The organism is Bacteroides oleiciplenus YIT 12058 (assembly GCF_000315485.1).
Lineage (GTDB): Bacteria > Bacteroidota > Bacteroidia > Bacteroidales > Bacteroidaceae > Bacteroides > Bacteroides oleiciplenus.
Genome location: NZ_JH992940.1, coordinates 833,036 through 890,706, shown reverse-complemented (window position 1 = coordinate 890,706; position 57,671 = coordinate 833,036). Strand labels below are relative to the sequence as shown.

Genomic DNA, 57,671 nt, shown 5'->3' with positions numbered 1-57,671 from the left:
TTGAGTGTGATTGCTCGCGGCATCTCTGTAGGTGATGAACTGGAATATGCCGATGAAGTGACGCTGGGGCGCAGCATTGTGAACCGGACGCCCTTTTCGGGAAATTGAAAATTAAAAATTGAGAAATGGAAGAACAAATAAAACACGTAGTAGCTTGTTTGAAGTCGCTATTTATTGGTTTCTGGCTACTGCCGGTGATATTAATTGTAGTGGGTGAAATAGGTGAGGAGTGGGTAGGCATGTATGCCGCCGATGTGCGCGCCACTTATTTTGCAGAAACACTAACCATTCTGCTGGTTGCTATTTGTGTGCCAGTGTCTCTGAAACTGTTTGCATGGGTGTTGACGAGGAAGATTGATAAGGTCAGTCTGCCCGAAGCTTTGCGTCTCTACTCGTTTTGGAGCAAAATCCGCATGTTGCTTTTGACATTGCCGATGTTGGCAGGCTTTGCTGTATATTATCTTATGTTGAGTAATAAGGGCGTGCTTTGTGCTTTTATAGCTCTCACAGCTTCATTGTTCTGCCTGCCCGGCGAGGGACGCTTGCGCAAAGAACTGCATATCAACAAAGAGGAAGAAGCATGAAACTCTCCATTGTCATAGTCAATTACAATGTAAAGCATTATCTGGAACAGTGCCTCTGTTCTGTATATAGGGCTATCGACAATCTTTCAGCTGAAGTACTGGTAGTTGACAATGCCTCTGCCGATGGCTCGGAAACGTATATTACCGAGCGCTTTCCGCATATCACCTATATATATAATAAGGAAAATGTCGGCTTTGCCCGTGCCAATAACCAGGCCATCAGACAGGCGAAGGGGGAGTATGTGTTATTGCTGAATCCTGATACCCTGTTGCCGGAAGATACTTTGGAGAATGCACTGCTTTTTATGGACACTCATCCCCGTGCCGGAGCTGCCGGCGTGAAAATGCTGACAGATGACGGACGTTTTCTGCGGGAGTCAAAGCGTGGTTATCCTACTTTGGCAGCCACTTTCGGCAAATTGTCCGGTTTGGGGAAACTGTTCCCCCGTTCCAAAAGTCTGGGTGGTTATTATTGTAACACTTTGGATATGGATGCCATCCATCGGGTGGAAGTGCTGGCAGGTGCATTCATGCTGTTGCGTGCTTCTGCATTGGATAAATCCGGATTACTGGATGAGGATTTCTTTATGTATGGTGAGGATATTGACTTGTCTTGCCGGATAGAGGCAGCGGGATACGAAAACTATTATCTACCTTATCCGATACTACATTATAAAGGAGAGAGTACGTCGAAGAATACCTACCGCCATGTGCGCGTATTTTGTGAAGCAATGGATGTTTTTTTCCGTAAACATGGCGAGCGTTATGGTGTTGTGGGGAGTGGGCTGGTCCGTGCAGGCATTCATTTACAGATGTATATTCGCTTGTCGGTACTTTGCCTGCGGCGTACATTCTGTTTGCAGGAAAAAGAAGCGAAACTATCTCTCCGGAAAGGACAGCGTTTTCCCCGTTTTCTTGTTTTGGGTGAAGAAGCTACCATTCATAGTCTGCGCGGTTTGTTCAAACGTAACGGATTGACCGGAAGACATCATTTTGTTGTGTCTAACGAAACATCCGCGGTAGATGGGCATGGCAGCCCGTTCATTTCGCTGAAAGGCTTCACGCACGTGGTGTATGATTGCCGTGCTTTTTCTTTTTCAACAATCGTCCGTTTGCTCTCCCGTCACCGGAAGATGGGACTGCATCTCGGAATTTATAATCCGAAGAGTCGCGTGCTGGTGACTCCCGAAAAATGTTATCTCTGACAATGAAACATAGTTATTTTATCAACGATCGTATTCGCCTCCGCGCCATGGAGCCTGAAGATTTGGAACTGATTTACGAAATGGAAAATGATCCGCAGCAGTGGGACATCAGTAACTTCACCGTGCCCTATTCGCGCTATGTAATGAAGCAATACATGGAGAATTCGCAGTGCGATATGTTTGCCGACAAACAATTGCGTATGATGATTGTGCGCCTTGAGGACGGAGTGGCAATAGGTACGATTGACATAACGGACTTTGCCCCTATACATGCACGTGGAGAAGTGGGTATCGTTATCCGGAAAGAATTTCGCGGGACAGGTTATGCCAAAGATGCGTTGACGTTGCTTTGCGAATATGCTTTCGATTTCTTGTACCTGAAGCAGCTCATTGTCCATGTTGCTACGGACAATGAGGCAAGCATGCGCCTGTTCACTTCTTGCGGTTTTGTGCAATGCGGGCTTTTGAAGGACTGGCTGTTTGTAGAGGGGTGTTTCAAAGATGTTGCATTATTGCAGCGCATTCGGATGAATTGATTAATTCAGCGTTGGTATCTGAGGGAAACGTGACCAGGTCTTGTATTTACCTCCCAATTGGCCCAATACATTTTTCCAGAGTTTAGAACTTCCCTTTTCGTCCATAAGGGAAGTGATGTCTGCTGATCCTATCAGCCAAGTATTTTCCTCTATTTCGCGGCATAGCTGGTCGTGCTCCCAGCCGGAGTAACCGAGGAAGAATCGTATTTTGCCTGTTATTTCATTGCCTTGCAGGATATAACGGCGGATAGCATCGAAATCCCCATTCAGATAGAAACCTTTTCCAATTTGTAATGAGTCTTCTATATCTTTCAGGGTGTGGAGGTAAAACAATGTATCGGTACTCAACGGACCGCCTTTATAGATAGGTATCTTGTCTACGTCCTTGAATTCTTTCAGTACATCATTGAGACACAGGGGGAGAGGCTTGTTTAACACCATTCCCATGGTTCCATCCATCGTGTGGTCTATTAGCAATATAACGGAGCGCCCGAACATCTCATCGTAGAGGAACGGTTCAGATATCAACACTTTTCCACGCGAAGGTATCACGTGATTGGTTTCTATTTTAAATATATCCGTATTAGTATCCATGCCACTAATATACAGACAAATCCTCGAAAAACAAATATTATTCCTCTTTTTTCACCTATTGATATTGGTTTTGTGTTATATAACAGTTTTTATTAAAGAGAATTTGGCTACATTTGCGGAATGTAATTTCTTTATTGTATATTATGAAACTAACTAGTCGTACTTATATATATTTATTGATTCTAAGTTCTTTTTTTTCATATAGTGGCTCCATCTATGCTTTTTCTGCAGACGATATAAATGAAAAGTTTAGGATGGCATCTACGCAGAAAAAGATTACCGGACGTGTTTTGGATGAAAAAGGTGTCCCCTTGCCAGGAGCTACTGTCTTAGAGAAAGGCACTTCTAACGGGGTGGCTACGAATATTGATGGCGAATTTGAACTGACTGTTGCGGATGACGCCATATTGCAATTCTCTTTTATAGGCTATAAGACGGAAGAGATTAGTGTGAAAGGGCATGCGTACCTGGACATCGTACTGCTGGAAGATGCAATGGAGCTGGATAAGGTGATTATAACAGCTTTAGGTCTTGAGAAGAAGGAACATTCTCTCTCTTATGCAACGAGTCAGATAAAGAATGAGGATTTGAACCGGGTAAAAATGCCTAACCTGATAACTTCACTTACTGGAAAAGCTGCCGGTGTGCAGATTAACCAAGTTTCGTCGGGGGTAGGGGCATCTGCTAAGGTAAGTATTCGCGGAATCCGTTCCGTTGCCAGCGATAATCAGCCTCTTTATGTGATTGACGGTGTGCCTATGCTGAATTCTACTTCGGAACAGGCTTTCAGTGCTATTGGGGGAACGGCTAATGCCGGTAATCGTGATGGCGGGGACGGAATCTCCGGTCTGAATTCGGAAGATATAGAAAGCATCAGTATACTGAAAGGTGCTCCTGCGGCGGCACTTTATGGAAGTCAGGCAGCTAATGGTGTGATACTGATTACTACAAAGAAAGGTAAGTCACAGGGACAGCGGAGTATCTCATTCTCTACCAGCCTGATGTTTGATAATGCCTCATCTTTGCCTGAGATGCAGAACCGTTACGGGGTGAGTGACGGTGTGGATAGCTGGGGCGAACGAAAGAACCTGCCGAAGTCTGATAATCTGAAAGACTTTTATTCTACCGGGATGACTTCCATCACTTCTGTGTCTGTGAGTCATGGTAATGAGAAATTGCAGAATTATTTCTCGTATGCCAATACCACAGGGCATGGTATTATTGAAAAGAATCGTTTGTCGAAACATAATATAACATTCAGGGAAACTTCCGTGATGTTTAATGATCGTTTAAAACTGGACGGTAATGTAAACCTGATGCGCCAGGTAACCAAAAATAAACCAACTGTGGGCGGATTTTATATGAATCCGTTGGTTGGACTTTACCGCTTTCCCCGTGGAGAAAATTTATCGTACTATAAAGATAATTTTGAAGTGTACGATGAAAGTAGAAATATGAATATACAAAATTGGCATACATCTTATGAAGACTTTGAGCAAAATCCTTATTGGATTATCAACCGCATACAAAGTAAAGATGTGCGTATGCATGCTATTGTTTCTCTGTCGGCGAATTTGAAAGTGAACAACTGGCTTACGGTGCAAGCGCGTGGTAATGTGGACTGTATTGATGATAAGGTGCGTCAGAAGTTTTATGCTTCTACAGCTCCGGCTTTGGCTGGTGCTAATGGGAGATATGTAGAAATGGATTATCAGGAAATACAATTCTATGGTGACCTGCTGCTTATGATGAAGAAACAGTGGGGAGACTATTCTGTAAATGGTGCGCTGGGTGGTAGCATTAATGATAAAACGGTGAATTCTACCCGCTACGATTCGAAAACGGCTTCCTTGAAATATGCCAATGTGTTTAATCTGGCAAATATACTTATGAATGGTTCGGCAAGTCTGGATCAGAGAATAGATGCCCAACGGCAATTACAGTCGGTGTTTGGTACTGTACAGGTGGGATATAAGGAAAGTGCTTACATTGACCTGTCGGCACGTAATGACTGGGCGTCTACTCTGGCATATACCTCGCATGAGAAAACAGGCTTCTTTTATCCTTCGGTGGGTACTTCGCTGATATTGAGCCGCCTGTTTAAATTGCCGGAATGGGTGTCGTATGCCAAAGTGCGTGCTGCGTATAGTTTGGTGGGTAATGATATTCCGATGTTCATTACGAATTCCTCTTCACACATCACTGCCGGTGGTGAATTCCTGGCGAATGATGCGGCCCCTTTCAAGGATATGGAGCCTGAAATGACTTATTCGTGGGAAGCAGGTGCCGAAGCACGCTTCCTGAATAGCCGTATCGGGTTTAATCTTACTTTTTATAAAACAAATACTCGCAATCAGTTCTTCAAGCTGCCTACGTTGGCAGGTGATAAGTATGCTTACCGTTATGTGAATGCGGGTAATATCCAGAATGTGGGATGGGAGGTTGCTTTGGATGCAACCCCCGTGATGAAGAATGATTTCATGTGGAGCACCACTCTTAATTTTGCTTCCAACAAGAATAAGATTATTTCCTTGCACGAGGAACTGAAAGAGTTTGTCTACGGTCCTACCAGCTTTTCTTCCAGTTATGCCATGAAACTGGTGAAAGGTGGCTCGATAGGTGACATTTATGGAAAAGCCTTTGAAAGGGACGCTTCCGGAAACATTGTTTATGAGACGGAAGGAAGTAATGCGGGATTACCGAAAATAGTAGGTGATGGAAATACGGTAAAGGTGGGAAATTCTAATCCGAAGTTCCAAATGGGATGGAATCATACACTTTCTTACAAAGACCTCTCACTCTATTTTCTGGTGGATTGCCGTTATGGTGGTAAGGTGCTTTCGCAGACGCAGGCGGATATGGACTTGTACGGCGTATCGGAAGCCACTGCCAAGGCCCGTGATAAAGAATATGTGATGCTTGAAGGACAGCGGATAGATAACGTGAAAGGCTTCTACAAAATAGTGGGCGGGCGTGCAGGAACGACGGAATATTATATGTATGACGCAACGAACATCCGACTGAGGGAACTTTCTTTGTCCTATCAGTTGCCTGCCTCTTGGATGGAAAAAACGAAGGTGCTGAAGAAAGCGCAGGTGTCATTTATTGCCCGCAATTTGTTCTTTTTTTATAAGAAGGCTCCTTTTGATCCTGATTTGGTGTTGTCTACCGGTAATGATAATCAGGGTATTGATGTGTACGGAATGCCTACAACGCGTAGTTGGGGCTTCTCATTGAAGTGTGAATTTTAATAAGGAGGAAGCAGGAATGAAAAGATATAGTTGGATATTGAGTGCGCTGTTAGCTTTTACTTCATGTACAGGTGATTTCAGGGATATCAATACGGATAAAGCCGGAGTGACGGATGATGATTTGCAGATAGATTACAATGAACATGGCATCCGTTTGGGAATCATTCAGCAGGGTATTTATTTTAATTATGATTATGGGAAAGGTAAGAACTGGCCTTTCCAGCTGACGCAAAATCTAAATGCAGATATGTTCAGTGGATATATGCACGATGGCAAGCCACTGAATGGAGGAACTCATAATTCGGACTATAATTTGCAGGATGGCTGGAACAGTGCAATGTGGGGACATATGTATTCGTATGTCTTTCCGCAGATATACCAGTCGGAAAATGCGACCCGTAACCAGCATCCGGGTTTCTTCGGAGTTACTAAGGTATTGAAAGTGGAGGTGATGCACCGGGTTACGGATTATTACGGCCCTATTGTGTATACCCGGTTTGCTGATGCTGATGCAAAGTATATGCCCGATACACAGGAGGAAGTTTATAAAGAATTCTTTTGCGAACTGGATACGGCTGTGACCACTCTTACCAATTATGTAAAGTCGAATCCGGAAGCTGCCGAGTTTTCGCGTTTTGATATTCTGATGGATGGTGCATATACTTCATGGATAAAGTTTGCCAATTCTCTGCGAATGAGACTTGCCATGAGGATTGCGGTTGTTGACGAGGAAAAAGCCCGTACAGAGTTCCTGAAAGCTTTTAATAATGAATACGGAGTGCTGGAAGTGGAAAATGAACCGGTAGCTGCTTCTACTCAGGGGGGATATACCAATCCGTTGGGTGAACTGAATCTGGTGTGGAATGAGACTTTTATGAGTGCTCCGATGGAATCAATAATGAATGGATACGACGATCCGAGGCGCAGTATCTATTTTGCGACGTGTCAGGATGCAGCGTTTAAGGGAGAATATCATGGAATCCGTCAGGGAACTTGTTTCTCTCACAATAATTATCTGGGGATGTCGAAACTGAATGTTACTCAGGCAACAGATGCGGTTCTTATGACTGCTGCGGAAGTCTGGTTTCTGCGGGCAGAAGCTGCTTTGAGAAACTGGACGGGAGAATTGGCCGGTACTTGCTATGAGAAAGGAGTTACTTCTTCTTTGCATCAACATGGCATCATGCAGAGCGAGAGTTATCTGAACAGTGATAAACTACCGGCTGATTTTATAGATACATACGATTCGGAGAATGATATAGCGACCCGTTGCAAGGTGTCTCCGAAATGGATAGAAACGGCTGACCGTGAAATTAAGCTGGAGAAGATTATCACACAAAAATGGCTGGCTATGTTTCCTGAAGGTTGTGAGGCTTGGGCGGAACAGCGCAGAACTGGTTATCCGCGTCTTTTCCCAGTGCGCTTCAATCATAGTAAGGATGGATGTATAGATACGGAGACTATGATACGGCGTTTGAATTTTCCCGGTGGCTTGCAGACAGAGAATCCGGATCAATATCAGGCATTGGTGAAAGCTTTGGGGGGAGAAGATAATGCCGGTACCCGTTTGTGGTGGGATACCGGCCGTAACTGGTGATTTTATACCGGATGGTTTTCTGCAAAGATTGCCATACGCTCATCCAACTGTGCGTATTGGTGATCCTGAATGAAAGAGGTGCAAGCACGCAGACCTTCCTGATGGCTGCCTGTGGTAATCAGTGAAATGGCACTGACACCATAGTACATCAATTCTTTGGCAAGTTCACCGCTGGTCATGCCCGGGTAACCAATTGTAAAGTAGAAACCGTCGGCAACAGGATTTCCCAGATCATTATCATATACCAGGTGGAAGCCGTGGCGCAGGAAAATCTCTTTTAGCTTATGGGCACGCTCACCGTATATTTTCACTTCATTTAGGAAGTTATATTGTCCGTCGCTGGCTGCTTTCAGCATAGCGGCAAGGGCATATTGTGCAGAATGGCTTGTGCCGGATGAAAGGGCATAGAGCACACGATGAATGAATACGGTGCCAAAAGTGCCTCCACCATAACGTTTCGTCAGACCAGAATAGGAGCGATGGTACAGTTTATCAGAAATACAGCTTACCCCAATACGTTGTCCGGCATAACTGAAGGCTTTGGAACCAGAAATCAGCAATACATAATTATCAGTATAATGTGCTACTGAGGGTTGAAAAGGTGCCTGGAATGGTTTGCTTAAATCCTGGCGGAAGTCCATAGCGAAATAGGCGAGGTCTTCCAAGACGATAACATCATATTGCGTAGCAAGTTCCCCGATAATACGCAGTTCTTCTTCTTTCAGGCATATCCAACTGGGATTGTTAGGATTTGAATAAACGATGGCGGATATGTTACCTTTGGTCAGATAACTTTCCAATTTCTCTTTCAGTTTGTCGCCGCGATAGTCATACACGTCAAAGGTTTCAAATTTCTGTCCCATTACTACTAACTGCTGTTTCTGTACGGGAAAGCCAGGATCGATGAATAGTATCGTATCTTTCTTTTCGTCGCATTGGCTGCAAGTGAGGAAGGAGGCGAAAGTTCCCTGCATGGAACCGGTGACAGGTACACAACCTTCTGGTTTTAAATCTACATTAATAAAGGCCTTGATGAAGCGTGAAGCTTCTTCTTTCAGTGCGGGCAGGCCGTTGATATCCGGGTAAAGGCTGGCAATGCCATTCTGCAAGGCTTCTATCTCAGCTTTTACGCCTACAGCCGAAGCTGGTAGTCCCGGCACGCCCATTTCCATTTTAATGAATTCCACACCCGCCTCTGCTTCTGCTTTGGCAGCAATGGCTTTTACTTCACGGATGGTTGCTTTTCCAAAGTCTGCAATCTGAAATGCTTCGATGGTTTCGTCAATCAGTTTACGTTCAATAGGAGTATTTCTCATGGTTTTTCTCGCTTTTAAGTTCATTTTGATTTGTTACTCGATTTTTTTTTGTCACACAAAGGTAATATAAATATCTTATAATCAAGCTTACTTTAAAAAAGATGAAAAATATTTCTTTCTAGCTATTGCAGGTTTCAAAGAAATGTCTACCTTTGCATCCGCAATCGAGAGAGATAGCAAATGAAAATAAAATAATGGTGCGTTAGTTCAGTTGGTTAGAATACATGCCTGTCACGCATGGGGTCACGGGTTCGAGTCCCGTACGCACCGCTCGGTTATATTGCAAAATGAAGCAAAGCTCTGATTTTCAACTAAATCAGAGTTTTTTTTATTGTTCTTACCGAGCAAAAAAGAGAGTAGAAATTAAGCTCAATGGTGGCTAATTCGGTGGCTTTTTTTGGAGGCATAAAAAAACCACCGGAAAGCTTAAAAAAAAACCACCGAATTGTTTCTAACTAACTGTTTATCATTGTTTTGCTGATAGTATTTTAGTTTATGGCAAGCTATTTTTGTTGAACTAAAATTTTAGAAGTATGAAACAAGGTACAATGAACATTTTGTTCTTTCCTTTGAAGACAAAAGTCTTAAAAAATGGTGAAGCTCCAATCTTGCTTCGAGTTACAATTGATGGTCAATATGACGAAGTTCGGATACAACGTAGTGTTGCCCTGAATTCTTGGAATCCTTCTAAAGGATGTTGCCGTGGGAAGGATAGGATATCCCTGGAACTTAATAGCTATATTGATAATATGCGTGCACGTCTGCTGCAGATCCATAAAGAACTCCTATTGGAGGAAGCATTTATCAGTCCGAAAGCTTTATTGATAAAACTGTTTTCAAAGGAGGACAAACACACTCTTTTAGCCGCAATGGAGCAGCATATAGAAAATTGCAAGAGAAGGCTTGATATTGATTTTCGGCTAGGTTCATTGAAGCGATATGTAAACTGCTTTGATGCATTGAAAGTAGCAGTTGATCGCTTTTATGCTAAAGAAGACATTACGTTTTATGAACTGACGGGTGAGTTCATTGATGAGTTTGAACTTTATCTGAGAATAGATAAGAAGCTTAGTCAAAATACATTGACTAAATACATGACTTGTCTTAAGAAGATGACCAATACAGCATTGAGAAATGACTGGATGAAAAAAGATCCGTTTGTCGATAAGAAGAATCTTTTTCGTAAAGTGGAAACCTCTCCCACCTTCTTAACATTAGAAGAACTGAAAAAGATAGAAGAGAAGGAGTTTACTGTACAACGATTAGTGCATGTGAAAGATTTCTTTTTGTTCTGCTGCTATACTGGATTGGCATTTATTGATGCAAGTACTCTTTCTGCTGAGCATTTGATTCGTGATAACAATAATGCTTTATGGATTCGTAAATCTCGTATTAAGATTGCAGATGCGAAGGAGTCTTGTACATGCAATGTGCCTTTGCTTCCTCCGGCGCAAGCTATTTTGGAGAAGTATAATTGGAGTCCAGAAAAGGAAAATACCCCCTGTCTTCCCATACCTAGCAATCAAAAAATGAATGCTTACCTTAAGGAAATAGCTACCTTGTGCGGTATAAAGAAGAATTTAACAGTGCATGTAGCCCGTCATACATTTGCTACTACAATAACACTTGCGAATCATGTTTCATTGCAGAATGTGTCTAAAATGTTAGGACATTCTTCTACTAAAATAACTCAACATTATGCCAGAGTCCTTGATCAAAATATAATGGAGGATATGCAGAAGGTTTCTAGAAACTTATTTAGATAGGTTATGTATTTTAAAGATAAAAGGCGGTTGGGGGATATCCAATCGCCTTTTTATTTGTGCAAATCTGTATTGTTGTTAGCGTAGTCTGATAGTTTTTGTCTCTTTTTGGCTTGGCTTCGATATTATAATATTCATAATTCAGATTTTAAAATCTTGGTATATAGTTTTCTTCCAAAATAGCCAACAAGTCACTTTCCTTATATAACATTTTACCAAAAAGAGTGATGTAGGGTACTTCGCCTTTTTCACGGTATTCCAGCAGTGTTCTTTTCGTAATATTTAGAAGTTTGCAAACCTGTTCACTAGTCAGATAGCGTTCTCCGTTTAAAGGAGGTTTATAAATTGCCAGTACATATTCAAACTTTTCCGCAAGTTCGTCAAATCCTTGCAGTTCCTCCATAAAATCTTCTACAGTGATTAGTTCCATTTTTTAGTTCTTATTTTTATTACTAATACGATTCTTTTTGAGAAGCTTTTCCACGTCCGATATTTTATAGTAAATTTTTCTTCCGATTGTAGAAAAACCTATCACACCTCTTTCTCGGTAAGTCTGTAAGGTTCTTAAAGAAATATTAAGCCGATGCGATAGTTCGGCATTCTCAATCCACTCTTCATGAAGGATGCCTTCTTGGTTCGGATATAGATTATTCACTCTGTTTTTCAGCTTGGAGATGCGTTCTAGCATCATCGTATAAGCCTTCTTTTCTATTGCAATACTTTCCATAATTCTTGGTGTTTACACACGAGTAGCATAATTGTGCCTTGTAATGTTGATTTTAGGGATGTAAAAATGCTGAAAAGATTAAATGTTTGGAATATGTGAGTGCGTCGTTTCTGAACTTCAATTCAGAAATAGTCAGATTCTTTCCAAGGTATAGTATTGCTTAAATATGCGGGACTATCTTTGCGGGAGTCCAATTTATGTGGAGCAGCTGAAATACATAGTCCGGTATTTCTTAAATATAAAATATGATATGGAAAATACCTTGATTAGTAAATATCTTAAAATAAATTGTTGGCATCTGTTTTTGCTGAATATTATGATCTATGCAATAATGATATTTGTGGAATATCGTTTTATTCAGACTGACAACTACTACAGTATGTACTTGAAACCTCTTTTTAGTTCAGCAGACGATTACCAGAAGGCCATATTGGAAGCTAAATTCTATGAACTATATAATTACTTATGGATTCCGGTTCATATTGCTATTCAAGTCATTTTAATATCAATATGTTTATTCATAGGATATAATGCTTTGAACTATTTTATCAGCTTTAAAAATAGTGTCAAGGCTACATGCCAATCTATCATCATATTTTCATTAAATAGTCTATTGGTAACATCCTTAAAAGCGGGTGGTGTGATTGAGTATAATGCAAAAACGGTAGATGATGAATTCTTTTTCCAATCTTTAGGAAGACTTTTTGTTAATCAAGATTTGCCAAACCTCATTTATCGATTATTGGAAAAGGTAAATTTTGTAGAAGTCATTTTTATCTTGGTATTATCATCGATTTTATCAAAAATACTTGTTGTCAACTTGATGAGGACGATATTGCTAACACTTGGAATATATCTATTTGGTACCATAATATATATATGTTTTATGTATTTTATTGAACTATTATTCAACTAATTTTTAAAATTTAAAATCATGAATGAAATTACAGAACAACAGATGGCTAACATCAGTGGAGGCGGTAAATTTTGGGCCACACGCTGGCAATGTGAAAAAATGGGTGCAGGTCCTGCTTGCAGATGCCGCAAGGTTTACCATCGTTTATGGGGTAAAAGCTACGGTGGATGGAATAACGGCATGAGTTGCGGGTATGACGGAACGAAAGCCTAACTAATTCTAATAGTCAGGTAAATAATACCTGACTATTATTTATATAAATTATAATGAATAAAAAAAAGGCTCTTTTTGCATTATTTGCTGTAATGCTTATAACTATAATTCTTGGAATCCTTTCTTTGAGACACGATAATCCATTCAAAATACAACATAATTCTCTTTGGATTCAGGCTGAAAGTATTAATGGAAAGATGATCACTTCTGAACAAATGAAGGGGAGTCAAACTATTCTGATATTTTTTAATACACAGTGTGAACTCTGTTTAGCGGAAATCTTGTTGTTGGAAAAGCAACTTAAACAAATCTCGATGTTTTATCATGTGCTTTTTATTTCTTTTGAGCCTAAAGCTAGTCTGTCAGCTTTCTTTTTACATAAGAAAGTCTGTCTTGATTTTGATAATGTTTATGTTATTTCTGATGATAAAATGTCTTTATTGGATTATTATGATGTAAAAGGCTATCCGTCATTTCTAATATTCAATAAAAATGGTACACTTTTCCGTCGAGGAGAGTCTATTGATGAGAATATCCTTCAGGAGCTATTAAAAAATAACAGTTCAGAATGATTGTTGATATAAAAAAGATAAAGCATTCTTTTTGTCTACAGCATACTCAGAGTTCATGTGGGTTGGCTTGTCTTGTGTCAGCTTCAAAGTTGTATGGGAAAGATATAAATGAAGAACAGCTGAAGATTAGCACTGGAACCACGATAGAAGGAACAACCTTTTTAGGACTACGTGACGCCGCCAGAGAGTTGGGCTTTGATTCTAATGGGTATGAAGGTGATATCCAATCTTTGAAAGCACTCAATACATTAGCGATTTTGTATATTACAAACGCTAACAAACTCCCTCATTTTATTCTGTATTACGGGTATGACCAAAAGAAGGAAGAATTCATTATTGGAGATCCGGCAATAGGCATCCAGTATTATACAGAAGAATTACTAACTTCTGTTTGGGAAACAAGAACATTGCTGACATTGGCTCACAACTCCGAATTGAAAAAAGACGATACCAATTATTCATATCAGAGAAGAACTTTCTTAAAAGGATTAATCTCTCCGGATGGACATCTCTTATTGATGACATTTTTCTTGAGCCTTTTTACTTCCTTATTAGGGTTTACTACAGCTCTGTTTACCCAAAAATTGATTGATGACGTTCTCCCTGAAAAGAATGTGTACACCTTATTTTCTTTTATCTCTTTATATTTGATTATTATCATAATAGGTATTTTTCTTTCTTTTTTTAGAGACATCCTGATAATACGTCATACTAAATTGTTTAATAATCGTCTTATCGCCACTTTTCTTGGCAAGATATTCTCTTTACCTATGTCTTTTTTTAATTCAATGCGTATAGGTGAGGTTATTTCCAGAATGAAGGAAACCGAGCGAATTCAAGGAGCTATCGTTGTCCTTATAAACTCCACTATTGTTGAGTGTATGACTTTGTTTTTCTCTATTCTCCTGTTAATGTACTACAATATAGAAATTGCTTTTATCGCTGCCTTATCTATCCCTGTCATGATTGTTGTTTCGAGGTACTTTTCTATTGTTATAAAGAACAAACAGAGAGAACTTATGACAAATTATGCCGATTTCGAAGCTTATGCCGTTGAAAGTATTTCTGGAATACAATGTATCAAAAATTATGTTTGTGAGTCCTTTTTTACAGAGAAACTTGAATCTCAGTATTATGTAACTCAAGAAACGGCAAAGCATTTGGGAAAGTTCAGTTCTGGTTATGATTTAATAATTAACATATTAGGTTCTGTTTTTTCTATAATAGCCATGTCTTTAGGAGCATATTATGTGATGACAGAAAAACTGGAATTAGGCCAGCTGTTTGCTATTATCACTATCTTATCTTTAACAATAGCGACTACAATAAATATAATATCAGTAATTATTCATATTCAAGAATCCATAGTTGCTTTTGAGCGTTTGCATGATATAATGAGTTCCCAAGAGGAGAAACGAATAGTTCCTAATGGAGAACACTCCATGAAAGAAGCTATCAAAGAATTCCATTTTTTAGAACTGTGTGATGTTTCGTTTAGTTATCCGGGGAAGATAGAATTATTACATAATCTGAATATGAAAATTTGCACTGGAGAATTTGTAACTCTCTTCGGTGATGTTGGCACAGGAAAGAGTACATTATTATATCTCATTCAGAGATTTTACCCCATTAAAAATGGAGAAATTATTTTTGATGGTGATAATATTAATAAATATACCATAGCCAGCTGGCGTTCTTATTTAAGTGTCGTTTCACAGAATACCAAAATATTTATGGGTACAGTTGCGGACAATATAACTATGTTTCATCCAGAAGAAACAAGCCGATTAAAGAAATTGTGTGCTGAGTATGAATTGAACAGCTTCTTGGATTCAAGTTCAGCATTAAACCTGTTCAACAATTTAAGTGAAAACGGAATTAATTTATCTGGTGGGCAGAAACAACTAATTGGTTTTGTAAGGGCCTTATTTACTAACTCGCATATACTGGTTTTAGACGAACCTACCGCATCAATGGATAAGTCAAACGAACTAATTATGATGAATATCCTCCAAAAAATAAAAAGAGAGAAGATTATCCTGATGATAACGCATAAGCCTGAAATAGCTAAAAAAACAGATAAAATTTTTGTTTTGAATGAGAATCATGTGATCGATGCCGGCACACATGAAGAACTGATAGTTAGAGAAAATACCTATAGTAAATATCATTCCCTATTGTTTGAAAACTAAATAAATAATATGATATGGTGAATAAAAGAATAAATAGCTACCGGAGAAAGATATGTCTTGTCTTATTGATTTTTCCTGTTATCCTTTATGCGCAAACTGCAGTGAAAGACGATAGGTATACAATAAGCGGTTATGTGACGGATGAATCTTCAGGTGAAAGTCTGCTGGGCGCAAATATTTACGATAAAATATCTCAGGTGGGTACTACGACAAATGAATTTGGATTTTATAGTATTACTTTACCTGAAGGCAAAGCCGATTTACAGTTTTCCTATATTGGATACCAGACAAGTATGAAAATACTTGATGTGTCTTTGAATTTAAAACTCAATATACCCTTAAAGGTGAATCAAGAACTGGACGAGATTGTAGTTTATGGTAATCGTTCTGAAACAGGGATCAATGCGACCCGTATGGGAGCAATTAATATCCCCATGGAACAGTTGAAGGGGATTCCGGCTGTATTAGGGGAAGTTGATATCATGAAGACTATCCAGATGATGCCCGGAGTGCAATCCGGTGCAGAAGGGAGTTCCGGGATATATGTAAGGGGTGGCGGTCCTGATGAAAATTTAATCTTATTGGACGGCGTCCCTCTTTACAACGTAGACCACTTATTCGGTTTCTTTTCCATATTTACTCCTGAATCCGTTAAAAAGGTGGATCTGTATAAAGGGAGTTTTCCTGCACGCTTCGGCGGACGCTTGTCTTCGGTCGTTGACGTTCGTACGAATGATGGTGATATGCGTAAATTTCATGGCACTTTAGGAGTCGGTTTGTTGTCAGCCAAACTTCAGTTTGAAGGTCCGATAGTAAAAGACCGGACCTCCTTTAATATTTCTGCCCGCCGATCCTATATTGATGTGATAGCCCGTCCCTTTATGAAGGAGGAAGACCAGTTCAACTATTATTTCTATGATTTCAATGCAAAGGTAAATCATAAGTTTAATGATAAGCACCGGTTATTTCTAAGTGTATATAGCGGAACTGACAAATTCTCAATCATGAATCAGGAAGATTTTAAGAAATACCAGTCTAAGGATGAAAATAGTCTGAGATGGGGGAATACCGTTGCGGCATTGCGTTGGAATTATGTAATTTCTCCGGTCTTATTCAGTAATACCACAGTCGCATATACTGAATACAGATACCAGTCAGTCAATAAGACTTCGCAGAAAGATGGCAGTTATCGTTCGGATTACAATTCGGGAATTAAAGATTGGACGTATAGCCTTGATTTTGACTATCTCCCTTTGCCTAAACATCATATAAAGTTTGGGATGATCTATTTGTATCACTCATTTAAACCGGAAAGTCTCACCGGGAAAATTCAGAATAGCTCTGATGATATAAATAAGGATTTTAAGAGCTTGCTTGATTCAGAGATTTATGCTCATGAATCGACTTTATATGTGGAAGATGATTTTGATATCAGTGACCGGGTTAGTATTAATGCCGGATTAAACCTATCCCTATTTCACGTGCAAAAGAAATCTTATCTTTCGTTGCAGCCCCGATTGTCGGCCCGTTTCCAACTAAATCGTGATATTGCTCTGAAAGCATCATATACTCAGATGAACCAAAATATTCATCTCTTATCCAGTTACACCATGACCATGCCTACTGATTTGTGGGTACCTGCCACCAAAAACATACGACCGATGAAAGCACACCAATATTCTCTTGGGATGTATTACACCGGAATTCATGGTTGGGAACTTTCTGTAGAAGGTTATTATAAAAACGTAAATAATGTATTGGAGTATAAAGATGGAGCAGCACTTATGGGATCGTCCTACAATTGGGAGAGCAAGGTTGAAATGGGAAAAGGACGCTCTATGGGAGTTGAATTTATGGTACAGAAAAAAATAGGTAAGACCACAGGGTGGTTGGCTTATACTCTTGCCAAAAGTGATCGTAAATTCCCATCAGGGAGTATTAATGACGGAAGATGGTTCCCATATAAATATGACAGGAGGCATAACATTAGCTTGACTGTCAATCATAAATTTTCGGAAAAGATTGATATGGGCGCTTCATGGGAATTTCGTACCGGAGGTACGACAACGATTGGCGAACAAAGTACAATTGTAGTACGCCCTGGGGATGACTTGACACCATCTTTAGTTGATTATGTAGGTCAACGGAATAATTACCGCATGCCAAGCAGCCATCAACTTAGTATAGGAGTTAATTTTCATAAGAAGACCAGCCATGGAGTTAGAACATGGAATATCAGCTTGTTTAATGTTTATAATGCAATGAATCCCACATTCCTGTTCAGGGATGCTAAAGATGAAAACGGAAATCGCCGGGATGTACTGAAAAAGGTCACAATATTACCCCTTATTCCATCGGTTACCTATACCTATAAATTTTAGATTTATGAAGAAAAGCTTATTATCAATAGTTGCATTTTTTTCATTAGTGTCATGTACTAATGAGATTCCACTTGACTATGGCAATGAACCGTCCAAGCTCATTGTAAATGCGTTACTGGATGCACAAAAGCAGGAGAATAAAATTGTTGTGGCTCTAACCGGGCACAATCAAGTAACATATATTACAGATGCCCGGATCAAAGTCTTTGTCAATGAAGAACTGAAAGAGGAAATAACGGCTGCAACATATAATGAAACAGCACAAGGGGCATCCCCGGGTGATTATTTTAGCTCAACACACTTCGTTCCCGGAGACAAGGTTAAAATAGAAGTATCTACCGCTGACAGTCAATTTAAAGCCTGGGGGGAGGCTCTGGTTCCTTCTTCTATGGTCATTGAACGTATTGACACGACATCGGTTTTTATTACTACCCCCTTTGATACCCAAAGGTTTATCAAATTGAATGTAACCTTTACGGATAATGCGAATGTGGATAATTACTATAGAATAGCGATAGAGCGGATACAGACAGTTGACGCGGTTTCATCAAATACCGACAACGATACAACTGTTATTGTTAATACGGTAGAGCGCCTGATCAGCCGTGAAGATGTGGTATTGACAGACGGCAGGCCAACCCCTATGGATGGCAAAAACATTTTTGATTCTCCGGAAAATAAATACGGGGTATTTGATAATTCACGTATTAACGGCAGATACACAATGTCAGTAAGTACTGAATATTATCCATACGGTCAAAACCTCTATTATGGAGTCTATGAGAATTTGAAGGATATAAAAAATGTGAAGACTAATATTCTCGTACATCTTCTTGGTATTTCCGAAGGAGAATATTATTATTTGAGAGCACTCAATATTTTGGATTCAGACAATAGTGGCGGTCCCTTCAATGAGGCAATCAAACTTCCTTCAAACATTACAGGAGGAATCGGAATTGTAGGGATAAGTACAGGGACTAGCCTGAAGCTGGACTTGCAAGATTATAAACCTGTGCTTCCGGCAACAAAAAGTATTGTGAACAGATAGCTGTAAGTTAATGAAAGCAATTTTCATTTATATTGTATTTTCTATGATATCTTGTGTGACGGCTTTTGCCCAAAATGAAGGTCATCCGATTATAGATATCCCCCCTGTAAAACAGGTGCAGGATCTTGTGCCAATACCCCAGAAAATACCTGCCAAGGATTCGCTCTCAGTTATCCGGGATTATCCGGATAGCTTTGATGGCAATGTGTTGTTTACGCCTCATTTTATTAACAATGCTGCCTCGCTTAACCATGATTTGAGCCAATCCTATAACTTCAGGCATTTTACCGTGATGCCATTTAATCAACGGATGTTTCAATTAGGACTGGGTGACATCCATAATCTGGGAGGCACATTGATTTGGAAAACGAACAGGAGGATATCTTTTGCGGGAAGCGTCTTTTTGTCCAAGCAATACGGATATACGTTTTCATCAAAACATACCTCATTGGGACTGGGAATGGCGATGAATTATCAACTAAATAGTCAGCTTGCATTGACCTTGTGGGGACAATACCTTTTAAACCGGAACAAAGACCCCTTCATCAAAAGTTTAGATACCCAGCCTAAAACAGGGGTAGGAATTAGATTGGAGTATAATCCCAATCATAATACAAAGTTTAGCATTGATGCCGGTTTCCGGGAGAATTCTTTTGACAGCAGTAAGTTAAATTATTCGGTGGAAGGTAAAGCCGCTATTAAATTCTGAGGAAGGCAGATTCTTTTTCCTTATTCAGTGGGAGGTATGCGTTTTCTAATCCGACACAATGTTTGATGGGCGATGCCTAAATAAGAGGCTATATCTTTGGATGCTATCAAAAGGTGTACCTTTTTCTCGTGACGAAGCAGTTCACTATAACGTTCTTTGGGAGTAGAACTCAGCAGTTCGACTTCTCTTTTTATTTTCCTTTTTAGAATGTCTTCCAATATGCTTCTTGTCAGCAGATTGAAATTGGCAGAATTGTTATGACTGATATTGATGTTTTTCTTTTCAATTCTCCATACTATACTGTCTGTTACAGCTTGAATATTGAACTTTGAAGCCTCGTAAGAATTGAGAGAGAAATAGGAATAAGTAAACTCCAGGTCAAATGCAAGCCAGAAGGTGATTTCCTTTCCCGAAGGGCTTATCGTCCAATACCTGAATCCCCCGCTTTCAATGAAATAAATATATTCCTCGCATTCTCCCGCTTTTAAGATAAACTCTTTCTTATGTACCACCTTGCGTTCGAGGACTTCATTTAAGTAGGCTCTCTCTTTTTTTGTGAACTCAAAATCACATATTTCCTCATTTAGCCTGAGAACAGTCTCTTCCAATAGCCTGGATATATTCTTTCTTATAGGTTTCATCTGATTTTTAGTGTTTTAGTCTGTCATAGATAAAGACCGGAAAAGAAATCAAAATCCCTATGCCATCATAGTTAAAGTTTACTTCTTTTTTCTCCTTCTCAGCTTCCAGCCGCTCCACAAACACCATACAGCGGTAAGTCCGGCAAAAAAGATAAACACATAAGTGGCGGCTATTCCCATGTAGATACGGCCGCTATGTACTTCTAAAGCAACATTCCATAGCGACATCGGCAGAGTCGCAAGTGGCTCCGGTTGTGGAATGATGTTTGTTCCTTCGTAATATTCCACCGTGAATCCTTCATCGCCCATATCTGTACTATAGCCGGAAATAGCTTTCTTGCCGAACGGCGCTCCGGAAGTTTCCGGTGCAGGCTCATGGGTAAAGTAATCGGTAGCCGTACCGTGAAGCCTGTCCCATGTGAACATCCCGCTGAATGAGCCACAGAGCCATTTGCCACCATCGTCTTTCCGGAGCACATTCAGTCCCATCACGCTTACAGGTGGAGTACCGGCAATCTTCAAGGGGACATCTTCCAAACTCTTCAACGAGTAGAATCCTTCGGAAGTGGAAAGTAGCCAGTCGTGGCAAGTATTATCATAACGGAGCATGCGAAGTTTGTCGTTCCATCCGTTCGGGCTGTCGAGAATCGTGCCGGGAACGGTGCCTACCTTGTTCAATGCCAGAAGAATCATTACCGGAGGACGCAAACACCATCCCGTAATGACTATAAACAAGGTCAGCAGGATGGTCATACGCCCTATTTTGTCGTGCCACAGGAGCGATGCGCGTAGCCATTGCGAACCGGCTTTCACCTGTTTGCCCCGTTGGCGTCTTCGCCTGATGTATTTAGGCAGCAGCCAATACAAGATTCCGGTCAGGCACAGTATTATCAACACTACGGCTATCGCATCGACTATGATTTTACCCGCAAAGCCGAATAACTCGCCGCTGTGCAGCAGCCATACAGTGCGGAGCAATGTCACCTTTCCGTCATAATCATCCGGTGTTTTCAGCTGTATCTTCCTGAAATCCTTGTATGGAGCGGCCGATACATAGAGAAAAGAGCGTCCTGCCACCACCAACGTGTCATCCCGGCAAGCCATATCCGTCAGTAGCTCGTCTTCGGCTACAGGAATATTCAATGGCCGCCACCCCGAATCTATACCGCCATGGCGGTATAGGCCGAATGGAGAGACGGCATACAAATCCCCATCAGGAGCCTGTATGACGGTCTTCATCTGGCGGTAGTCCGCTCCGCAGGGTAGCCCCTTGTTGAAATCGTCAAAAGAAGTAGCTGCGGAGTCAGTTTTCCAGATGCCCCCTGTACCATAAACCAACACGTGATGCACAGAATCCTTATCCATGTAGGGCAGTGTGCCACGCAGCAATCCGCCATTCCAGTTCTTATAATGATACCGATGCGGCAACCATGCTCTGCTTATATTTACGTCTGCCACAGATGTACGGTGGTTCAGTATGATACCGGATACACAGAACATCAGCATAAAAAGGCTGAGGATAATCCCCAGCCATTTATGGTGTCTTTTCCAGGTTATCTTTTTCATCCTTTTATCCTGTTGCTTTATTTTTTCCGTTTCTTATAAGATGTATACACGAGATACAGGCTTGCGGCAATACCTGACAACAGTATGACGACAATCTGGTCTGTATGCTCTTGAGGAGCCGTCCATAAACCTTCCAAAACATGTATCCTGTCAAACACCTCTACCGCAATCCAGAAGATGATGACCGTGGCGAAGCCGAAGCGCAGGCTCATTCCCCAGGAGGCGTAATGCAGCAGTTTAGTGAACATGAAGATTGAACCGGTAAAACCCAGCATTCCCACCAACAGCGTGATTGGATGATGGTCGCCCAGGAAACGCTCGTCGTAGCAGAACATCAGTATCAGGTAGCATGTCCAGAGCATCGTAATAACTTCCATGAACGCCACGATACTGGTGTGGCGTGTCATAGGCCGGGCGGCAATCTCCTTCTTGCGGCTACCGAAGAAAAGCCGTTGCCACCAGTTTAGAAAGTTGCATCCGTTGCTGGTGCAGAACAAATAGAGTATCATTACCATTGCCCATAAACCGAACGTGGCAGGCAATATCAGGTATTCCGGACGGCTGGCCACTTCACCCGTTACCGGGTCGAGCTGTGCCTGCGTGCCAAAACGATTGGCATAATACATGAACAGAAAGTCGACGGCTCCCATCCAGTAGAACATTCCTCCGAACAACCCCAGCAATGTTTGCCGGACATCCCCTTTCATGAATACACCTGCAATTACCATTAACAGTCCCACGCCACCCATAGCCATACCGGCATAGAACTGTTCCACGCCCGAGCAACCGTCTTTCAAGGCACGGGCAATGATATGAGTAACCGGCATGGCTATCAATGTTACGGCAATTGAAACAATGGCCTTCAACCAATGGGATTTCCTTCCCGGCTTTTTCCCTTCACTCATTTACCTTATTGCTTTTCTTTTTTGCTCCTATATAACAAAGGTAGATTACCAGTGCGACAAATACGATAAGAATGGAGACCATTTCTGTCTTGTGTTCCATGGGCGCTACCCATATCTCATCAAAAAAGTTCATGCGTCCCAATATCTCCACCGGAGTCCAGAATACGATTACGGTTGCAATAGCCATGCGGATATTGGCTCCCCATGCAGAGATTTTTAACTGCTTGGCGAAAATAAAGAACGATCCCACCAAACATCCCAGACCTGCAAGAAATGTCACCGGATGATGGTCGCCAAGAAACACGTCGTCGTAGCAGAACATCAGCAACAGGTAAGAGGCCCACAGAATCATCATCAGCTCCATGAAGGTAACGATACTGGTGTGGCGTGTCATCGGACGTGCCGCAATATCAGCCTTTCGGCCTCGAAAAAGCATCCGTTGCCACCAGTTGATGAAGTTGCAACCGTTCCGGGTGCTGAACAAATACATGACCATAATCATCATCCAGAAACCGAAAGAAGCGGGCAGGATAAGGTACTCCGGACGGGTCACGATTTCCCCGGTCACCGGATCGAGCTGTGCCTGCGTACCGAAACGGTTGGCAAAATACATGAATAGAAACTCCACCCAGCCTGTCCAAAAGAGCAGGCCGCCGAAGAGCCCCCATAAGGTCTGCCTTGTATCACCTTTGGCAAATACGCCCCGTATCACCATAAACATACCCACTGCCCCCATGGCAAAGGCTGAATAGTGCAGGGCGGTTTTCCCCATTGTATGTTCCATCATAATCATTAGCGCATGTCCCAGCGGCATGGTGAATAGCACCATCAGGAAAGAGGCAATGGCTTTCCACCAATATCTTTTACTTTTCATCATTCATAAGTTTATGGGTTAATTCAATTTGTCAATGTAATAACTTAGCTGTCCGCCGGTATCATCAATTTCCGTGTGAGTGTTATACCAGCTCACAATCTGCAACTTGAAATACGTTTCCCCGTCCGCGCAGCGGATGATATACGTATGGTAAGACGGTGTATAGGTCATGGGGGGACCTGATACGGCAATGGCATTATCCAGCAGTTTGTTGGCACTCGTCAGTGTCCGTTGCGGACCGCTGTTGGGATCGAACCAGGGATGTTCGTTTTCATCCAGTCCGTTCTTGTTCAGGTAGCTGTACCAATCCTTCTGGGAATAGGTGACATACACATCCTTGTCCGTGTCCGTTACCCAGGCTGCATCGGCAGGCAGTTGCGAGGACGAAGTCCAGTTTTCGTACTCTCCGGAGCCTGCATCCAAAGCTCCCCCTCTACCGTGCCCGCTGGTTCCCGAATTGGTACGCATGTGGTATCCGCAAAAGGCAAAATCCCAGTCCGTCCGTTCAATCTGTTCTCCTTCCTTAATGTCTTCTCCGGAGAAATTCTCGTTAAACACTTCTCCCGTGCGGAGATTAAAGTACATCCAGTCGTTGGTATCTTGTGAAATGCCGCCGTAACCGGTGATGCGCGAGAGTATCTTTCCGTCGAACTCGTCGGCGTCATATTCAATATCATGGATGCAGGAAGTCGTCAGGATTACGGCTAACATCCATAGGGAAAAAACAAATGTATTCTTTCGTTTCATCTTTATTTCTTCTTCAGCAGGTTAATAAATTCGTCTATCTTAAACTCTACCTGTACGTAGCCCCGTGCCCCGGCAGTAGCGGGCACGTTAAAGGCGGTCAGACCGGAACCGAGCGTTTTGGGCTGGTAGTTGAAGATATTATCAACGCCGAGCGTGAGCTTTATCTTATTAAAAAAGTTCTGCGTCACGTTCAGGTTGCACAAGGCATATGTCGGCAGGATGCAGCGGAAATAGGCGTCATGGCTTACTCCGTCCACAGTCAGGCGGTCTTGCACGTCATATTGCTTCTTTCCCATGATCGAGGTCGTGAATCCGGCAAGCAGCGTGTAGTTCTTCTTCCTGAAACTGTATTCAAGTCCGCCGGTTGCCGCGTGGGGTGATGTGGTGTTGATTCTGATTCCGTCCTGCTTGCTTACGTTGACATACGAATACGAGGCGTTCAGGGTTAGGAAGTCGAAGATTTTCCAGCGTGCCAACAGGTCGCCGCCAATTAAATCCTGTGAATGCAGGTTCTCGTATTCAAAGTTGTACTGCATGTCATAGATGCGCCATACTCCCTCAATCTTATTCTTGTACATATTGGCGTAGGCGGTGGCGTTGATGAAGAAACGGTCGTCTGCATATTCCGCGCCTACGGAGAAGTAGTTGTTCTTTTCCGGTTTCAGGTATTCATTTCCTTTCACCATGAACATCCCCAGGTGGTCCCAGTTAAAGAATAATTCCTTGATGGAAGGGGAGCGGTATCCCTTTGAGTAGGTCGCCCGGAAACTCCAGTGTTCCGCCGGCGAATACTTTCCGGCGACGGTCGGCATCCACATAAAGCCGAACTGTTTGGAAAAGTTGGTGCGCACACCTACAGTTGCCATCCATTGTTGGCTGATTTTCCACTCGTCCTGCAGGTAGTACTCTGTTTCCTTGAGTGAACGGCTTAGCATCTTATGGCTACCTTTTCCCGCGAAGCGGTCGCTGGTCAGCTCGTCGGTATAGTGCTCCATGCCGAAGGTCAGGTTGTGTGCCTTGAAATAGTTGCTGGTGATCATCAGGCGGGGTTGAAGTATACGGCTCTTGTACACTTTCCGCTGTTCGTCCCGGCGTTCGTGCCGTTTGTAACGGTCGTAGAAATCCGAATGTATGCTGGCAGTTATGCTGAACCAGTTTTTCAGACTGTAAGTTGCCTTCGCTCCCAGAGTGAAGTCTTTCGACTGGTTGAACACCAGATCCTGCACCATATCAAACTGGTTCATCCAGAAGGCGGTTCCATAGACTTGTGCCTTGAAATTCTTCGACGGTTCGAAAAACAGTTTCTCCGATACCGTCAGATGTTCGGTGCCTTCGATACCCATCGGCGGTCGTGGCATGCCGCTCACGATGGTCACGTCTTCATTGAGCCAGGGATTCGCCTCTTTGGTATAGACCTTCTTGTCGTTCTCTGCCTGATAGAGATAGAAGGCATCACTCTCGCTGTAGGTGAAGTCGGTCTGTGAACTGAACCATCCGGCTTTCACGCCTGCCGTTACCCAGCCTTGCAGGTTGGGGCGGTCGGAATTCTTTTCAAACATATACAAGAAATCCTTTTTCGACGGGTTCTTGTAGTTCCTCTCGTTCATTTGTGCGTAGCGTACACCGGCATCGATGGACAACGATTGCGTGGGCTTCTTGGTAATCAGGTTGATGACTGCTCCGGAGGCACGGCTGCCGTACAAGGTGCTTGTTGCCCCTTTTACAATCTCTATGCGGTCGAGGGCGTGCAGATTGAAACGCTCGTAATCGAGGTTTCCGGCCATGTCGCCGGTCATGCGTTCGCCGTCCATGAGAAACATGACGTGCCGGGCATCCAGACCCTGCATCGACATTTCGCTGCCGAAACCTACTTTCTGTATGTTCAGTCCCGGTGTCTGCTGTTGCAGCACCTTTTGGATGTCTCCGTAGCCGGCATCCACCATAGCCCTGCCGCTGATAACCTGCGTCTGTATGGGCGACAGTTTTACCGGACGTGCCGTATGCGAACCGGTCACGACTACTTCACCGATTTCTTCGGTATTTGTTTCCATATAGAGTGTCGGCGAAAGCTTGCCCTTTTCGATTATTCCGGTCAGGGGCAAGAAGCCTAAATAGGAGATTCTGTAATGGCATATGCCTTTGGCGGGCATATGCAGCGAAGATTTTCCTTCTGCGTTCGTAATGCCATACTGCGGTTTGTTCAGTGCTTGGTTGTCTGCATATACGATTTCCGCCCCAATCAGGGGTTGCTTCGTTCCTTTTTCCAAGACAGTCAATCTTATTTTCTGCTGGGCTACCGCATTGATAAATACCAGTAACAGGCACGTGATTAATAGTGTCGTTTTCCTTTTCATTGTCTTTTTTGTTCTGCTTTCGTCTTTACATAAGAAAAGAGGGAAGAGAGCTGTGAGGCTTCTTTCCTCTTCTTGATTATTGATACCGGATACAGGGGCATTTATTTAATGCCATGCTCTTTTTTATACTCGGCCAGATCCTTTTCGTATTGGGCAAAATCAGTTTCAAATCTGTCTATACGGGTGGGGTCTACTTTTTGCAGATATACGTCACTGCTCATATTCATCACGTTGAAGTTGGTCACGAATTCTATTTCGTTGGTTTTGGCGTTGAAGTAGCCGGTTACGCTGCCTGCGCCGCCGTCGCCGCTTTCATAGCTTCCTTCCTCATCGTTCTGATTGCCGGTATATCGGGTTGACCCCCCAGTTCCCTGGAACTTTATCCAACCATCTCCGGTATATTCTTCCTTCTCCCATGTGTTGAGCTGCATGAACTTGCAGTTGATGGAGAACCAGATGGTTACAGGCATTTTACCTACAGAAAAGCCCTTCAACTGGATATTAAGCATATCCGAAGTCTCGCTTTTCCACTTTAGATAATATTTCAATGGACATCCTTCGTCCAACAGGGTCTTATTCACAGTTCCTTGCATTGCTGTTGCGTTCACAACAATACTGTCTTGCAGAATTTCTCTCGCTATGCTGATGTATTCATCCGAAACAGGTTTCTGGGTGAGTTCTTCATCAGCGGTACACGAAAAGAAAGTCGTGCAACACAGTACTGTTAGAGCAACAGCAAAAAGAAACTTATTCTTTTTGCTGTCTGGATGCATGCTTATTTAGTTGAAAATGAGAATACGGATTCAGTAGCCGGGGCACCCCCAATATAAGCAGTACAAACAAATTCCAGATTGATTCCATCAACAGAGGTAACTACGATATTTCCGTTAAGAGGTAGAGATACTTTATCACTAACCTTGAAACTACCTTGAATGGCATATGTGCCAGGACCTGTTATCGCAGCGACTGTATTAATCTTAAATGAGTGATTAGCGGTTGCAACAGCAACAGACCCTTCCAAGATTCCATTTGTAACTGTAAATGTGGCGGAAACAGGTGTCGGATCTTTTACTGTCTGTCCATTCATTTTGGTTGGGGTGGCGATGCCATTATAGTCTCCATCTACAGCATTAACACTTGCGATTCCATAAGAAGAAGCCGCATTATCTAAAACATTGGTACTGGCATTTGCCATGCCCAAACTTGCAACTACTACCAATGCAAGTGAAAGAAAGAATTTTTTCATATCCTTTTTTTTAAAATTAAACAATCGTGAAATAAAAAATCGATTTATTATTTATAGAAATCTTTCCATTTAAAGTTTTCTAATCCTAATTCCGAATCTATATACTCATAATACAGATTTGAGTGATATTTTTCTAAAAAAGCCTTTGTTCCGGCTTGTTGAAATACCTCTTCCGTAATACTGAAAGCAGCCTTACCAAAACCGTCCCACCTTGTATAATCGAAATATTTGATTTCGGATTTAGGTAATCTTCCCAAAATCGTGCTGCCAATAAAGTTAAGGCCGGATAAGTCAATATCTTCAAGTAATGGTAAATTAACCAACTGAAGCATCATCACCATTTTTGCCTCCTTGGGTAAAGTAAATGTTTTCAGCTTATCACAATGATGAAGTACAATAATACTTGGATTATTAAACGGACTTGTTTCCAAATCATAGTCTCTCTGTCCCAATAAACGACAATTGCTTAAGTCTAATTTGTCAAGTTCTGCATCATTGGTTATTTGAATCAAACATAAATTGACTGCATTTGATATATCCAGATTTGGGGTAGAGACGTTATCCGTTATGTACGCTGTAAATGTACTCCCTAATTTTAAGTAAGGTATTAGGCAGGATTTACTCGCCGAGATGCTTATTTGGGCACCTTCATAACCTTTGTTCATTGCAATATATTCAAAACCTTCTACTGATGTTATTTCAACAGCTTCACTCCCAACTGTTTTTTTAGGGCTGATTGATATGTTTTTACTTTTTTCGCTTGCTACAACGAGCCGCTTGCTTATATCAATATTATCCTCTTTAAACATGGATGGGAAAAGTTCTTTTAATATTGCACGGACATTGTCGTCAGGGACTTCGCGTAAAGTTGTATAAGCAGCCGGTATTCCCTTGGCATTCTCCATCTGCATATCCGTTTCTTTGCTGTTGGCAAAATAGGTTGGAATTTCCACGCAGTTGTATTTCGCAGCTTCGGGAAGCAAAAGTTTCGTTAGCTTTCTTTGCACGGTTACCGTTTCATCTCCGTTCTCTTCAGTTTTTATGTTGACTAAACCGGGATATTCATAGATTTCGTTTCCGGTCAGGTCAACGCTGGTGACGCTGCCCGGTAGTATGGAAAAGTCGAATGAATAAGTGAATTTGTTATCGGAGAGATTGATGTCGGTGAGTTTTGGAAAAACTTCGAGACCGGAAATGTCGCTTAGATTACAATTGGAGAGGTCGAGAGTTGTAGTACTTTTTACTTTGTCGTCTTGAACTAATCTTCCTGCTTCGTTGAAGGTGAATCCCTTTTGTTGTAGTACATTTTTTAATTCGGTGTTTTTTAATTCGATTCCGTTCCAATCTATGGTCTCTTCGTTTTCACTGCATGAACTGAAACTGAGTCCCAACGCGACGGTTGCAAAAGCGATGTAAGTTTTAATTTTCTTCATTCTTATTTGATTGTTATAAATATGATTTCTTTTTATTTGTCTGCGGTGCAAAGGTAGGTGTTGCGGGGAAGGTGCACAATACCCATATGTGGGTATATTTATCCTTGATATGCCCATGCTATTAGAATACTTTGATTTTCTTGAGTTTTTGTAAAAAAAGAACGACATTCTCTTTTGAGTCAAATGCTTGTCCTTTTCTCTTTTTAAAGATTTATTAATGAGCTATTTATGCAGGCTTTGATTGAAGTTGTATTTCAGGGACACGATAAAATAGCTTCCGATTTGCCGGGTGTGCGTTTCTGAAAAGCCGTTAGCGGTAGTACTTCTATTAAAATCTTTTTTATCGCTTAAAATATCGGCCCAGTAAGCGGAAATTTCAGCTTGTTTCTTTTTTAGAAAGCGCCAGGAGATACCGGCATTCCAAAGAATCTGATCGTCGGCTCGCTTTTCAATATTGGTGCCGTTCCGGAAAGAGTAGGCGGCGTCAGTCTTCAACCGGAGATTACCGGGCAGTTCGGTATATGCGTCCAGACCGAAGGTATAATTACGGGTGTAGATCTCGGTTTCATGCAGTGAGTTGGCGGCGTGCTGGTAACGCCAGTCGGCATTCAGTTCGACATTTCCCCATTTGGGCAGGTATGCCAGACGCAAACTCCCGTTGTACCGGTCGGTACGAGTAACGCTTCGGCCGGGATTTGCGTTCTGGCCTTCGTTGATCAGCGTTACATTCTGACCGTAGCCGGCTCCGGTGCTTGCCGAGAGGTTAAACAGTTTGATGCGTTTCTGGTAACGTAGCCGGAAGTCGGCATTCCAGTTGCCGTTGATGTTCACAGGGTAGGTTTCACGTCCCCCGGTGGTGGGGTTGTAGGCCACACCCCGGATTTGGCTGTTGAACTCGTTACGCCAGTTGAGGTTTGCAAATATCCCTTTGTCCGTGTTTTGGGCATCGAGGCGAATAATTTGGTTGTATGCTGGTTTTAAGTCCGGGTTTCCACGACTGATGTTCAACGGATTGCTGTTGTCGGTGAGTGACAAGAGGCTGGATAGGAGAGGTTGCCGGGTGCTGCCGTTGTACATGAATTGTATGCGGGTTTTCTTATTCTTCCAGACAATCTTGACAGATGGCTGTACATTGAAGTTGCGCATTGCGGTGTCAGCTCGCAGTAACCCGTTTTTTTGATCGATACTCCGTTTCTCCTGCTGTATGGAGATGCCGGTGTTAATGTCCCAGGTCTTATCGTTGTAGTTCATACGCACAGCAACCTCATGGCCGAGAGTTCGGCTGTGGCTCCGGTTGCTTAGGCTGTCGGTATAGCCGGTTTCGTAACCGTCAGGCAGAAAGCCGATGCTTTTGCTGCCCTCTTCTGTCAGACGGGAGAGGTCGTAGCTGTTGCGGTCACTATTCTGTTTCGTATAATTTAGATTGTATGAGAGCTGTAAACGTAGCTTTTTTGCCAGGGGGTGCGTCAGCAGCAATCCGGAACTTTGGTTACGGTCACGGGAAGGGCTGGTGTTATACTGGTTTCGGTAGAGTAACGAATCGGTTCCGGTGGTAGTCTGTAGTTGGTAGTAAGTAGTTGATGAAAAGGTGAAGTTGTCGTTGTTACCGTTTCCGCCATTGTATCGTAGGGTAAGGCTGACGCTGGTCCCTTTTTCATTCAACAACCGGGTCACATCAGCGTTCACTTCGTATTGATGGCGCTTGCCGAGGGCAAGGGTTTGCAGGGTGTTTTCGTTGAGCCGTGTGTCGTGCGGAATATCCGCTATGTTGGCGAAAGGGTCTTTGGCATCCACGTTCGGATTGGCGTTGAAGGTCGCCTGGCGGCTGTCGTTCGTATTTTCATTTCGGTTGTAATTAAAGCTCCCGTTCAGGTTGAGCCAGGTCTTTTTGTCGATTTGCCAGCGTATGCCCAGTATGGCACTCGCCATCTTGTTTCCGTTGATACTGTTTCCGACAGATGCCTGATACTGGTTGCCGGTAGTCAGATACTGTTCGTTATAAGCGGTTGACCGGTCACCTTGTTTGTGGTTATTGTATATCGCGTTACCCGTGAGGATGAACTTTTTGCCGAATTTCTTGGTGAAATTTGTGGCGATATTGCTTTGTATATTATCTTTATAGTCGGTTTGTTGGTTTTTGTTTGATGACCGGGCAATGACGGCGGCGTTCTCGCCCCTCTGTTTGAAATAGTTGCCTATAAACGTATAGTCTTTCTTCCGGTGGTTTCCCTGTCCCGCTTCACCGTTACCTGTCAGCATCCCGTCGAATTTGGCGGGCGTTTGCAGGTCGAGCACAAAATTCTCTTTACCGGTATCTACACCGGTAATCTTCTCCAGTTCACTCTTTTTGTTATATACCTTAATCTTGCTGATGACTTCCACAGGCAGATTCTCAAGTGCCATGCTGTTGTTACCGGAGAAGTACGATTCACCATTGATATTGATTTCGTTGATGGGCAGACCGTTGTAGGTCAAAGACTTGGTTTTACGTTCATATTCCAGACCGGGGATGCGCTTTACCAGTTCTTCCAGATACGAACCTTCCGGCGTGTGATAGGCGGCGGCATTAATCACTGTCGTGTCTCCCACTTGCTCAATGGCTTTCAACGGTGCAGTAACCGTCACCTCGGCAAGTTCCATGCCTTCGGTCAGGCAGATGTCCCCCAGGTTAGCGGTTGCCTTGTTTTTATTGATAGGCAGGTAGACAGACTTCATACCTATATAGGAAATTTTGAGCAGATAGTCCTTTCTGGATTTTGGAGTAAGGGAGAGCCTGAAATTTCCATCAAGGTCACTGGCAGTACCTTTGATGAATATAGAATCCCCGGCTGTTAAGATTGTGACGTTGGTATAAGGCAATGCTTCTATCTCTCCGGTTCCGGACATGCCCGTTATACGCCCGCTGACCCTGATGGCCTGTTGGGCGGATAGCAAAGCCGGTACTAATAGTAGCGCCAGTAGCAAATAAAAGCTTTGAACTCCTTGATTGCCCATTCTACCTCATTTGTGAACTGGCTGCAAAATTACTGTATATGGCTTTCTTATTCAATACCCATAACAGGGTATTATATTGTATTAAAAAAGGGGAAAATATAAATACAGGTAGGGGAGAGCGAAATAAAAAAGAAACTGGCTAGTACTTGATTAGTAAAAGGGTAATTTCCCCATTCTGTAGTATCTGTTGGACATGTTCTTTTATATTGAAAACAATGGGGTGATTTACCAAATTTTAGATCGTCGAAAGTTGGCTGATTATTATTTAATTCTGTTTAATCTTTTTCTATATCTCAGTTATTATTCTTATTTTTGTGCCTAAAATAATTACTTTCAGGATGAACAGTAGATGTAATTAATCTGTTTAAATTTTAATCGGGTAAATACAAGTATTGCTTGAACCACTCAATTAATTCATTCAAAGATATTCAGATTTGGAACAATGAATAAGACGATTCAAACATTGATCGAAGCTATAAATATGATACCTCGTCAGTTTTATAATACTATTGATGAGGGTGCTTCCGAATTGGCGCACGAAAAATTTGTATCACAGCTTACAGTTCGATATAGAAAGATTACAGGCGATTATTGTAGTACAGAACTATTCCTTCCTTCTTCTGAGGCTGTTCAAAGTTTTGCAGTGACCCCTGAGAAAAAAAATATGGTTCGGAAGTTGATGGCAGGACTATCTTCTTTGTGCTCCGTTAATTCAACTTTGATAATGGAGCAAACTGGACAAGTTGATTCCTTACCTCAAAAAACTCTCATAGAACTCAATATGGATCTTAAGCTTAGTCGCCCTTTGTTCTATTGGAACTTGTTTAAACTCAATTTCCTTTTAGATAAGATGATGTACTCATGTGGCTTTTATTTTATCATACATCAGGATGTGTGTTCTGTTCAGAAAAAGATAAATGCATATTATGAAAGAGGATTATATGTTTCTTGGAAAGCCGAAAACATCTTCTTTCTTGTTAAAAAGGACTATAAATCAGATGTTATAGTTTTGAATTATAAAGGAGAAAATATTATCTAAAAGTCTGGAAGAAAAATATATGATTTATTATTGCTTTTATGTGGACTATCTGTATCTTTGTGGACAGGCAGTATAGGGCAACTAAAAAAATAATGAAAATATAAACACCTTATTTATGACACAATGCTCATATAGACATATCACTGGCTATATTCTGCTGCTTGTTCTGTTAGACCAAGTAATAAAATGGGTAATAAATATCTATTTTTTAGAAAGTCATTTCAATATTATTCCCGGTTTGCTGGAATTTCATCCTACATTCAATAATAAAAACAGCTACATCGGTTCACTTCTATATAAGAATTATAATTTGACAATTGGGTTTGTTATACACTTGATGATCATTCTGCCGGCAGAATGTCTTATAATATCATTTTACTATTTTCTCCGGAACAAGTTTCAAAAGACCCGCTTGTTGGACATTGCTGTTGTTTTTCAGATTTCAGGAATTATATGTTGGTTGATTGGCAACTTTCGTACCAATGGAGAATTGGATTATATTTACTTAAAACCTCTTTTTGTCTTCGATCTTAAAGATATTTATAATAATTGCTTTGTCGTATTCTGGCTATTGTTTTGTTTTAAGAACGGCATTCAGATTAAAAATCTGAAAGTGAAAGAGTTTACATCCTATTTGAAAAAACTTTTTGTGCGTTGAATTTGCGCGTGGTTCATATTCGATATTTACACGTATCCGACAGGGGTTTTTTATCTGTCGGACGGAGTGTTAAAAAAGGGGACAATACAGGGTTTTTCATATCACTAACACTTAGGCCTGCCATACTCGCAGGACCATAGAAAGCATAATATTTTTTCATTGACGTGCGAGATATGTGCGAGAGAACCAGTGACATATGTGTGATATAATCAAGTCTTCAGAGTTTTTTTCTGAAGACTTTATTTTTTACTAATTCTCTTTTCCTGCCTGTCTGAACGTGAAATAAGAGAACATATCACCAACTGTTGACGTTACTTTCAAAAGACGACTGTGATTGTTGTCGTTGGGAGACAAGATGACAGTCATTACGTTTTTTTTAACTTCAACGCTGCTCCATTCACCGATAGCATACTCCCACATTATATCGTCTATGCTGACATTCTTGTCGTCTTCCAGGACTCCCGAAAGCCAAAAATTACCGTAGTTCTTGCATTTGAAAACATAGATATCTCCGTTCACAGGAACATCGATCACCCTTTCTTTGTCCATTTTTGCATCGGTCTCCCATTTCATCGCTTTCCAAAAGCACCCGAACCTTTGGCATGCATACACCTTTCTGGAGTTACCTCACGGTCAAAGTGAGCTAATTTTTCCATGAACCATGGATCTTGTACCATCATCGGTCCATGCTGTCCGGCTGTTTGGCTATTCTGGTTGTCCGCAATAGGACAATTGTTAGCTGATGTAAGTTTTTTCTTTTCCATAATTTCTTTAAGCTTGTTTTAATAATAATTTCTAATGAACATGATTTTTTTGTTCAACAGAATTGAGGTAAGATCGATTAATATGCATTATCTTTGCAGTGGTATATCTTTGCTTTTTTAGGGCTTTTGTCACTTGGTGTTAAGTGTGGATATGAATGGCTTGTTTTTAGATTTGCATAAATAACAAAGATTTACAATAAACTAAAGATAGAGAAAGTTGAATAATTATAGTCAGACGAGCTTAGAATGGTTGAGGCAGGTAAGTGGCTTACTAATTGAGGACGAAGAATGGCATTATCACTATGTTCCTAATTTGGATTGTGAATTGGTTCATGGACGATTAGGAGAGGGGACTTTGGTTGAGATGCAGGTCGATCCAAAAGATATAGTAGGACTTTCTTATGGCTTTGCCTATAATGGGAAAGTATGGATTGAACATTTGAGGGATTTGAAACGTCCTTCAAGCATTATCCACCTGAATCACACTTTGGATGATTTGAAAAGATTCATAGATAAATCGTTGCTGGAAGATAGTTTTGATAGGATAATGTTACGCCAGGTCGGCACTAAGTTTATTATAACAAACGGTCAGCATAGGGCTTGTATAGCCAAATTTATCAATTACCCGATTAAAAGTGCATCTGTTTATCCTGTAATTTCAGGATTGACCGAAAATGAATTGATGAATTTTATTCATTTAAAAACAGAAGAAGCACAATCAAGAATATTTCGATATTTATAAAAATAGATGAGTTTTCGATGAAACTAACTCCATCGGAACTTCATTACATAAGGGCGAGCGTAATAGGAGAATTATTACTACCAACTTCGGATAGCCAGCCTCCGAACCAGGGACTTTTTATTTTTACGGAAAAATATATTCTTCCTATCTAATTTAATTTGTTGATAATTTCTCGTAACACAAGATGGTCTTTCTTATTTTGCCATTTTTGATATGGAGCAATAAATTACACAGGGGGTAAAAGTATGAGTAAAGTTTCCCTCGTAATATGTACTTCCAATTATTAAATTCATAGTCTTCATGGTAGTATATTTTTTTAATTCCATTGATAATTATTATCTGTATTTTATTTAAGTGCCGGTCCGAACTGAAAGCCTTGGTTATTAAACCAGTTCTTTTTCTGTAATACATTGTTGTAGAATGTATCGAAACTACATAGCTCGCCTTTGTACCACATTTGTTCGGCTATTGCCAGTATACGAGGAAACAAGCGATTGTCTATCATATTTTCTGTTACTCCATAATCCGTCCAAAGTGCACAAGTCATACCTATTATCAATGGATTTTCTTCCGTTTTGTATGAAGGATTATGCAGATAAACATCTTTTAAGTCGAAAGTGCGGTTTTTATCATATCCTTTCCAGGGAGTAACCGGAAAATTAAGATACATATAGCAATTCGTACTACAGATGACTGGATAGCCATTTCGTATAGCATTTTTTAAAGCTAAATCCTTATGTCCGCGCCAGTTCCACCATTGTATAACTATGTTGTCCGGTAATGGATAGCCGTCTTCATAAACTATATCTCCCCAAAAGATAGCTTTTCTTCCTTTGGCTTTCAGATAATCTGCCATTTGAGATGAAAACCATAATTGAAGATCATGGCTACCTTTTAGTTTTTCCTTTTTGATAGTCTGCTGACAATCGGGGCACTTATCCCAGTTTCCTTTTAGGGCCTCGTCACCACCTAAATGGATATATGTGGATGGAAAAAGTTCACACACCTCATCTAGTACATTTTTTAGAAAAGCGATTGTGTTTTCTTTTCCTGCACAAAATATGTTTTGAGTAAATCCATTTTCCGGAACTTCTATTGGTGTACCGAAACATCCTAATTCGGGGTAGGCAGATAGTGCGGCTTCGGCATGTCCGGGCATGTCTATTTCGGGGACAATGGTGATATTCCGATCAACAGCATATTTTACTATTTCTCTTATATCTTCCTGAGAATAGTAGCCTTGTTGTTCGGTACCTTTTCCTACAAAGGCTCCGGTTCGAGTCAACTCTGGATAGCGTTTGATTTCAATGCGCCAGCCTAAACCTTCGGTGAGATGCCAATGGAAACGATTCATCTTCAGTAAAGAAGCCATATCAATATATTTTTTGATGGTCGGTACTTTTTGGAACTGTCTTCCGGAATCCAGCATGAAACATCGCCAATTTAAACGGGGGCTATCTGTAATGTCAGCACAGGCGAATGTTGGATGTCCTTGCTCCATACTTACCCACTGTCGCAGGGTCTGTACGGCATAAATAAAACCTCCTTTATCTTTGGCATGTATTTCTATGTGCTTTTGTGTAATATGGATCTTGTAACTTTCAGAAGGCAGGGAAGAGTCACTAATGAAGCTAATTGTCGCTTTCTGTTTTTGGTTTGATAACCGTATAGATGTTGTATGTAATACTTCCTTTTGAAAAAGTTCAAGGTAGGGAGCTGACTTATCTACAACATACACTGTGGGATATTTATCTTTTAAATGGAATGTTCCTTGAGTGCTCTGTATCTTTTCCGGAGTGGGTATTGGCAATTGGGCAACCGAAGGTCTGGTATAAAAGAATAGAAAAATAATAATCATTAAGTGTCTCATGAGTTTAAGGGTTTGTTTTACATTTTGAGTTTTAAGGAGAATAGTATTCTTCCTTCCCGAAGACATAATTGTTTTTGGTTACTACGCTTTGAATAATTATGTCTTCAACGGATTTTGAAGAATCACAGTAGCAAGTTATTAAGAAAATTTTGAAATAACAAGAAAGGAAGCGAAAATATGATTTACGAGATATCTGGAATGTTCTCTTTTACGAAATGAAACCTTCTTCTATGAGCAATTAAAGTATAAAAAAATACGGCTCTGCTGACCCGTTGCATTACATACCTATTTGCCGAAGCCTAGCGTACAGTGGAGGCATTAACTTTCCACACGGGGGACAGAACCGTAATATCACGAAACTACGAACATATTAAAAATACGTTCGTAGTCGTCTACGACTAAGGACGCCTAGGTCATTAATCGACAAACGGTTTGTAATGCGTTGCAAATGTACGCATATCGTCCGATAATTCCAATATAAATTACGTTTTTTATGTTTGTAAATAGTCTTATTTATTAATATGGTCTTAATTTGTGACAAATGGTAGATGATAGAATAAGGTTTTTGATCAAGGAAAGATGAATAAACAATAGTGGTTTTGACTCAAGACATCATGGAAAAGATATTATTTTTGGCTAAAACAGGAATATTATAATTTCTCGTAGAAATTGGTTATCCCTATAGGGATGTATTTCTATGCAAATCTAAAGTGTTAAAAAATAAACGGCTCTGCTGCCCCGTTGCATTACATACCTATTTGCCGAAGCCTAGCGTACAGTGGAGGCATTAACTTTCCACACGGGGGACAGAACCGTAGTATCACGAAACTACAAGTGTATCAAATACACTTGTAGTCATTTACGACTAAAAGTCACTAGGCTTTCAGTCGGCATGATAGATAAGTAATGCAATACAAAATTACGCATAATTTCTGATAAAACCAACATAAAGTGTATCTTTATTTATTTAAAAACTATTTTTTATGATCTGCTAAAAAAACTGTCATTCTTGACGAGAAATCATAGGTAAAATGGAGCAATAGATATAAGAAATAAACCTTTTACATGTTCGTATTCTCAAAACGTAATAGTGAGTCTGAAATAAAAATACGACTCTGGTGACCCGCTGCATTACAAACTATCGCCGAAGCCTAGGATATAGTGGGGTAATTAACCTACCACACGGGAAACACAGAGCCGTACTATCATAAAACTACAAGCATTAAACACTAGTAGTTGACGACAACTAAGGGATTCCTAGACTTATTATTGATAATATTTTGTAATGCATTGCAAAGGTGGATATAAATTTCGAGAAATCAAAGTACATTGTACTATTTTTCTCATAAGCATGCAAAATATCATCTTTCAAGAAAAATGACAATACATTTAGTTGTATTTGAGGTAATAAAACATATGAGTGGGATGGGGGCTGCTCAAATTGCAGAATATTAAGTAAATAAGATATTTAAGTGGAAAGTTATTAGACAAAAAAGTATGTGATGATTAAAAAGTAATTGAGTATTCTCAATTACTTTTATTCGTTTTTTTTCTGTGGGTAAATCAATCAAGCTAATGAAAGAAAAGACGCAATTGTTTTCGCAAAATCCAGCACAAGCCCACCATAGCCCTTTATCTTCTCAAAACGTGCCTGTGTTTTTTTTCTCATCTTTGCTTTTGATCGCAGCCTTCATGGCCTCAATATCTGCTTTAATCGCTTCTAGGCGATCATCATGATTTTCCTGTAATTGCTTTAGTAACTTATTTACTTCGTTGTCAAGATTTTGAAGATCAACATTGGTAACAATGTGATTATTATTACCGACCGAAACGGCACCTGTCGAGTAATTGATTATGGTTATGGTATTGCCTTCTTTTGTGGTCATATTCTCAATGTCATTTAGGTTACAAAAAAAACAATAAAAAATACCATTTTAAGGCACTTTTTTTTAAAAGAATCTACAAAAAAATCATCCTTACTTCATGAGTTGCAAGGATGATTTTTATATTCAGGCTTTTTAACCCTGTTTGGAGACACCTTCGATCTTACTCTTTATTTTTTTGAGGGACTTCAATCCCTGCTGGCCACACAGCGTCGGTATAAGCAATAGCATCATTTCCATTGCCTGTAAAATCTTTAGCTGTATTGTTTCCTTTACCTTCGTTGAACTTCCAGTAAGCTTTCAGACCGGGAGTTGTAGGTACGATATCATACATATTCTTGTAAACTTCTTCTTGTGAACGTATTACATTCCATATGCGTACTTCGCAGATTTCACCATTCAGTTGACGTGTCATATCATCACGTTCACCATAGGAGTGTCCTATTTTAAACATGAAATCTCCTTTCTTCTGTTTGCCCAAATTAATAGCCTCCCCAGTTCCGTAATTTTCAATACGGCTTTGCTCTTTACCATCAACATAAATAACAGCAATTTTTGTTTCTGTGTCGTATGTTACTGCTACGTGGTACCATTCACCCGGTTGCAGATATTTCGCATCATCCGCCTTTGGAAACTTGACCTCATTGGCAGCAAACTGTAATTGCTGTCGTGGGAAACCCGAATCGCCGAAACGGAATAAACAGTATTGCTCGATACCCATTATGGTAGAAATATCAGTCAAGGGATCGAATTTGTTTACTCTTATAACAGCTTCAAAAGTAAGTTGCTTCAAACCGTTTACTACATCAGCGGTGGGGCTGCCAGCTTCGAATCCCGGTACTTCGAAGTAGTTGTCCGCAAGACTGACAGCCGTGGTAATAGCACTGGAACGACGCACGATATAGCAAATAGTTTTTGAACCGTCCAGCATATCCATACCGCCCGAAGCCTGTTTGATACTAACAGGTAACAAGTAGGTTGCATCAATCTCCAGTTCTGTTAAATTTGAGAAGTTAATAGTGACTATTTCTGAAGTGACTTTTCCTGCGTGAATAATAACATCTTGCGCAGAAAACTTATAAAATTTAGAATCCAATACAGCATAATTATTCCCTAAGCGTGCGTTGTAGTGGCTTGCCAAAGAAGCATCTACCTGAAATTTGACACTGATATCTTGTTCGGCAGGGTATGCTAATACTGCTGATATTTGTTGTTCTCCTGTCTGTTTGACATTATTAAAAGTAAAATGAGCTATATCTTTCACTTTTGCTGCATCAATATATACGCTATTGTCGAAAGGAGAGTCCTTGCTATAATCTTTGTTATCACAAGCCAACACTGATAATAGGAGAGCCATACTCCAACCTATAAGAGTGGTAAGTGATAGAAAGCCTTGATGATTTTTTTCTATTTTCATGGTATTCTTGTTTTTTAATAATCAGAATTATTGAATATAGGGTTTTACATTCCTGCGGGACGTACCCATCCTTTTGAATATACATTATAGGTTGCCTCAAGTATCCAATCCAACGGGGCATAATTATAAGAATAATCACCATAAATAATTCCCCAATCATAAGGGGGAGCAGTTGATTGCCCCCAATACGAACCGTCATCCATCATAGCATTTATGTAGTTTAACGCATCGTTTCCCACCATACCTTCATAATTATTTTGCTCATTTGCAGTTAGATCAAATGCATATACAATAAGGTTATTCTTCTTGTGCTTCTCTTTTTTCCATTCCATCACTCTACGAATTGAACTAGCACTTAAAGTGTTACTATGATCATATAAAGGTACGGTCAGACTTCCATAATGTTCTGGGCTCAGCCCAGCGATGGGTTTACGAGTATATTCGCTGTAAGTGTGATCTGTTTCCCATGGCTCTATAATCTGGACAAGTTCTTTTATGTCGTCATAAGTGTGCCAGGCATAGTCTATGTATCTACCTACTTCAACACCTCCGCACCGATTCACATCATAAAAATACTCGGTAGGCTCGTCTTTATCAACAAGAGTGAGCATCTTGTCAGGAAGGGCCTCACGCAGAGCTTTAATGAGTTTAGGATAGGAAGTGGTGTTCACTGCGGGCATGCCTTGTTTACCATAAGCGCTCCCTTCATCACGTAGATTCACTCCATCCAGACCGTAAAGTTCTATTACATCTTTCACCTGTTGAGTAAAATCGGCAATTTGTCCATCGGCCATATTACAGAAACCAAGTCCTTTACCCCCACCTTCAACACAAAGGCATACTTTGCGTCCATGTTCTTGAAGTGGACGGATGAATTTGTCGGCTTGTTCCAGTACGTCGCGCATGTCACTGCTCAGACTGAGCAAGGCTCTTCGATTCATTGGATCGTAATCTACCGTTGTGGTACGCAGGTTCACTATACTGCCAATATTATACAGTGCTGCAGTGAAGTCTGTTTGATTAGTTTTTCTAATACCATATATATCAGCAATAAGAGGTTGGTAGGTCGAGGTATTTACATAGAATATTACGAGTGCATCGGGCAACATTGGTGGTATATCTATCTGTTCATATGGATTAGATGGACTGCATGTCGTTATTTTCTTTCTAATGCTGACTGCATAGTAGAGTATATTCTTGACAGTTTGTCCCTGTATCCCAGTAGGCATTTGTGTTACAGTTATTGGTAACAAGTACGGAGTATTGAAATTTAATCCGTCTGTCGAAATGGTAAATCTGATTATAGCGGACTCCTGTTTCCCTACAGCTATAGAGAATGTGCCATCTCCCTCAAACGTTACATTTTCAACAGGCAAAGCATTTAGTTTAGTATTGTTTGCCTTATTATAATCTTCCACAAGCATTTCATCTACAATTGCAGTTACCGTAAGTCCAGTCTTAGCAGGTTGCGATAACAAATAATAGATTTCTTCAGTAGTGGAATGATCACCTTCTGTCAGGTCGACAACTACTTTGTTAGTCAACGTATTTACACTACGCAGTACTCCAGACGTATTATCGATCATCGTTTCATCGGGCAGTTTGGCTGAGTCCATGGAAATTGACTCTTCGGTACACCCTGTCATCCCCACTGTTAATAACAGCAAGAATGTAATATATATGATAAAATTTCTTCTCATAATTATTTTTTTTACTTCGATGGATTCATTTGCTGAATAGCCGTTCGCGTAATTTCATAATTCATTTTCGAACTGTAATAATCTCCGCCTATAGCGTAAATTCCCAATCCTCCCAATAGACCGAGTGAGGCTACACGGTCAGTCATTAGAGTTACGGCATCTTGTTTTATGCTAGTTTCGTTAGTCATCTGTTCACCTATTCGGGCAGCAAGCAATAATTTATCTTTAGGTAATTTATCGTTAGCCAGAACTCCTGCAATTTGTAGTTTTAAGTCAGTGACATTAGTCAGGTCAGCAGTATTCAACACTACATAATTCAATTTGTCAAGGTCTACATCATCAACAAAAGCAGGATTTCCTTCCAACACCAGTAACTTATTTTGCCCAGCCGCAGCAGAGAGTTTGGAAACCATCAGTCGTGATTTCTCTTTATGTGCCGCCAATTCAGCATCCGTTCCGCTATAAAGCGGTGTTCCGGTAAAGGCGAAACCATCTAACTTAAGTTCGTTTACTGTAGCTACGGCTTTGTCCAACCAGATACCCCAAGCCGCAATATCAGTGAATGTAGTCTCTTGGGCAGTAAAGTCTATGAGATAAAGTACACGAATACTTTTTTCCTGCAATAGAGGAATATCTTCCAGATCATAATCGGATATCTTGTCGGGACTGCTTAGAGTTACAATATCTAGGGAGTCGGGCAATGAGCGGAGATAGCTTCCTTCATTTACCGGTTCCTCTATAGAGTTATCAAAGCGTGCGTAAGTTATATAATGCTTGCTCTGTTTATAAGTATGTAATACTTTCATATAACGTGCCCATAATTCTGGATTTTGGTCTTTGGCACTGTTGATATCGAGATTTACAGGTTCCGGTCCATTCCAGTCATTGCATGCCGTAGGCAAAACAAGGATTATTAGCAACAAACCATACCTGAGTAGTTTATTCATAATTGTTTTCATACTATTTCTATTTTATTCGTATTGTTCACATTTATAACTCTCTCATGGATTGGAGTAGGGTTTCTTATCCCACCACAACCTTGTCCCTCCATTATCGGGGCCTCCCAACATGCCTATCGCTTGGTTGATGTTCTGGAGATTCTCTGTATACTCGGTAGGAGGATACCATAAACGACGTATCATGTGGTTAGAATTGATGCTGCCGCCACTCTTGTTCTCTATCACTGGTATAAGGTGTGGATAGCCTGTACGGCGGAATTCGCTCCATGCCTCGACACCGAGTGGAAAATTGGCAATCCATTTCTGGGTGATAATTCGCTCAAGATTTCGCTCAAAATTTTCATCACCGTCTTCCCATGCAATGGTTATGGTACTTCTTGGTCCTTCCCAATCAGTATAAGTGAAGGTTGGATCGCTGTACGCCTCTGGTATATTAGTCATATCTGTCGTATATGCTTCGACACCCGATACTCCGTGTTGTTCAAAGGAGAGAGTTATCGCCTGATTATACAATGTCTTGGCATCACCTCCCATATTCCAACCGCGTAAAGCGCCTTCGGCACGCAGGAAGGTTATTTCGGCAGAGTTCATCCACATATAAGGACTAGTGCTTGTTATGATCGGTTTGCTGTATACTCCTATTATGTCATCTTTGGTTGTTACATCAATTCCGATGCGAATGCCTGCATATCCGTCTATTTCCTGAGGTTGGAAGTTTTCATCATATACAGTCATTTTGACAGTAGTGAACATCTTCTCCCGTCGCGAATCTTTATAACCGTTCATGTACGAGATAATATCAGCTCCTACACGCTGGTCATTCCAATCATTAAAAATCATAGCAGCTCGATTTTCTTCCACCTTCAAGAATGCATTGTCAATGTTTTGTGTAATAACACCTGCTGCTACAGCTTCTTCAGCTATCCGCTGAACTTCTTCCTTCATCTCTGGCACGTAGGTCAGGCGCATTGCCATGCGTAATTTGAGTGAATTGGCAAATTTGAGCCATTTGGATAGGTCGCCCTGATACACGTCATCGAATTTACGAAAAGCTTCTGCGCTCAAGTTGAGGTTTTCTTTGAGTACGTCACTCACTTCATCCAATTCTTTGAACATCTGCTTATAAACCTCTTCCTGTGAGTCATAGGATACAGTAAGCGAAACTTCACCTGTCTTGGAGATGATTTTGGAATAGGGAATAGGCCCATACATATCAGTTACCCGTTGCATGATAGTTACGCGCAACAATTTACCCAATGCGAGTGCGATTGGATCGTCTGTCTCATCGAGCAGGTCTCGATAGAAGGGATAGGTACGTGTGATGAGGTCGGAAAATGGTGCTTCTTGCCAATCAATGGGCGGGTTGTAGGTTTCAAATTTTGCTGTCCACTCTACTGTACAACCAATGTAACCAGCAAATGCACCTGTTCCAAGTGCTTCAACAAATTGATAAAGATGTTCTTCCGTAGGAATAACTAGTCCTTGTAATCCTTTGAGACTGGCACCGACGTTATACCCTTCGCGTCCCAGCTCTTCTTTATCCACTTGATAGTCTTTTTGGTTGATTTTATCAAAGTTGTCCGTACAAGCATATCCGACTATAAGCAGTAGAGCAAGTGTGAGCAACTTTATGATAGATGTTATATGTTTCATAATAACTGTTTTTTACCTGTTAAAAGTTGATTTTCACATTCAAACCGATGTTGCGTGTACTCGGCAGCATGAAAAAGTCGATTCCTTGGTAGTAATTGCCCGTTGTGGCAACGGCTTCGGGATCAAAGGGGGCTTTGTTGTAAATCATCCAAAGGTTGCGTCCCACGACAGACAATTGAATGTCGCATACATTATGCAACCATTTGCGTGGGAAGGTGTAGCCAATGGTTGCTTCCTGTAATCGAACATTAGTGGCACTGTAAGTATAATATTGTGGCAATCCACTTTGTGACCCGATAGCAGTGTACCATGTCTGTGCATCTACTCTATTACGTCCGTTGACCAGCATACCACCATTATCACGAGCTATTGCCGATCTTTCGGACACGCCATATTGGTCCATAGCGGCTGCTGTAGCAGAATAAACGATGCCTCCTATACGTGCGCTGAGTAATGCACTAATACTGAATCCCTTCCATAAGAACTGATTACTCCAAGCTAAATTACACTTAGGAAAAACACTGCCGAGTTTAATGTCAGGTAAGTTATTAACTGTTATTAATGAGCCTGCAGGGGAAATTTCCACCATTCCATTGTCATCGCGTTTCAAGTCGGATTGCGTATAGAGATCACCTAACGAGCCCCCGGTTTTCAGGATGAATCTCGCTTTGCCTAATCCTCCGACATCCAATCGACCTTTATTAATGGGCTCACCTGTTTCAGGATGTATATAGTCTTTTACCAGTTCTATTATTTTGTTTTTGTTGTGACTAAGTGTGAAGTTTGTTTGCCAACGAAAATCTTTTTTCCAGGTATGTCCGTAGCCTAGTGACAATTCGACTCCCTGATTCCGTACATATCCCGTTTGTAAATAGATAGTCGTATACCCAGAAGATACGGAAATTTTCGGGTCAAAAGTTTGGTTGAATGTATTTGCCAGATACCAGGACAAACCAAAGTTGAAGTCCTTGAACAAACGCATATCAAGTCCTAATTCCCATGAATCAGTACGTTCAGGTTTAAGATCGCCGATAGGATAGTGAGTTTTGGGCTTCCATGTCTGGGTCGTTTCGTCATATTCATAGGTCGGTGATGTCAGGTTACGAGGGTAAGGCATACCCACTGAACTGAATGAGCCTCGTACTTTCAAGTAGTCGATTGCGGAGGGTAACTTCACCATCTCAGAGATAACTGCTGAAAGTCCTACCGACGGATAGAAAAAGCAGGTGGAAGAAGAATTTGCTAATTGCGATGCCCAGTCATTACGTCCTGTTAGCGTAAGATAAAGCATACTCTTCCATCCTAATTCAGCACTGGCAAAAATGGATTGTGTTTGTTCCTCCCATTCGTCTTGACGTGCTTTCTTTTGTGTATTGTCGAGATCGAATACATTGAATACGTTCGGAATTCCATTCGCGCGAATCGGACCACGGTAGCTCAATTCATCATATTTATTATCTACTATACTTGCTCCGACATTCACTACAAGTGAAAAATCCCCGAAACGTTTGTTGAGGTTCGCCAGAACATCAGCATATACCTGCGATTCGTCAGGTTTACCAATAGAATAAAATCCCTGGCTGCTACCTTCGGTGAGCGTAGTATTAGAACTTGCGTATAGCTTTTGCTCGGATTTGGTACTGGAATTATCTACCCGGACACGCCCAGAGATATTCAACCAGTTTGTTATATCATAGCTGAGTGAAGCGGACAACATGTAACGCTTTTTGTAATTAGTACGCAAATTGCGATATGCAATCCAGTATGGATTCTGCATACGAAGGTCGCCCTCACCCTGCGGCCAGTACATCGTTTTGATTTTACGCGCGGGGTCCCAACGTTCGAACACTTTGACCAGGCTGAAATCATCACCGCGCGGAAACAAGTAAACAGGGACTATCGGATTGGAATAGGCTCCTTGATTTGTCATATTGCGGTCATTTTGGATAATGTAGCTTGCGCCTACATCCAGTTTCATTCTATCGTTTAAAAAATTCGTAGTGTTACGAAAGGTGAAATTAAAACGGTTGTAACGGTTATTAGGTACAATACCTTCTGAGTTTACCGATGCGGCAGAAAAGAAGGTCTGATTTTTATCCGTACCTGTGGAAAGCGTTACCGAATTGGTATAGGTAGTCCCTGTGTCGAAAAAATCACTTGGTTCGTAACCTCTACGGGAAGCGTCATTCAATAACGCCCCCCAGCTCAAAGTCGTGGAACCATCTGCTTTCCCTCTACTACCTGTACCATAACGATTTTGAAAATGCGGCAACACAAACGGTTTTGAAAAATCCGTATTACTAGATACGGATACCTGCAATTTACCGACTTTACCACGTTTAGTATTGATTACGATAGCTCCGTTGGCTGCATTGCTACCGTAAAGGGCAGCAGCGGCGGCTCCAGTTAGCACCGAGATACTCTCAATATCATCCGGATTAATGTCGGCAATACTTTCAGTTACTCCCTGAGAACCATTTTCCATACCGCCTCCTCCTCCAAAATTGAACATTGGGATACCATCGATTACATAAAGTGCATTACTACTTTGTTCGATAGACTTGGAACCACGCATCACAACCTTGCTGGCACCGCCTACACCTGAGGAACTGCTATTGATGACAACACCTGCCGCCTTACCATTCAGGCTGTTGATAAAGTTAGCATCTTTGACTTCCGTCAGTTGGTCCGATTTTACTTGCTGTACATTGTAACTCAGCGCTTTTTGTTCTCTTTTGATACCCAATGCAGTTACGACAACTTCTTTGAGTTCCTCTACGTTAGCAAACATTTGTACGTTATATACATTCTTGTCTGTAACTTTAATATAAGACGAAGTATAGCCAATATAGGTAAAACTAACTACACTATTTAAAGGAGCTTTTATGGAATATTCACCGTTTAAATCAGTAATAGCTCCAGTATTTGTGCCTTCTACCTGAATATTGACTCCTATCAGAGGTTCATTTTTTTCGTCAACTACCCTACCAGTTATCTGTTTGGTAGTTGTAGATACAGTTTTGGCTTGAGGGATAATTTTAATATAACTTCCTTTAATTTCATACGTAAATCCTGTTCCTTTTAGGATAATCGAGAGGGCTTTTTCTAATTCAACTTTTGCCAAATTGAGGTTGATAGCCGGTTTATCATTCAATTGCGAATCATTATATCCGACTGAAAATTTGGATTGTTTCTCTACTATTTTCAGTGCTTCAATAACAGTAACATTTTCTTTCTGAATAGTAATTTGTACACCATTCTGGGCAAAAGCCGTAGTTTGTATCATAAACATACAGAAAAATAACACAAATCTTATTCCTTTTACCTTTTTATCATTTTGCAATGTATAAGTGTGTAGCATTAACCTTAAGTATTAGTTTGTTAACTTTTTTACTCGCAATACTTATCTATCTTAAAATTTTTCGATTTCATATCCGTAATAGAAAATGTTCTATTGCGAATATTTTTTTACATATATAGTTATTTTTTCTGATTAATACAAATTGATAATTGATACTCGTATATTATTATATGTAATAAATGTTTGATATTTAGTGGGTTATCTCAATGAAATATTTTTTTATTTTTCTGACATGAAAAAGGTTCGAATAATGAAAAATTCTCATTTTCCTATCTTTAATTCTAACAAGAAAATCAATATTTATATATTTTTCGGCAATATTGTCATCCAAAAGTCGTGTTTTAATATATACTATGGGCTAAAATTATTATTTTCACTACTTTGGTTGATTAAAATGAGATAAAATATATAAAAAGACCAGGAGTATTACCTATGATGAGATATTCTGAATAGAAGAATCTATTCCTCCTGGTCTTAATCTATCCATCGCAACAGCGCTTATCTACAAAGTGATCGCTTGACGATGTGTTTTTTGCAACATACTTTATGACGTTTAATAGTTCTTAGTGTACGAATTACCTGTATAACTAACTGTTTTCCCTCCCCATACCTTTGAAGCGAAATTATTCATGAGGCCTGAGTGGTCCGTATTCCTAAAGTTGAACATCATTATTGCACCATAGCCGCTATAGTTTGCTGCACAGCTTTGAATTTGACTTGTACTTGGAATAGGGTTTGTGCAATGTATTGACATTCTTGCCCATTTACCGTTCCCCAATCCAGCAGGAGGATTCTGGTCAATGCCGAAGTTAGGCCACATGTAGCTTATGGCATTCATCGTAGTAGCATCGAAATTAGTATAGCCACCAAAATGGAACACTGTTATCAACTTACCAGGTAGTAATTGGCGTACTCTTTTGATAAGATTTCCGAAAATAGTAGTGCTCGGTGTTGGCAAATTGGCAGGTGCCATCCAATATTTGGCGTATTCATCATCGAAGTCCACGCCGTCTAGCTTATATTTAGTAACACAAGCTGCTATTTGCTGTGCAAAACTCTCAACCATTGCTGGGCTTAGGTTACAAAAACCTACCCCTGTGTGATCTCCCAACAATCCTAAAGATACCTTGATACCTTTTGCCTGTAGTGGGGCAATAAGAGTACTGGCATTGTTTAATATATAGGTTTGATTGTCATTGTGGTATAATTGAACAGTATTTGCTGTACCTCGGATGTTAGAAGCAAACAGAATCACATTGTCAATCACCTGTTCCTGAGGATTTGTACCAGTGAAATAGTATTCACCGGCATTTAAAGGATTAATGTCGTTGGTCTCAATGTAAGCAGTCAACTTGGGTATTTTCGTCGCATCGATGCTACGAGTAGTTGGTTGAGTGTCTTGCTGCGTTTCTACTGTGTAGTCTTCATTACTACAACTTGTGATAAAAGCTCCTGCAATCATTGCCGCAGCGAGCAAAAAGAAGTGTCTCAAATTTTTCATGTCGTATTACTTATCTATTGGTTAATATAAAATCCGGTTAGGCAGTGCGTTATAATAGTATAATAATTCCTCCTTTCTTCGTTTTTAATTATTCGACATACCTTTCCGTCTCATTTATTTTTCATGTCAATGCTTTTATCTATTTCTGCATAACATAACATTTGTCATTTTGAATCTTGAAGCTTAAGTTTCCAGCTACATCGACAATAACATCCATAACTTCTGATAATGGAGCCATATCTTTGAACCTAAAACTATAGCGGTCATTTTTCAAACTATGCAGATTATAAATGAATTCGTAATTGTATTTACGTTCCAGTATCGCTATAATATCCATAATAGTCTTCTGACGAAATACCAATTCACCTTTTTGCCAAGCTGTCACATCCTCTATATCAGGATAGTTTAGAATATCTTGCTGATTTTCTTTATTATATACCAACTGTTGAGTCGGCTGAAGCAACACCTGCTTTGTTAGATTATCATATTCAACTAGAACACTGCCTGTTATCAGAGTTGTACATATATTCTTGTCCTCGGCATATGCAGATACATTAAACTCCGTTCCCAAGGCTGTAATCTGGAAGCCATCTGTTTTAACAACAAACGGTTTCTTCTTATTTGGTTTCACTACAAAATTGGCTTCACCTAGTAGAAAAACGTCACGGCTCTCCCCGGTAAATTGCTTGGGGTACAATAGTATACTTTTTGAATTCATTTTTACCTGACTTCCATCAGGTAAAAAAAATGTTTTCATTTGGGTGATTGGTGCGAATTGTTGAACAAGGTCGGAACCATTTTTTTTCTCCTTGTAAAGTAAATACCCTGTAGAAATAGACACTATGAGTAATACAGCTGCTACTGATTGCCACAAATACATAAAAGACTTTCTATTCTTCTTTTGAGGTAGTTGAGATAGAGTAGGGGTGACCTTGTTATTCTCTTTCCATCGTTGGAGCGCTTTTTCTATGTCGGGCACATCTCCCTTTTTTTTTGCTTCAAGGAAGAGCTCTTGTAAGGCTTCGTCCTTCTCTTTTTCGTGCTCATCATCAATCAGCCATCTGTAAAAAAGCTGATTGGTCTGTTCCGAATAATTATATCCGACGAAGAGAGACAATATTTTGTGGAAGTAATTTTTCATATTATAATCATATTAAATTTCGGGTTTTCATATATAACGACTGAAACGTTTCGACTACTTAAAAAAAATGCAAGAAAAATAAGATAAAAATGATTTTTCTTAATTTTTTAAGCGACAAGTATATCTGATGCTCAACTGTCCGTACTGGAATATTCAAGGCTGCGGCTATCTCTTTATTGCTCATATTGTGCAAGCGGCTCATCTCAAAAATCTTTCTGCGGCACTCTGGAAAACGTTCAAGAGTCATTTTTATAATTAATCGTATCTCGTTACAATAGATAGAATTCAATGGGTCTGCAAAGCCATACAGGCCATTTATAGAATTTTTCTGTATTTGTTCTTCCCGATAGTCATCTTCTATTTTTTTGCGTTTGATGAAGTCAAGTGTTATATTTTTGGCTATAGTATATATATAACCTTCTTTTCCATCATTATCTTTCCATCCCTCAAAATTAGTCCATAGTTTTATAAATACTTCTTGGGCAAGATCTTCTGCGTCTGCTTCTGATTTAAGAAACATAAATATAAAAAACTTCACAGGGGAAAAGTGAGTTCTGAATATCTTTTCGAATTGTTGTACTGAAATGTCTTGAGTCATATAAAGCTACTTTTTTGTTTGTGCTATTCGCAAATTTAGACAAAAAAAACAAGAATTAAAAGTGAAAATGTATTTTTTTGCGACAGAACTCTATTGTATAATTAAAATATATTAGTATAAAGTCTAACTGCTGGACAAGCTAAGGCTTTGTATCATGGGAACCTATAATCAAAAGTAGTTTTTTATCTTTAGATGTTGCTTCTATTGTATAGGAACAATCCTGGTAGAATAGGTTGTCACTATACTTCTTTTGGCTGTTTTGATTTTGGGAGTGTTTAAGAAAACAATCGAATAACATTCCTGTGTGAATTTTCATACTGATAGTTTTTAAGTTTCCTCTTAAAAAAAGAGGCACGGACCGTACTTCTCTGATTCTGAAGGTATGGTGGTGCCGACCTAACAAAACAGAGTAAGTAAGCCCGTACCATATCAGCACACGGGTTACATACTCATCTTGTTTTGTTATTCTTTAAAGCACCACCTTTTTCAGAATCAAGACGTTACGAAACGCTGTATTAATTACATTTCAAAATAAAGTTGGATTTCTCCCCAACTTCATTAAGTGCAAAGATATACATTTTTTGAATATAAATTCTTTTTCTTTCTACTTTTTGTTTGAAGTGTAATCTTTTGTCTGTTCTTTTAATTGTTACCTTTTGTTGCTTCGTTTTTTTTAGAGGAGATTGGAGTCACTTATGAAATTAGTCAAATTCGATTATTAAGTGAGCCACGGATTTTGATATGGATCATACTTCGTCTGAAAAGTAGCCATCTGCCAATCCATTACTTCTAGCTTGTCTCCGGCAAGTTTTCGTGGTATTTGAGGATTTAATTTTAGTTTTGCTGCATCACTTAACCACTTCATGGAAGTTTCATAGTCCTTTAATCTGACAACACTTACATTATTGGGTGCAATAAGTTTAGTTAATTCATAAACAGCCAAACGTAACATGTGCTTTTTGAGATTATAGTTTCTAGGGTCATGTAAAGACAAATTGCAGCCAATTTCAGGAATGTCGGCATTCACATCTATTTCCGGATAAAAGACTTTGCCCTTATACACAACATACTCATGACTATTTAACTCATATTTGTTGTAATCTGAATCATAGTCAGCTATGGCTCCCCAGCAGTCTTCTTCTACAGGAGTTTTAATATTGTCGAATCCTTCTGATGATATCAGGGTGTAAAAGGTGCCGTTAAATTGAACTATGTCCCATAAAGAGTATTCTATCGGTTCCCATTCAACAAAAGCAGCCTCAAGCCATGCTGAGACTGAAGGTATTCTGACGTTTCTGAATTTGTATCCGTTTTCATCTAAACAAACATAGGCAACTGCGTTATATCGTATAATATCGCCTTTTTTATAAGTAGCGAATTGTGAATAGGGGGGAAGGGAGTCTACATTAATATTCGGATGGGTATATTCTTCCCAATAATCCGCTATGGCAGGTGCTTTGTATCCTGAAATGGAACGTATAATTTCATATAGCTTCCCTTCATAGTATATATGAGCTCCAACAGGATAAGTGATCATACGGTTATATTCTGCTATGTATTTCCCTTTGTTCAATTCTGCTTCTATCTCATAGTTTTCTGACAGGTACTCTGTTATACTCATCTCAGCTGATTCTTCAGCCTGAATGAAATGTTCGGAGTTTCCTCTTGTCATTTGGGTAAGAGCTTCGGGAGTAATGATACTCAGGTAATCACTGTTGTTTAAAAAACGTCTGTACATAGTATTAGTAATTAAAACCATCATAATGGGCAACAGTTGTATGTAATGTGGAAGAACTGTCGCCTCCATTTTTAAATTTGTTCCACATATCTCTCAAATAATAACAGAGAAGATAATCCAGGCAATCTGAAAGATGGCCGTATTTCTCATATTTTACTCCGGTTCTTGAGTCGGTAACTTTAGACTTGTTTTTACTGCCGTCTTCATTTTTTAGTTGATAAAGCAGGTCTTCAGTCAGTTTACGACATCTTATATCTATTTGGATTTCCCAGTTTCCAAACCCTGAGAATAATTCATTGATAAACTCACAACGTGTGGTTTGTGGAGGCTGTTTCTTCAGCAATTTTATCTTTGGCCTTAAAATGCCCTTGCCGAAGGTATCGGTGATAATTGTAAAATTGTTTACCCCGTCTTCCGAAGTGGTGGAGCGTTGTAACCCTGCCGGATCTCCTGTCACATCCACTCCACCAATATGCTTTTCCCTATACAGTTTCTTCTGTATCTTTCGTGCAAGTCCAGGAGTGTTATTTTCCTTATCTTCGGCTTTACCCAGTATCTCTTCCAGAATATAGACTTTCTTGTTATCATAGTCTATTTGTGCCAATAACGTCGACATATGGGGGACTACATTAAAATCCCATACGGTAATAAGGGGTTTGGAAGGGTCATAGACTTTCTCTTTCAATCCTGTAACCAGATGCTTATTGCCGTCAAATAGTCTATAAATGGCCATGTCGTTTGCCTCAATGAAGTCCCAGTTGCCATAGAGTAGCCTTTCCTTAGTCGCCTGGTCGCTGATTTTATTAAGAGCTGCCTCGTAGGTCTGACGGAATGCGATGTCAGGATTGTCGAACACAGAGAAAGGAACATAGAATTCGCCCTCACGTGTTGTAACTTTATCACCGTTTCTATCTTGTACGAAGCGTTCACGTATCCAGTTAGTAGTCGGATTGGTTGTCAATAACATCTTAGATACTTTAAAAGTTTCGTGTGTTTTCCAGCGAAGACGGGAAAACAAAACTTCAATAGCTTTTTGACTGATTTCTGAGACTTCATCCACCGCACAAATTGTAACTTCCATGGAACCAAATCTTTCAAAGTTGGGATCTGAAGGTTGATCCGCCAAGTCCAGCATGAGAATGACTGAACCATTCCAGAACCTCAGTGTACCGGCTACATTGTTAATATGATAATGCTGATCTTCAACTAGTCCCCACTTCTTTATAATCATGCGTATAGTATTCCACGTGGATTCCTTTAGTGATTTTAATGTCTTACGTGCTACGACTGCACGTAAATCAGGAAAACGGATACAACTACTTACCAGCCACACACTTGCCAAATAACTTTTACCACCACCAGCAGCTCCCCCGCCTAAAATCAGTTGAGGGACATTATGGTTACCACATTTGGAACAATATGGCTTATATTGCGGATTTAGGTTTGCATCGTATCCTATTAGTTTTTGTTGAATCTCTCCACCGCATCGTGGACATTCCGGCTGGAGTAGTTTCCAAAGTTCGTATTGCTTAGGAGATGGACAAAAGTCAATTTTAAGATTCCTGGGGGCTTTTAATCTTATACCCCCCATCAGATTATTTCAATCGTTATATTCTTTTCTTTCTCCAGCAATAGATTCAAAGCGTCAGATGTGTTACGAGAATTCAGTACTTTTCCTTTTACAGAATTGACGCCAATGATTATACATCCGGCAGAATCTTTTTCCGTTGTTCCGCTGTGGATCAAAATGCCGATGAAGTGAGGGACATTATGCAATAGAGGAAGTCTGCGTTTGAATTTAGGACTGTACTCCATAGTAACTTTGTAGATACCTGCCGGGATAGCAGTCTGGGCATACACTTTCCCTTTGCATTTACAGGCAATACCTATAGAAGTGTTTGGACATGCTAATGGCAGTGAACGCACTTTATCTTCGATAGTGTTACAAAAGAAGTTTCCATCTATCAGCAGATCTCCTATGGTATACGTTTTCCCATAGAATTTTCGTTTCAGTGTGATTTTCATATTTGTGTTATGGTTAAGGTTATATATGAACGAATAGATTTTTATCTTAGATTAGTTTAGATGAATATAGACGCTGGTTTAGTGAATATTCAAAATATGATTGTATAAGATTCAATTTCTAAAATAATTTAAGGTGTTCGAAGTGAACACCTTGTTTAGAGTGTGTGGACTTCTATATAGAAAACTTTCCAATTTCCTCAATTTGCCTTGTAACTTTCTTCTTCATACCTTCAAGCTCTTCATTATCATCTTTAATATTCTGTATTTTAGTTTGATTTTTTTCTATCTGTACCGTCATGTCAGCTTGAATACGCTTCAATTTTTCAATAGTAGCGTTAAACACACGGTTTGCACATTCGATTTTCCCTTTAAAAGACTTTTTCCAAATCATACTTTATTTCTTTTGAATTTTTATAAACTCTGAATAATTAATATAAACATAAGGATTATCGCTGCTTATACTTTGGTGTACAGCCTTTACTTTCCATCTCCACCATAAGAATTTGTGTTTATACTCTAACCAAATTGCCTGTTGTAAATTAACAGGCAGATATAGCTTACCTTTCAACAGGTTATCTTCAATCGTTCCATCCAGTTTCAAATGAGGAGTATCCATTTCTACTTTACGGATTGAAACTGTTATAGTATCGTAAACGATAGTAGAATCTCGAATTTCAGCCTGAATAGGTGCATCCACAGTTATTTGATGTTTACCTACGGCTTCCAAATCCTTAATCCGTATTCCCATTTTCTTTATCTGAGCAGCATCGGTGGCCCTGTATTTTTCGTATTCATCAACTGTAAGTTTTAGGGTTTGTACTTCAACAACCCTTGTGCAAGAATCGATTTTCAGTCTTTTTATATCAGAAAGAAGAGATTCCGTATTTGCTGAATAGCGGTCACGTTCTTGTTTCAGGTGTTTTATCTGTACCCTTAATAAGTGAATTGTAACCAATGCTGCAGCCAAGATGACAATAGTTGTTATGCTGATCCTATTCATCTTCATCATCAATGGATTCTTGTGGAATGAACCAGATATCATCACCCAGATAAGGTTCTCCCGTCAGTTTGACAAGATATCCTTTATTCAACCGCTGGATAGAGGTCAATACCTCCAAGACTTCTGCTTCCCGACCTGCGAGAGTGGTTAATCTGTCAAACTTTAAAGCTTCCGACATTTTTATCGTAACGACATCACCTACATTAATCATAGTTTTTGTTATTAATATATTTACAATTAAACAATAATCTGTATTCCTCCATTCTTCTCTTTTTTATGGAAGGAACTACTTTCCCTTTATGGTGGCAAAATGAAATATAGTCATCGTATATATCCCTGTTTCCTTTCTCCAGTTTTCTTATTAAATTGGATTTCAGCTTTTTCCCGAACCCTAAAAGTCTGTATTCACCCACATTATAGGCTAAAGTGCCTAGAATAAGTGAGTCTCTTCCAAAATCACGGAATACCCCACATTTTATACGAAGGTCTTTTCTGAGGAGCAAGTCTGCAAACTCTTCTGAAATCCGATGGTCAAATGCTTCTCCTTTGAGCAGGCGGTGCCCATATCCGACATATGGGAAATGTTCTCGTGAATGCCAGCCTTCATATTTTTTGATGCAGGCAACCGCCGTCTCAAATAAGTCAATCTCTGGTTGCTGGAAGTCCGTTGTTTTATGTAAATCAACAATACATTCTTTTCTTCCTATCTGAAAAGAATCCTGGATTAACAAAAGCAGCGGGCATAATAGAATCACCTTTCTATTCAATGGTTACCTTTTAATAGTTCCTTGATATCTTCCCGCATCTCTTTCAGGTCAGCCCTCATGGATGTAAATTGTGCCATAGTTGCTTCAAATACGGTTTTATCCAGTTTGATGGCATCTATCTTCTCGTATTGGTCATTGATCTTCATCTCCAGTGAGGTGCACTTGTCGGTCAGTTCGGCTATCCGTGATATATTATTCATGTGCTGAACGTACATTGTTACGATAAAGGCTACAACAGCGGTCAAAGTCTTGAAGTTATTAAGGACGAATTCTCTAAATTGTGTCATGTGTCAGGTATTTATTGAGTTAAAAAGCAAAGCAAAAGCGTCTGTCAAAGCACGAATCATCTTTTCTGCCGCATCGACATCTTTTAATCCGTAGAGGGCTAATCCTGTTATCAGCACCATAAAGATTCCTCTTTCCAGGTTCTTTCTTTTATCAGGAGTCATTCTCGTGTTTGTTTGATGCGGGTATGACAACATTAAAGATTA

52 protein-coding genes, 1 tRNA gene and 1 pseudogene (2 of these 54 running past the window's edge) are annotated in these 57,671 nt (G+C 40.2%); 18 read left to right on the top strand and 36 right to left on the bottom strand.

The genetic code is table 11. The annotated features are described in order from the left end of the window. The 4 genes in view from recR to HMPREF9447_RS03835 are tightly spaced (at most 17 nt apart) and all read left to right on the top strand, a layout consistent with a single transcriptional unit that may run on beyond the window. On the top strand, positions 1-108 hold the 3' portion of the coding sequence (recR, locus tag HMPREF9447_RS03850; protein WP_009128263.1) for a recombination mediator RecR. Its footprint begins 507 nt before the window's first position; the window shows 108 of its 615 coding nt (coding positions 508-615); its start codon lies off the left edge, out of view; it ends in the stop codon at positions 106-108. A 17-nt stretch (positions 109-125) separates the two neighbouring features. Further along, complete coding sequence (locus HMPREF9447_RS03845; RefSeq protein WP_009128262.1) at positions 126-584, top strand: hypothetical protein; 459 nt, start codon at positions 126-128, stop codon at positions 582-584. Further along, complete coding sequence (locus tag HMPREF9447_RS03840) at positions 581-1,789, top strand: glycosyltransferase family 2 protein (protein ID WP_009128261.1); 1,209 nt, start codon at positions 581-583, stop codon at positions 1,787-1,789. The genes HMPREF9447_RS03845 and HMPREF9447_RS03840 overlap by 4 nt, the downstream gene beginning before the upstream one ends. 2 nt (positions 1,790-1,791) lie before the next feature. Continuing rightward, positions 1,792-2,325: a GNAT family N-acetyltransferase gene (locus tag HMPREF9447_RS03835; RefSeq protein ID WP_009128260.1), complete on the top strand. Its 534-nt coding sequence runs from the start codon at positions 1,792-1,794 to the stop codon at positions 2,323-2,325. On the opposite strand, the gene HMPREF9447_RS03830 is transcribed toward HMPREF9447_RS03835, so the two are convergent. Next, a complete protein-coding gene (locus HMPREF9447_RS03830) occupies positions 2,326-2,919 on the bottom strand; it encodes a YqgE/AlgH family protein (RefSeq protein ID WP_009128254.1) in 594 nt (197 codons plus the stop codon). 254 nt (positions 2,920-3,173) lie between these two features. Between HMPREF9447_RS03830 and HMPREF9447_RS03825 the strand changes: the two genes are divergently transcribed. After that, on the top strand, positions 3,174-6,170 hold the full coding sequence (locus HMPREF9447_RS03825) for a SusC/RagA family TonB-linked outer membrane protein (RefSeq protein ID WP_009128252.1): 2,997 nt from the start codon (positions 3,174-3,176) through the stop codon (positions 6,168-6,170). Positions 6,171-6,186: 16 nt separating this feature from the next. Further along, complete coding sequence (locus tag HMPREF9447_RS03820; protein ID WP_009128250.1) at positions 6,187-7,767, top strand: SusD/RagB family nutrient-binding outer membrane lipoprotein; 1,581 nt, start codon at positions 6,187-6,189, stop codon at positions 7,765-7,767. 2 nt (positions 7,768-7,769) lie between these two features. Here the strand turns inward: HMPREF9447_RS03820 and HMPREF9447_RS03815 are convergent, their stop codons facing one another. Further along, complete coding sequence (locus tag HMPREF9447_RS03815; RefSeq protein WP_009128248.1) at positions 7,770-9,083, bottom strand: aminotransferase class I/II-fold pyridoxal phosphate-dependent enzyme; 1,314 nt, start codon at positions 9,081-9,083, stop codon at positions 7,770-7,772. Between the two features lie 196 nt (positions 9,084-9,279). Here HMPREF9447_RS03815 and HMPREF9447_RS03810 point away from each other — a divergent pair. Together HMPREF9447_RS03810 and HMPREF9447_RS03805 are read left to right on the top strand one after the other, a co-directional pair. Beyond that, positions 9,280-9,353, top strand: a tRNA-Asp gene (locus HMPREF9447_RS03810). A 263-nt stretch (positions 9,354-9,616) separates the two neighbouring features. Continuing rightward, complete coding sequence (locus HMPREF9447_RS03805; protein ID WP_009128246.1) at positions 9,617-10,849, top strand: site-specific integrase; 1,233 nt, start codon at positions 9,617-9,619, stop codon at positions 10,847-10,849. 145 nt (positions 10,850-10,994) lie between these two features. Here the strand turns inward: HMPREF9447_RS03805 and HMPREF9447_RS03800 are convergent, their stop codons facing one another. Continuing rightward, complete coding sequence (locus HMPREF9447_RS03800) at positions 10,995-11,276, bottom strand: helix-turn-helix domain-containing protein (RefSeq protein ID WP_009128244.1); 282 nt, start codon at positions 11,274-11,276, stop codon at positions 10,995-10,997. 3 nt (positions 11,277-11,279) lie between these two features. After that, positions 11,280-11,573 (bottom strand): helix-turn-helix domain-containing protein, encoded by a 294-nt coding sequence (locus HMPREF9447_RS03795; protein WP_009128242.1) that lies wholly within the window; start codon positions 11,571-11,573, stop codon positions 11,280-11,282. Between the two features lie 250 nt (positions 11,574-11,823). Here HMPREF9447_RS03795 and HMPREF9447_RS03790 point away from each other — a divergent pair, with 250 nt between their 5' ends. The 7 genes from HMPREF9447_RS03790 to HMPREF9447_RS03760 are packed head-to-tail and all read left to right on the top strand — an operon-like array spanning position 11,824 to position 19,604. Further along, positions 11,824-12,489, top strand: a complete 666-nt coding sequence (locus HMPREF9447_RS03790; RefSeq protein WP_009128240.1) for a hypothetical protein — start codon at positions 11,824-11,826, stop codon at positions 12,487-12,489. Between the two features lie 18 nt (positions 12,490-12,507). Beyond that, the gene (locus HMPREF9447_RS03785; RefSeq protein WP_009128238.1) at positions 12,508-12,702 is read left to right on the top strand and encodes a bacteriocin; all 195 of its coding nucleotides are present in this window, start codon (positions 12,508-12,510) and stop codon (positions 12,700-12,702) included. 53 nt (positions 12,703-12,755) lie between these two features. Then, entirely contained in the window at positions 12,756-13,274 is a 519-nt protein-coding gene (locus HMPREF9447_RS03780; protein WP_009128237.1) for a peroxiredoxin family protein, read from the top strand. Next, positions 13,271-15,466 carry a peptidase domain-containing ABC transporter gene (locus HMPREF9447_RS03775; protein ID WP_009128236.1) on the top strand — a complete coding sequence of 732 codons (2,196 nt, stop codon included), beginning with the start codon at positions 13,271-13,273 and terminating at the stop codon, positions 15,464-15,466. The genes HMPREF9447_RS03780 and HMPREF9447_RS03775 overlap by 4 nt, the downstream gene beginning before the upstream one ends. A gap of 14 nt (positions 15,467-15,480) precedes the next feature. Continuing rightward, the gene (locus HMPREF9447_RS03770; RefSeq protein WP_009128235.1) at positions 15,481-17,847 is read left to right on the top strand and encodes a TonB-dependent receptor; all 2,367 of its coding nucleotides are present in this window, start codon (positions 15,481-15,483) and stop codon (positions 17,845-17,847) included. 4 nt (positions 17,848-17,851) lie between these two features. Continuing rightward, a complete protein-coding gene (locus HMPREF9447_RS27405) occupies positions 17,852-18,895 on the top strand; it encodes a DUF4249 domain-containing protein (RefSeq protein ID WP_009128234.1) in 1,044 nt (347 codons plus the stop codon). 10 nt (positions 18,896-18,905) lie between these two features. Then, complete coding sequence (locus HMPREF9447_RS03760; RefSeq protein WP_009128233.1) at positions 18,906-19,604, top strand: hypothetical protein; 699 nt, start codon at positions 18,906-18,908, stop codon at positions 19,602-19,604. 20 nt (positions 19,605-19,624) lie between these two features. Here the strand turns inward: HMPREF9447_RS03760 and HMPREF9447_RS03755 are convergent, their stop codons facing one another. From HMPREF9447_RS03755 to HMPREF9447_RS03710, 10 genes are all read right to left on the bottom strand, one after another. Beyond that, entirely contained in the window at positions 19,625-20,245 is a 621-nt protein-coding gene (locus HMPREF9447_RS03755) for a Crp/Fnr family transcriptional regulator (RefSeq protein WP_009128231.1), read from the bottom strand. Between the two features lie 78 nt (positions 20,246-20,323). Continuing rightward, the gene (locus HMPREF9447_RS03750; protein ID WP_009128230.1) at positions 20,324-21,811 is read right to left on the bottom strand and encodes a PepSY-associated TM helix domain-containing protein; all 1,488 of its coding nucleotides are present in this window, start codon (positions 21,809-21,811) and stop codon (positions 20,324-20,326) included. A 17-nt stretch (positions 21,812-21,828) separates the two neighbouring features. Further along, entirely contained in the window at positions 21,829-22,716 is an 888-nt protein-coding gene (locus tag HMPREF9447_RS03745) for a hypothetical protein (RefSeq protein ID WP_009128229.1), read from the bottom strand. Then, positions 22,709-23,590 (bottom strand): hypothetical protein, encoded by an 882-nt coding sequence (locus tag HMPREF9447_RS03740; RefSeq protein WP_009128228.1) that lies wholly within the window; start codon positions 23,588-23,590, stop codon positions 22,709-22,711. The genes HMPREF9447_RS03745 and HMPREF9447_RS03740 overlap by 8 nt, the downstream gene beginning before the upstream one ends. Positions 23,591-23,608: 18 nt before the next feature. Continuing rightward, positions 23,609-24,337 carry an HmuY family protein gene (locus HMPREF9447_RS03735; protein ID WP_009128227.1) on the bottom strand — a complete coding sequence of 243 codons (729 nt, stop codon included), beginning with the start codon at positions 24,335-24,337 and terminating at the stop codon, positions 23,609-23,611. Positions 24,338-24,339: 2 nt separating this feature from the next. Beyond that, positions 24,340-26,691 carry a TonB-dependent receptor gene (locus tag HMPREF9447_RS03730; protein WP_009128226.1) on the bottom strand — a complete coding sequence of 784 codons (2,352 nt, stop codon included), beginning with the start codon at positions 26,689-26,691 and terminating at the stop codon, positions 24,340-24,342. Positions 26,692-26,792: 101 nt separating this feature from the next. After that, positions 26,793-27,464, bottom strand: a complete 672-nt coding sequence (locus HMPREF9447_RS03725; RefSeq protein WP_009128217.1) for a DUF4903 family protein — start codon at positions 27,462-27,464, stop codon at positions 26,793-26,795. A 2-nt stretch (positions 27,465-27,466) separates the two neighbouring features. After that, complete coding sequence (locus HMPREF9447_RS03720; protein ID WP_009128216.1) at positions 27,467-27,937, bottom strand: hypothetical protein; 471 nt, start codon at positions 27,935-27,937, stop codon at positions 27,467-27,469. Positions 27,938-27,984: 47 nt separating this feature from the next. Then, the gene (locus tag HMPREF9447_RS03715) at positions 27,985-29,370 is read right to left on the bottom strand and encodes a leucine-rich repeat domain-containing protein (protein WP_009128215.1); all 1,386 of its coding nucleotides are present in this window, start codon (positions 29,368-29,370) and stop codon (positions 27,985-27,987) included. A gap of 222 nt (positions 29,371-29,592) precedes the next feature. Continuing rightward, the gene (locus HMPREF9447_RS03710) at positions 29,593-32,364 is read right to left on the bottom strand and encodes an outer membrane beta-barrel protein (RefSeq protein ID WP_009128214.1); all 2,772 of its coding nucleotides are present in this window, start codon (positions 32,362-32,364) and stop codon (positions 29,593-29,595) included. Between the two features lie 442 nt (positions 32,365-32,806). On the opposite strand from HMPREF9447_RS03710, the gene HMPREF9447_RS03705 reads away from it, so the two are divergent. Continuing rightward, positions 32,807-33,403: a hypothetical protein gene (locus HMPREF9447_RS03705; RefSeq protein ID WP_009128213.1), complete on the top strand. Its 597-nt coding sequence runs from the start codon at positions 32,807-32,809 to the stop codon at positions 33,401-33,403. Positions 33,404-33,518: 115 nt separating this feature from the next. Then, on the top strand, positions 33,519-34,061 hold the full coding sequence (locus tag HMPREF9447_RS29400; RefSeq protein WP_009128205.1) for a signal peptidase II: 543 nt from the start codon (positions 33,519-33,521) through the stop codon (positions 34,059-34,061). Between the two features lie 249 nt (positions 34,062-34,310). On the opposite strand, the gene HMPREF9447_RS03695 is transcribed toward HMPREF9447_RS29400, so the two are convergent. Both HMPREF9447_RS03695 and HMPREF9447_RS27400 read right to left on the bottom strand, forming a co-directional pair. Further along, positions 34,311-34,610, bottom strand: coding sequence for a hypothetical protein (locus tag HMPREF9447_RS03695; RefSeq protein WP_167549109.1), 300 nt, complete (start codon positions 34,608-34,610; stop codon positions 34,311-34,313). Positions 34,611-34,639: 29 nt separating this feature from the next. Next, positions 34,640-34,825 (bottom strand): annotated as a pseudogene (locus HMPREF9447_RS27400) (catalase); the annotation flags it as partial. Positions 34,826-35,042: 217 nt separating this feature from the next. Here HMPREF9447_RS27400 and HMPREF9447_RS03690 point away from each other — a divergent pair. Beyond that, positions 35,043-35,567: a hypothetical protein gene (locus tag HMPREF9447_RS03690; RefSeq protein WP_009128200.1), complete on the top strand. Its 525-nt coding sequence runs from the start codon at positions 35,043-35,045 to the stop codon at positions 35,565-35,567. A 346-nt stretch (positions 35,568-35,913) separates the two neighbouring features. Here the strand turns inward: HMPREF9447_RS03690 and HMPREF9447_RS03685 are convergent, their stop codons facing one another. The 20 genes from HMPREF9447_RS03685 to HMPREF9447_RS03595 all read right to left on the bottom strand — a co-directional run. Next, entirely contained in the window at positions 35,914-37,437 is a 1,524-nt protein-coding gene (locus tag HMPREF9447_RS03685; protein ID WP_044137705.1) for a beta-N-acetylhexosaminidase, read from the bottom strand. A 1,640-nt stretch (positions 37,438-39,077) separates the two neighbouring features. Continuing rightward, complete coding sequence (locus HMPREF9447_RS03680; protein WP_009128192.1) at positions 39,078-39,323, bottom strand: hypothetical protein; 246 nt, start codon at positions 39,321-39,323, stop codon at positions 39,078-39,080. Between the two features lie 160 nt (positions 39,324-39,483). Continuing rightward, positions 39,484-40,737 (bottom strand): DUF1735 and LamG domain-containing protein, encoded by a 1,254-nt coding sequence (locus HMPREF9447_RS03675; RefSeq protein ID WP_009128190.1) that lies wholly within the window; start codon positions 40,735-40,737, stop codon positions 39,484-39,486. Between the two features lie 44 nt (positions 40,738-40,781). Further along, on the bottom strand, positions 40,782-42,437 hold the full coding sequence (locus HMPREF9447_RS03670) for a BT_3987 domain-containing protein (RefSeq protein ID WP_009128189.1): 1,656 nt from the start codon (positions 42,435-42,437) through the stop codon (positions 40,782-40,784). Between the two features lie 11 nt (positions 42,438-42,448). Beyond that, positions 42,449-43,396: a glycoside hydrolase family 18 gene (locus tag HMPREF9447_RS03665; RefSeq protein WP_009128187.1), complete on the bottom strand. Its 948-nt coding sequence runs from the start codon at positions 43,394-43,396 to the stop codon at positions 42,449-42,451. A gap of 42 nt (positions 43,397-43,438) precedes the next feature. Further along, positions 43,439-45,049: a RagB/SusD family nutrient uptake outer membrane protein gene (locus tag HMPREF9447_RS03660; RefSeq protein ID WP_009128186.1), complete on the bottom strand. Its 1,611-nt coding sequence runs from the start codon at positions 45,047-45,049 to the stop codon at positions 43,439-43,441. Between the two features lie 19 nt (positions 45,050-45,068). After that, a complete protein-coding gene (locus HMPREF9447_RS03655) occupies positions 45,069-48,410 on the bottom strand; it encodes a TonB-dependent receptor (protein ID WP_009128184.1) in 3,342 nt (1,113 codons plus the stop codon). Positions 48,411-48,963: 553 nt separating this feature from the next. Next, positions 48,964-49,911, bottom strand: a complete 948-nt coding sequence (locus HMPREF9447_RS03650) for a glycosyl hydrolase family 18 protein (protein WP_009128182.1) — start codon at positions 49,909-49,911, stop codon at positions 48,964-48,966. Between the two features lie 139 nt (positions 49,912-50,050). Continuing rightward, positions 50,051-51,052 carry a FecR family protein gene (locus tag HMPREF9447_RS03645; RefSeq protein ID WP_009128180.1) on the bottom strand — a complete coding sequence of 334 codons (1,002 nt, stop codon included), beginning with the start codon at positions 51,050-51,052 and terminating at the stop codon, positions 50,051-50,053. Positions 51,053-51,110: 58 nt separating this feature from the next. Further along, on the bottom strand, positions 51,111-51,650 hold the full coding sequence (locus tag HMPREF9447_RS03640) for an RNA polymerase sigma-70 factor (RefSeq protein ID WP_009128178.1): 540 nt from the start codon (positions 51,648-51,650) through the stop codon (positions 51,111-51,113). Positions 51,651-52,368: 718 nt separating this feature from the next. Continuing rightward, positions 52,369-53,388: a hypothetical protein gene (locus HMPREF9447_RS03635; RefSeq protein ID WP_009128175.1), complete on the bottom strand. Its 1,020-nt coding sequence runs from the start codon at positions 53,386-53,388 to the stop codon at positions 52,369-52,371. A gap of 4 nt (positions 53,389-53,392) precedes the next feature. Then, positions 53,393-54,979: a phage terminase large subunit gene (locus tag HMPREF9447_RS03630; RefSeq protein WP_009128173.1), complete on the bottom strand. Its 1,587-nt coding sequence runs from the start codon at positions 54,977-54,979 to the stop codon at positions 53,393-53,395. Then, a complete protein-coding gene (locus HMPREF9447_RS03625) occupies positions 54,979-55,413 on the bottom strand; it encodes a DUF5675 family protein (RefSeq protein ID WP_009128171.1) in 435 nt (144 codons plus the stop codon). Before HMPREF9447_RS03625 ends, HMPREF9447_RS03630 begins: the two co-directional genes overlap by 1 nt. 172 nt (positions 55,414-55,585) lie before the next feature. After that, positions 55,586-55,804 carry a hypothetical protein gene (locus HMPREF9447_RS03620; protein WP_009128169.1) on the bottom strand — a complete coding sequence of 73 codons (219 nt, stop codon included), beginning with the start codon at positions 55,802-55,804 and terminating at the stop codon, positions 55,586-55,588. Between the two features lie 3 nt (positions 55,805-55,807). After that, complete coding sequence (locus HMPREF9447_RS03615) at positions 55,808-56,422, bottom strand: DUF6549 family protein (protein WP_044137410.1); 615 nt, start codon at positions 56,420-56,422, stop codon at positions 55,808-55,810. Next, positions 56,406-56,624, bottom strand: coding sequence for a hypothetical protein (locus HMPREF9447_RS03610; RefSeq protein ID WP_009128165.1), 219 nt, complete (start codon positions 56,622-56,624; stop codon positions 56,406-56,408). The genes HMPREF9447_RS03615 and HMPREF9447_RS03610 overlap by 17 nt, the downstream gene beginning before the upstream one ends. Next, the gene (locus tag HMPREF9447_RS03605) at positions 56,617-57,180 is read right to left on the bottom strand and encodes a glycoside hydrolase family protein (RefSeq protein ID WP_044137408.1); all 564 of its coding nucleotides are present in this window, start codon (positions 57,178-57,180) and stop codon (positions 56,617-56,619) included. The genes HMPREF9447_RS03610 and HMPREF9447_RS03605 overlap by 8 nt, the downstream gene beginning before the upstream one ends. Then, a complete protein-coding gene (locus HMPREF9447_RS03600) occupies positions 57,177-57,467 on the bottom strand; it encodes a hypothetical protein (RefSeq protein ID WP_009128162.1) in 291 nt (96 codons plus the stop codon). The genes HMPREF9447_RS03605 and HMPREF9447_RS03600 overlap by 4 nt, the downstream gene beginning before the upstream one ends. A gap of 3 nt (positions 57,468-57,470) precedes the next feature. Continuing rightward, positions 57,471-57,629: a hypothetical protein gene (locus HMPREF9447_RS28355; RefSeq protein ID WP_009128161.1), complete on the bottom strand. Its 159-nt coding sequence runs from the start codon at positions 57,627-57,629 to the stop codon at positions 57,471-57,473. Beyond that, a protein-coding gene (locus HMPREF9447_RS03595; protein ID WP_009128160.1) for a hypothetical protein crosses the window boundary here: on the bottom strand, positions 57,619-57,671 show its final stretch. 448 nt of this gene lie beyond the right edge of the window; only the last 53 of its 501 coding nucleotides appear in the window; its start codon lies beyond the right edge, outside the window; the stop codon is at positions 57,619-57,621. The genes HMPREF9447_RS28355 and HMPREF9447_RS03595 overlap by 11 nt, the downstream gene beginning before the upstream one ends.

Bases quoted from the DNA above. Each gene is read 5' to 3' on its own strand.
- HMPREF9447_RS03775 (WP_009128236.1), top strand. From the start codon at position 13,271: ATGATTGTTGATATAAAAAAGATAAAGCATTCTTTTTGTCTACAGCAT.
- HMPREF9447_RS03795 (WP_009128242.1), bottom strand. From the start codon at position 11,573: ATGGAAAGTATTGCAATAGAAAAGAAGGCTTATACGATGATGCTAGAA.
- HMPREF9447_RS03665 (WP_009128187.1), bottom strand. From the start codon at position 43,396: ATGAAAACAATTATGAATAAACTACTCAGGTATGGTTTGTTGCTAATA.
- HMPREF9447_RS03625 (WP_009128171.1), bottom strand. From the start codon at position 55,413: ATGAAAATCACACTGAAACGAAAATTCTATGGGAAAACGTATACCATA.
- HMPREF9447_RS03735 (WP_009128227.1), bottom strand. From the start codon at position 24,337: ATGAAACGAAAGAATACATTTGTTTTTTCCCTATGGATGTTAGCCGTA.
- HMPREF9447_RS03840 (WP_009128261.1), top strand. From the start codon at position 581: ATGAAACTCTCCATTGTCATAGTCAATTACAATGTAAAGCATTATCTG.
- HMPREF9447_RS03695 (WP_167549109.1), bottom strand. From the start codon at position 34,610: ATGGACAAAGAAAGGGTGATCGATGTTCCTGTGAACGGAGATATCTAT.
- HMPREF9447_RS03730 (WP_009128226.1), bottom strand. From the start codon at position 26,691: ATGAAAAGGAAAACGACACTATTAATCACGTGCCTGTTACTGGTATTT.
- HMPREF9447_RS28355 (WP_009128161.1), bottom strand. From the start codon at position 57,629: ATGACTCCTGATAAAAGAAAGAACCTGGAAAGAGGAATCTTTATGGTG.
- HMPREF9447_RS03825 (WP_009128252.1), top strand. From the start codon at position 3,174: ATGGCATCTACGCAGAAAAAGATTACCGGACGTGTTTTGGATGAAAAA.
- HMPREF9447_RS03710 (WP_009128214.1), bottom strand. From the start codon at position 32,364: ATGGGCAATCAAGGAGTTCAAAGCTTTTATTTGCTACTGGCGCTACTA.
- HMPREF9447_RS03660 (WP_009128186.1), bottom strand. From the start codon at position 45,049: ATGAAACATATAACATCTATCATAAAGTTGCTCACACTTGCTCTACTG.
- HMPREF9447_RS03640 (WP_009128178.1), bottom strand. From the start codon at position 51,650: ATGACTCAAGACATTTCAGTACAACAATTCGAAAAGATATTCAGAACT.
- HMPREF9447_RS03815 (WP_009128248.1), bottom strand. From the start codon at position 9,083: ATGAGAAATACTCCTATTGAACGTAAACTGATTGACGAAACCATCGAA.
- HMPREF9447_RS03720 (WP_009128216.1), bottom strand. From the start codon at position 27,937: ATGAAAAAATTCTTTCTTTCACTTGCATTGGTAGTAGTTGCAAGTTTG.
- HMPREF9447_RS03650 (WP_009128182.1), bottom strand. From the start codon at position 49,911: ATGAAAAATTTGAGACACTTCTTTTTGCTCGCTGCGGCAATGATTGCA.
- HMPREF9447_RS03670 (WP_009128189.1), bottom strand. From the start codon at position 42,437: ATGAGAAGAAATTTTATCATATATATTACATTCTTGCTGTTATTAACA.
- HMPREF9447_RS03830 (WP_009128254.1), bottom strand. From the start codon at position 2,919: ATGGATACTAATACGGATATATTTAAAATAGAAACCAATCACGTGATA.
- HMPREF9447_RS03705 (WP_009128213.1), top strand. From the start codon at position 32,807: ATGAATAAGACGATTCAAACATTGATCGAAGCTATAAATATGATACCT.
- HMPREF9447_RS03750 (WP_009128230.1), bottom strand. From the start codon at position 21,811: ATGAAAAAGATAACCTGGAAAAGACACCATAAATGGCTGGGGATTATC.
- HMPREF9447_RS29400 (WP_009128205.1), top strand. From the start codon at position 33,519: ATGACACAATGCTCATATAGACATATCACTGGCTATATTCTGCTGCTT.
- HMPREF9447_RS03835 (WP_009128260.1), top strand. From the start codon at position 1,792: ATGAAACATAGTTATTTTATCAACGATCGTATTCGCCTCCGCGCCATG.
- HMPREF9447_RS03790 (WP_009128240.1), top strand. From the start codon at position 11,824: ATGGAAAATACCTTGATTAGTAAATATCTTAAAATAAATTGTTGGCAT.
- HMPREF9447_RS03755 (WP_009128231.1), bottom strand. From the start codon at position 20,245: ATGAAACCTATAAGAAAGAATATATCCAGGCTATTGGAAGAGACTGTT.
- HMPREF9447_RS03685 (WP_044137705.1), bottom strand. From the start codon at position 37,437: ATGAGACACTTAATGATTATTATTTTTCTATTCTTTTATACCAGACCT.
- HMPREF9447_RS03845 (WP_009128262.1), top strand. From the start codon at position 126: ATGGAAGAACAAATAAAACACGTAGTAGCTTGTTTGAAGTCGCTATTT.
- HMPREF9447_RS03715 (WP_009128215.1), bottom strand. From the start codon at position 29,370: ATGAAGAAAATTAAAACTTACATCGCTTTTGCAACCGTCGCGTTGGGA.
- HMPREF9447_RS03745 (WP_009128229.1), bottom strand. From the start codon at position 22,716: ATGAGTGAAGGGAAAAAGCCGGGAAGGAAATCCCATTGGTTGAAGGCC.
- HMPREF9447_RS03655 (WP_009128184.1), bottom strand. From the start codon at position 48,410: ATGCTACACACTTATACATTGCAAAATGATAAAAAGGTAAAAGGAATA.
- HMPREF9447_RS03740 (WP_009128228.1), bottom strand. From the start codon at position 23,590: ATGAAAAGTAAAAGATATTGGTGGAAAGCCATTGCCTCTTTCCTGATG.
- HMPREF9447_RS03760 (WP_009128233.1), top strand. From the start codon at position 18,906: ATGAAAGCAATTTTCATTTATATTGTATTTTCTATGATATCTTGTGTG.
- HMPREF9447_RS03675 (WP_009128190.1), bottom strand. From the start codon at position 40,737: ATGAAAATAGAAAAAAATCATCAAGGCTTTCTATCACTTACCACTCTT.
- HMPREF9447_RS03610 (WP_009128165.1), bottom strand. From the start codon at position 56,624: ATGATTAATGTAGGTGATGTCGTTACGATAAAAATGTCGGAAGCTTTA.
- HMPREF9447_RS03800 (WP_009128244.1), bottom strand. From the start codon at position 11,276: ATGGAACTAATCACTGTAGAAGATTTTATGGAGGAACTGCAAGGATTT.
- HMPREF9447_RS03780 (WP_009128237.1), top strand. From the start codon at position 12,756: ATGAATAAAAAAAAGGCTCTTTTTGCATTATTTGCTGTAATGCTTATA.
- HMPREF9447_RS03805 (WP_009128246.1), top strand. From the start codon at position 9,617: ATGAAACAAGGTACAATGAACATTTTGTTCTTTCCTTTGAAGACAAAA.
- HMPREF9447_RS03785 (WP_009128238.1), top strand. From the start codon at position 12,508: ATGAATGAAATTACAGAACAACAGATGGCTAACATCAGTGGAGGCGGT.
- HMPREF9447_RS03680 (WP_009128192.1), bottom strand. From the start codon at position 39,323: ATGACCACAAAAGAAGGCAATACCATAACCATAATCAATTACTCGACA.
- HMPREF9447_RS27405 (WP_009128234.1), top strand. From the start codon at position 17,852: ATGAAGAAAAGCTTATTATCAATAGTTGCATTTTTTTCATTAGTGTCA.
- HMPREF9447_RS03635 (WP_009128175.1), bottom strand. From the start codon at position 53,388: ATGTACAGACGTTTTTTAAACAACAGTGATTACCTGAGTATCATTACT.
- HMPREF9447_RS03620 (WP_009128169.1), bottom strand. From the start codon at position 55,804: ATGATTTGGAAAAAGTCTTTTAAAGGGAAAATCGAATGTGCAAACCGT.
- HMPREF9447_RS03630 (WP_009128173.1), bottom strand. From the start codon at position 54,979: ATGGGGGGTATAAGATTAAAAGCCCCCAGGAATCTTAAAATTGACTTT.
- HMPREF9447_RS03725 (WP_009128217.1), bottom strand. From the start codon at position 27,464: ATGCATCCAGACAGCAAAAAGAATAAGTTTCTTTTTGCTGTTGCTCTA.
- HMPREF9447_RS03770 (WP_009128235.1), top strand. From the start codon at position 15,481: ATGGTGAATAAAAGAATAAATAGCTACCGGAGAAAGATATGTCTTGTC.
- HMPREF9447_RS03615 (WP_044137410.1), bottom strand. From the start codon at position 56,422: ATGATGAAGATGAATAGGATCAGCATAACAACTATTGTCATCTTGGCT.
- HMPREF9447_RS03600 (WP_009128162.1), bottom strand. From the start codon at position 57,467: ATGACACAATTTAGAGAATTCGTCCTTAATAACTTCAAGACTTTGACC.
- HMPREF9447_RS03645 (WP_009128180.1), bottom strand. From the start codon at position 51,052: ATGAAAAATTACTTCCACAAAATATTGTCTCTCTTCGTCGGATATAAT.
- HMPREF9447_RS03820 (WP_009128250.1), top strand. From the start codon at position 6,187: ATGAAAAGATATAGTTGGATATTGAGTGCGCTGTTAGCTTTTACTTCA.